The sequence below is a fragment of the Brevundimonas sp. genome (genome assembly GCF_041648055.1).
GTDB lineage: Bacteria > Pseudomonadota > Alphaproteobacteria > Caulobacterales > Caulobacteraceae > Brevundimonas.
Map to the genome: position 1 here is coordinate 1 of NZ_JBAZPS010000002.1, position 55972 is coordinate 55972.

Below are 55972 nucleotides of genomic sequence, written 5' to 3' on the forward strand. Positions count from 1 at the left end.
TGAAAGATGCTCTTGGCGAGATCCAGACCAACAGTGCTAACCTGTCCCATGGACGCCTCCTCGAGTGTTGTTCAACACCCTCACTCTGGCACATCGATGCCGTCGGGGGGCGTCCACCCCATCACCCTTAGCGGACCCTGAGAGAGTCCGCTTTCGGGAGTTGTGCGTTTGCTGCCTTGGGGGCCTCCAAGGAGGGCGCAATGGCCCAGACCGATCTCTTCAGCTTTCCTCAAAAACCCTGGAACGCTGGCCGGGTAGTTGGTGCAAAGGCACCGCTGAAGCCGAAGCACATTTGGGGGATACGCCAGCAGCTGAAATCTACAGGGCGAGTTCGCGATCTAGCGATGTTCAACTGCGCCTTGGACGCGAAACTGCGAGGCTGCGACCTTGTCGCGCTGCGCATCGGTGATGTGGTGCAAGGCGGCATTCTTCGCGCGAGATCGGTTGTCGTCCAACAGAAGACAGGACGCCCTGTCCCATTCGAAATAACGTCACCTGCACGCGACGCCCTTGCCCGTTGGCTAGAGATACGTGGCGATCATGCATGCGATTGGCTGTTTCCAAGCCGCATGCGGGAGGGCCAGCACATCAGCACCCGCCAGTATGCACGGCTCGTGGACAGTTGGGTTCGGACGATTGACTTGGACGTCGGCGCGTACGGCACCCACAGCCTGAGAAGGACGAAGGTCGCGCTGATTTATAAGCAGACCGGCAATCTCCGCGTTTGCCAGCTACTTCTTGGACACGGAAAGCTTGAGAGCACTGTGCGATATTTGGGTATCGAAGTTGACGACGCCCTCTCCCTTTCGGAGCAGATTGAGCTCTAGGCACTCATCCCGAAAGCGGACTCTCTCAGGGTCCGCTAAGGGTGGAAAGCGGACATTGTCTAGCCGCCCGAGGGCAGACATTCAGGTCGTCACCTGATCCGGGCCGACACCTAGTCCTCGTTCAGACAGATGCCCAGCTCCCCATGAGGCGTTCAGGCCCGTCATACTCTGCGGCGGCGCGCGTTGCTGTTTGTGCGCTGAGAAGCGGCAGCGACGCGGAACATCTCCCGAAGGTTCACGTTCGTGAATCTCACTTTGGGAGGATCAACATGACCAGGATTTTTTTTGCCGGTGTCGCTTCAATCGCGCTGCTGACAGCCTGCAACGAACAAGGGGCATCTCCAGCAGTCGACGCAGCTCAGGATGCAGCGTCGGCTCCCGTCGGCCAGACTTCGGCAGCGACGATGGGCGGCAACCTCGTGAGCGCCTACGTGCCTAACGCCGCTATGGGCGACATGTATGAGATACAAGCCTCAGACATAGCTCTGGAGCGCTCGACAAACGACCAAGTCAAAGAACTGGCTACGATGATCAAGGCTGATCACACCGCAGCCTCCACCAAGTTCAAAGCGACGGCCCCAGCAGCTGCGCCTGACGTCACCATGCCAACTTCGCTGGATGAACGTCGGCAAGGCCTGATTGATAACCTGCGATCAGCGAGCGCTTCCGACTTCAACAGGGTCTACCTGGACCAGCAAATTGCCGCCCACCAGGAAGCCATCACACTGCATCGTGGCTTCGCAGACAACACCGACGCCCCGGCGCTGGCTGCACACGCCAGAGAAGTTCTGCCCAAGATCGAAGCGCACCTTCGACAAGCCGAAGAGCTCAAGGCAGCAATGTAATCCTATCGATAGCCAAAGCCCGTCGTCCCAGTGGGGCGGCGGGTTTATGGTTGAGGCGCAGCCTTATGTCCCGATCCTTAAAGCTAAAGTGCCACGTCAGATTTGGTTGGCGTGGCCTTTGCTTCGCTGAGTTGTTTAGCCGCCGTCCTGCACTCTTTTAAGAGGTCGCTCCTGACGCTGGGCAGTGACAGGGACGCTACTTCTACGTTGTTGTACCCTTCGCTCTTCAGCGCCCGGTCAATGTCCCTTGAGACTTTGAACCGTCCCGAGTTTGCGAGCTCGAAGGCTCGCTCCATCGCCGGTTTGTGCATTGCTATTCCTCAGTGTCGGGCGATCAAGTGCTGGACGACGGGATCCATAAGCGAGGCGATGACTTCCAGGTCGAACGCATCTTGTGCTTCGGTCAGGTCCGCCAACACCATCGGCTGGTTCCGACGCATGGTCGATATGCGGTAGTGACAGCCATTGGCCTTGCCAAAGGACTTCGGCTCACCAACCTCGAAAAGCTTTACCCCTGCCTCTTCGCGCAACAGTTTCCTAGTCGATGCCATGACGTCACCTCCTTGAGCGGAAGATCATCACAGGGATGCGCCTATGTCGAATCTGCCGGAACCTCAGGCCGGTTTCGCGCACTGTCTATGCGGAGCCGGCCCGGACCTTTCCCCCCGTTAGCCTGGGTCGCTCCGCTTCTGATAACCGATCCTTAGACCCCCGGTGCCTCCAGCGCCGGGGGTCTTTGATTGGTCGCTGTCGCGATAGCTGCAAACCGGACTCTTGGGATGTCCGCTTTGGGTGGTGAGCGGACGTTCGTTAGCGGCTTCCGCCCTGCATCGCTGTGGTGAATTCGGCGTCCAGTGTTTGGAATTCTTGAAAAAGCGCGTCGCAGGCGGAGCGTTCTGCATCGCAGCGCATAGATCGCTTCATTCGAAGTGCACCCCCGTCTTCATATAGTTCCCGACAAGAAACTGCCGGATACGCTGGCTCCGTGGGCAAGGTGGCGACCAGTTGATATCTGACAGGATCGCCCCCTTCGAATATTTCGAAGCGGTCAGAAGCGATCGGCACTGCCGTAAGGTCTGCGGATTGACGAGCGGTCGCGAGGAGGTCAGTGGCGTCTGCCCCCACAATCCCACACATCGCGGCCGATCCATCTGCAAATCGATGGACTCCCTCGGGAACACTCTGCGCGGAAGTTGGGGAGGGGGCACCCATAAGTAGGGCAACTGCCAAGACCAGCCTGTTCAATATAGCCTCCCGCGTCGAGCCCATCTTACCGTCCGGGTTGGGGAGCACAATGTCCGCTTTGGGTCGAAATCAGCCCTTCACGCCGAGCCGCATAGCCGACGCTCTAGCCACGCGGGCAGCTATCAACCTAGCGGCAGTCGAAGCGTGCCACTTAGCGCCGCGAACAGTGGCGATGCCCTGTCGGTTGAGCTCGGCTGCCACAGCCGAGGGCTTCGTGTGTCCGGCAGCCATGATCGCAGCCACAACGGGAGCGAGCTCGCGATATCGAGTGGCCGTTCGGCGCGCACGCGCCCGCCGAGCTAGCGTCAAATCTCCTGCGTATCTCCCGAGCGCTCCTTCAGCACGAGGATTGCCCAGTCCCTTCACAGGTCGTCCGCTTCGGCTGGATAGGTGTGTCTCACCACGAGCGATCTTGTGTTTGATTGCGGCCAGGGCCTCGGTTGTTCTCCGCGAAATCATCTCGCGCTCAGCCTGGGCGATCACGGCGAGCACGCCGATGGTTAGGTCATTCGCATCCGGGACATCTGCAGCCAAGAACCGCGCACCGCTGTCTCTCAGGGTCAGCAAGAATGCCGCGTTACGAGACAGCCGATCAAGTTTCGCAATCACGAGGGTCGCCTCAGTCAGCTTCGCTCTGGCCAGAGCCTTCTTCAACACGGGACGGTCGTCGCGTCGGCCTGTTTCCACCTCGGTGAACTCGGCCAAAATTGACATTCCACGCCGCATTGCAAGTTGCTGAACGGCGTGTCGTTGAGCGTCTAATCCCAGACCGCTGCGCCCTTGGGAGGCCGTGCTCACTCGGTAATAAGCGATAGCTTTCATCGACGTTTCCCGACCTACCTCACGGCAAATGAACGTTTGCCGAAATGGCCGGGGTCACCCGAAAAGAGCGTTCGGGCAACGAGGCTGGGCGGAGGCCTGCGCTTCGTCAGCCCTGCGCCAAATGCAGACCTCGGCGGTCCCTCTCGATCTCGGACGATTAGCCTCCAGCAATGCCATGTGGGTGCGGGTTTCTGGTGTCAGTTACAAATCAAGCGACCCTAAAGCGGAAAACCCTTCGAATTCATCATATTTTTCAATGGGGTTTTCTTGGCTTGAAAAATGGGGAAGGCACGAGGTAGAAGACTATATAAATTAAGCAGTGTGACATGGTGAGTGACGACGTCGTTCAGTTTCTGAAGAAGCATGGTCCTTCCCGCGCCGGCAGGATCGCAGAGGCGTTTGTCAAAAAGGGCGCGAGTGCCGAAGCGGCTCGCCAGAGAGTCTTCCGAACGCGAAGTGGCATTCACCGATTCCCGGTGCAAGTGTTGCCCAAGCGCGAGGCGTTCCTCTATCTGCATTCGCAGCGCAGCCAAGAAATTTTCTGGGCCAATCTCATGCGAGATTTGCGCGAGACGAATTCCGTTTTTGGCGCAGCGCTCGATGGAATGGCCGCAAGAGGTGGCTTCGTCACCGAGAGCGAGTTTGCTGTCATCAGCGCCGCCTACGCCTATCCGCAACGCGGCCAAGTGACGTCACATGCGCTCGCGAAGTCGATGCTCGCGGCCGACTTCATCCGACAATATCGCAACGAAGAGCTGGGGAAAGGATACCTTCTTTGCCCAGGGCTTGCCCTCGGCTTGGGGGAAAAGGATGTCCGCGCCCGTCGTACCGCAGAGCGCGTTTTGATTGATGCGGTCAGAGAGTGGGCGCGGAAAATTGGCTTCGCCGGTTACAACTCGATTTCCGTGCGCGGCGAGGAGCGGCTGACACCAATCGGGCCGTTCTCATACGACCTGGCCGGGCCAAGCTATCTTCTCCCGTTAAAGCGCGAGAAGCAGGAATTCGGCTTCCTTGTCGCTGACGTTTTTGTCGACCGGGTGATGACCGTGCACGACATCCAGTATTTCATTCGTAAGGCGCGCATGACGCGATCAGCGTTGCCGAGCGCGGGGGTCGTCTCGATCCTTGTCGCTGAGCGTTTCACGGGGGAAGCGCTGACTGCCGGTCACCGGGCGGGCATCATGCTGGCGACGCCTTACGATTTGTTCGGGCGTCGCACCGGGGCGGCCCTGGCCTCTCTCGTGGAGACGTTGAAGAACGCTGCTGCTTATGCCGCATCGAGTCCGAAGCGCCTTCTCGACCTTGTCGACAATCTCAGCGACATCGAAGGCCGCGCGGGTAATCTGCGCGGCATACTGTTCGAGCTGCTGGTCGCCTATCTCGTCCGCCGCAATGCCGCGTCCATCGACATGGGCATCATCGCGCGCGACCCCGACACCCAAAAGCCCGTCGATATGGATGTCATCGCATTCAACAATGCGGGCAGCGACATCAGGACCATCGAATGCAAGGCGAAGGAGCCGGGCGGTGTGCTGACCTTGGCCGAGGTCGACGAGTGGCTGACGAAGATCGCCGTGATGCGGGCGCACTACAAGAACGATCCTTATCGACGCGAGGCGAAACTCCAGTTCGAGCTTTGGACAACCGGCACGATCGAGGCCGATGCGCTCGTGAAACTCGCGGCCGAGAAAGCCGCGCGCACGCGCACGCCGATTGACTGGAAGGATGGTCAGGCAGTCCTTGCCGTTGCCAAGGCGGACAAGGAGAAGGGCATCACGGACGCGTTGTACCAGCATTTCATCAGGCACCCCCTTGTGACGGTTGCCGTCGAAGGAAGAGCGAGCGGTTTGGTCGTGCCGTCTGTGTTTCCTGACCTCGACACCGAGCTCGGCGGGGGCGCTGCGAGCCGTCCCAAGTTGACTGCCTTGTCGCGCGACAATCTTCCGATGGTGGCGATGCCGCTGTGGCGAGATCGTATCGACGATTTCGGAGATCTGGACGAGGACTAGCGCGGCTTCGGGCGATGAAAGTCTCGCACGTGCCCACCTCGGTCAAATAATGAAAAGCGGGCTTGGCCGCGCCCTAGAGACGACCAGCATGAGGCTGCGCTTTGCGCGGCTCATGGCGACGTAGAGTTTCGCCCTCGCTGCCGGAGTGCTGGAAAATGATGATCGGTCGCAAGGCATAAGCATGACGTTGTCAAATTCTAGCCCCTTGGCCTTGTGGATGGTACTGATTGCTTTTTCAGGCAGTATCGGGCGTGTGTGAGTGCGCCACCTAGCGATCTCCGCGAACCCTTCGTCCGGATCGTCGAAGCCGGCGAGCTGGATCGCCTCGGCCAACTCCCGGGCGTGATGAATATGGACATCGGCAAACGACCTCTGGGAGGCTCTTAGCTCGCGCAGCCGGTTTAATGCGGCCGCTACGCCTCGATGATCAGGTCGTTCGACAATGGCGCGGGCCATCGACTGGACGAGTTCAGGCTTGCCTCGGCGCTTGCCGGTACATCCGGTCTCCGCCTCTTCGATAAGTATCTTGCCCTGATCGCTGAGGGTGAAACCTGACCCGACTTTCTGCAAAAACGAAACGGTGCCGCGCGCCAGCGCGCCGGGATTGCCAGCGTTGTCTCTGGTATGGACCACCAACGCGGCCATGTGGTCGCGGACATGTCCCTCCCAGAGCGGGATCGAGCGCCCAAAGAACGCTCGAAGTGCGGTGCAGGTGTCGTTCGCTCCGGTCAGAACTAACATCTGCGGAAGTCTGCTCCGGGCGTATATCGGAGGCGACAAACGCCGGTCCACACTGAACCCCAGAGCTGTCTGGGCGGTATTGTCTGCGTAATGAACGGTGAGCCCGCGCGGCAGCACGCCCGTAAGATCAATCTGCCCGCCAGCTTTGAGGGCATCCCTCGCATCCAAGATCCAGCGTCCAAGTTCAGGCTCTCCGCTGTCCCACCTGTGCGGATAATCAAGTTCTTCAAACTTGCAGGCCGACCCCTTCAGGTTGACCCATCGCGCTTCTGCCTGAGCGATCTCTGCAGTTCTCGCGTGCGACCCATAGATTTGCTGCATCGGGTCGCCAAAAATCCGTAAGCGCGAGCCAGCGCGATGAAGGCTCATGATGATGGCGTGTTGGTCCGCGCTGGCGTCCTGATGCTCGTCGCAAATGATCATCGGGTATCGGTGCGCGAGGCTGGCCGCGATGAAAGGGCTTCGCGCAAGTAGAACTGCAACTTGGGCTGCGAGTTGGTCGTAGCCGTCGTTTCGCCGTGCCCATGCTCCAACGTCGGCAGGTAGACCAAGAGCCTTGTGATAGGCCCCCGCGATCTCTGTGATGAGACCATGGATGGTGCGGATTTCAGTGGAGCTGCCGATGCCCTTGGTTCGGTGCGCGAACACATCGCACGCTGCGTTCGTGTGCGTGAGGATCAGAAGCCGCCCGCCCCCCAAAACTGGAGCGGCGTCTCGTGCGAACTCAGCCCCCTGATAAGTCTTACCGCAGCCACCCGGCGCTTCCACGACAACTAAGCGCGCGGAAGATCGAAGAGCCTCTGCGACCGACGCATCGCTCATCAAGCTACCAATTCAATGTCTTCTAGATCGACGGTTCGCCGGACAGCATTCACGAATGGCAGGAGTTCATCAGAGAGTTTTGGCCAGATGCCCAAGGCGAAGACTTTTTCGGCCAGTTCCTTCCCGCCGTCGCGGGTTTTAAACCACCGCTGACCATGCTTTTTCCAAGCCTTCTTGGTCTCCTTGCTCGCTTCAGGATCGGGATGCGAGGCGCCGGTGGCCGCCTCAATGATGAGCTGTCTGAAGGCGGGACCATTTTCCCGAAGAGCCACTGTCGATGTGTTCGGCAGACCCAGCCGGTCAGCCATTGTGCGCAGACGTTCGCCCGCGTCTCCGTCGGGATCACGGATGAACTCTTCCAACTTTTCGTCTGGAATATGCGCAATGACGTTGGCTTCGAGGCAGCCCGATTTCCATCGGAGCAATCGGTCGCCTAGCTGATTCTTCACACCTGCCCAGCCAGTGCCATCAGTACCTTCGTCGTCCGCAAACCCGCCAAACGTCAACCGGCTTTTTGTAAGTGCCTGAAGGACGGCCAGCGTCTCTGTGTTGCTACCGCCGTCGCTCACCCAAAGGCCATGTCGGCGAATGTCACCACCAAGAGCGCGGGTCAGCAGTTCGGTTACGAAGCCGACTTCCGTCTTGCCTTCAGCGATGATCGCCAACCTAGCGAGGAAGGTTTCTGGGTCGCGGGCTCGCTGAGCGGCTAATGAAGATGGAAGGTGACCGATGGCGCTTGTGGAATCGACGTACCAGAGATCGGCACCCTCCGCCGCGCTCACAGCCGCGGCGCTGTGGGTTGTCACGAACGCTTGTGAGGGGCTGCTGATCAGCTCTTCGACCAAGACGCGCTGGCGGTAGGATTCTAATCCCCGTTCGATCTCGTCGACCACCATAATCGGATGTGCAACTTGATGGGCGTTGGCAACCTCCAGGGCGGCAAGTCGTCGTGTGCCGGCACCCCAGCTGGAGAGTGGTAGATCTACTCCGTCCTTTTCGGAAGTCAGGCCGACCAAAGCGCTTAGGGAAAAGCCCGGGCCGCCTACAAGGCCCAGCCCTAGAACGCTTGGTAAGTTGCGTTCTTGGAACCGCTCGCCGAGCGCGTCCAACGCGTCCTCTGCCTCCGGCTTTAGCGCGCCTTCGATGTCGCTTTCTGCAACCTTCTGACCCAGCTTTGCCCGAAGCGTTTTGTCGTTGAGAAGACGCTCCAGCGCCGAACCCTGAACAAGCCTCAGGTCTCGATCATTCCGATCATCCCCGGTTAGCTTTACGACCCCGATTTTACGACGGACTGCCACCGAGAAGTGGTCAAATGTATCATCGGGTTGACCGATCTCGTAGACCAGCTCGAAGTCAGGCGAGCCGGTTACGCGAACGCAGTAAACGGGCTCTTTTGGCGACGGATCGCCTGCTTCCGTGGCCGGAAGCTTCGGGTTCTCTCCATCCCATTCCCAAGGCCAGACCGCATTACGTTGTTCGGCAATTCCAGTCGCTAGTGGGAGCGACATTGTCGCGGCTATCTGAAACCCTTGATCGTTGTCCCGCTGCCAATAATCGGAGTCAGACAGCGCCGTCGCATTGGTCGGGTTGAGAAGCAACGCGATTGCCTCAAGGATAGTAGTCTTACCGACATCTCCTCCACCGAGGAGGATGTTGACTCCCCTGGCGGGCCGCCAAGTCAAACCCTCAATCCCGCGAAACCGTTTGATGGTCAGCAATCGAATAAACGGCACATCGGCCGCGATCTGAGTCTCTTGTGTCGACATAACGCTAGATCACCCGATGCCTGCGCCGCATGAAAATCCAGTCGAGTAGGCTGTCCTGAGTATTGCACGCCCTCTCGCCTATAACAGACGTTTTCACTGCCGCTTTGAGTCACATGCGGCGATCAATCAGACGATCTCTGTGCCGCGTTCGTCGAGCCGCACGATGGTCGTGCCGCCTCCGTCCATTGCACCATCCGTGAGATCGTCTCGCAACTTCGCTTCGATCTGCTTCGTCAGGAGTGTCGAAACATCACCGTCGAGCGCCGCTTTGATTGCGCTCCGCTCAATGCCGATGAAGCGCGGTGACAGCTTCAGACGTTGCAGCGTTTCTTGGTCACTGACCGAGATGTCCTGTTCGGCAATCACACCGCCCCGAGTGACGAACCCGCCGATCAGGTCGTCAGACAGCTCACCGGCCGCCCCGTCGCCGCGGCGGACCGTTTTACTCTCGCCACTGTCGAGCAGGGCTTCGACGCGAGTACGAGCGAGCGCCTCACGGTTTCGGAACGATGTTTCTGCCAATTCATCCAGAGCGGAAGCGAGCTCCACATGACCGAGAGGGCGAAGGAGCGACGCCATGTGCCGTCGTGCGATGCCTACGCCCGCTTGGGCAAGTTGTTCCTCACTGACATCCTCACCCTCTTCGATAGGGTCCTTCACTGCCAGGATAGGCTGAGATGGGCTGCCCAAAGCTAGGAAACCCCATCTTGTCGCGATGGCGTACCGTTTGAAGCGTGCTCTACGGCCGCCGATCTGGATTTCGACTCTCTCTGCTTGGCGGTAGGCACTGGCGAGGATACGGCTGGGACCCGCGGGAGCATGCGTGCCTTTGGCTTCAACTATTCCCATGCCCATGCGCGGGCTCCAGACCGCCCAGTCTGGGAGATCACCCCTGTGCCTCGGCCGCCGCACGACAAGAGCCCGGCTCAACCGATGCAGGCGCATCGGGGGACTGTGGATGTGCGCAAAATGGGTGAAGTTCAGATAGCGGCTCGCGTAAGCGCGAGCGACGAAACGGCCGAAGAGACCGGAGATCGCAGTCTTTACCTCCCGTGACTTTCCGAGGGTTTCGCGAAAGACGAAGTCCGGATTGCCCGGATCAAGGAGAGGATCGAATAGCCCCCAGTGGCCCACCGGCGCACCCGGCGTTTGCAGAATCTCGAGAAGACCCGCGTTCTCGATTTCGATTGTCGAGAGCGCGCATGTGGAACCAACCGGGTCTGCAGCGGCCGGATCAAACCGGTGGATGAAGTTTGGCATGTCAGTCCCAGAGCTCCGGTCGCAAGTGCGCTCTCGCGAGGCATAAAAAGTCCTCAGTCTGAGCAGCTGTGAGACGCGTCCTGATTGACATCGGAAAGTCGTCCAGTGGGCGAGTACGTCGTGCACCGAGCCCGGACTTGAGGGAGTTGGCACCCGCGCGCGGCCCCCGGTGCAGATAAACGGCGGTCGGTTGCAAGCTCAGACGATGACTGAGCCTTAGCGCGATGTCGTACACTAGCAGCGGCTTGCCATTTTTAGGGAGACTCAGGGCTCGCTCAACCGCCTCATAAAGCTCGTGAAAGCTGGTCACCTGTGAGAGCTCAGCCTCGTGAGAGGCGAGCTGCTTTGCGAGCGCGTTTAGATCAGCTTTCGAGAAGGTCCATTGATGAGCGTCACGTGTCGTCTCGCTGCCAAGGGTGAACAGTGCTCGCTGGCACGTGTGCTCAAAGGAGAGTGTTGGGTCTCCCCACCAGAGCGCCTCACGTTGACCACGATCACCCCGCTCTTTCAGAAATAGCTCGACCATCTCTTTCAAGGACCGACATCGACCGAACGAGAGCGGTCCGCAACCAGATATCGGCACCTCGGTTCTACAGCTCACCAGACCCTCTTTCGGACCGCCAACGCTTCTATCTCATAGCCGACTTGCCACGCCGCCATGACCTGAACACGTGCAGCGACGACTCTGTGTCAGAGGATCGTTTGATGCACCCGCTCAGCCAGGAAATAGAGGCCCTGGATGGTGCAAAACAGCACACTGGCTGTGATGAAAGTTAAGAGAGCCACGAATGACAGGCTGACCACCAGAGCGGTGTGCTCAAGCAGTTTGACGTCATTAAAATCGGCAGCCCAGGTCGCGACGCTAGGAGCAATCAACGCCGCACCTACGCAGATGAAGAAACCGACGAATGAAATCACTGTTAGGTAGGCGAACAAATAGCAGAGGAAGACTCTCAGGCTGATAGGCAAGTTGTCTTCATCTCCGTTCACCACCATCGCCACTGTTACGCCGGGCAGCTCCTTATCTAGGTCACCGCCGTTAAATGTGGCGACCGCGGCGAGGGCGGCAATGAAGAAGCCGGGCAATGTAGCGAAAAATCCGGCCATGTAGTCGGCGGCCGATTTGTCGCCAACGAGATCAACTCGCTCAGGCAAAAGCACGTAGGCCAGTAATGCAATCACTGTCACAGCCACAGGCCAGACAAGGCGGTATAGACCGAGGCTAGGACCATCAATCGTCATGAAGGCGAGCGGGCGGAGGAATTGATAGCGCTCGCTCACACGGTTCTCTCCTTTAACAGAAGCGTGGACATGAGATCGGCGAAATGGGTCACGATGGCGTCGGCAGAACTATTTTCAAGCATAGGCGTAATCCCGGCGAACCTGCGAGAGCGGATATACGCCTCGCCAATGACCTTGCCCGTGGTGGTATCAACGTCGACGTGGAACGATTTACCACCCTCTTCGGGTTGGACGTAAATTCGCGCCAGCGGGAATTCAGCGTTCTTGGACGCGATGTCTGTGAACAACGTCTTCCAACGCTGCCCTTTCGGTATGTCCTTCGACACGCTTACGTCCATCGAGTAGTTGTTGACGTGTAAGAATGGACTTTGGCCCAAGACCTGTTTGCCTTGGGGAGCGATCAGTTTCAGGCCCGAGACTTTGCCTGTTTCTAAATCACTCAGGAACTGCTTCGAGGGGTGCCCTCCAAGCACGATGTGAGGGACATACGTCTTCGGCTTCTGCTTGATCCCGCCCGCCTTCACAAAGGTGAAGAGGCTATCATCTGCCTTGCATAGAAGCCGAATAGCCGTGTTGAGAGTGGACTGGATCTTCGCGATCGACACGCCAGGAATGGCTTCGATAAGGGCTAGATACGTATTCGGTTGTCCCTTCTGCTGCTTGAGCGACAGGACGATGTGAGCGGAATGACCATTACCCTCGGGCTTGGCCTTGGGCAGATGCCTAGCAGTTTTTGCTTCGTGGTCCAGATAGGTCTGGTTCGGAGCATTTTTGTCTGACACCTCGATCAGCAGAGTTGCGACGTCGTCAGGCACGATCGAAATGTCTTTGATGATGGATGTGATCGAGCCCTTCTCGAACTCTTTGGCCGGAAATTTTGGGTTGGCATGGGCGGTAGCCCAAAGCGCGACTAGTGCCGACAGCGGAGGAAAGGGAGCCTGATTGGTCCGGCGTTCAACGATCACGTCAAAGAACAGAATATCACGGGCGTGTTTTGATGCTGCCATAATAGCCTCCCTTACGAAGCCATCCGCGGCCCGCCAATCCCAGACGGAAGCTAGCTTAACGCATGAAGATTCACCAATGAGTAGAAGATACCTCATTCTCTGACTTCATAATTGGGGCGGATGTACCTATTATGTTCTGAAGCGCGACGATCTCGTGATCTACGTTTCGCTTAGGAGACCAATTGCAGCCGATGCGCGTAAGGCAGGCAATGCGAAGAAGGCGAATGGCGCGCAGGTCGCTGGCGCGGGAGCCGATGCGTTTGCAGGCATAGAACAGTAGCCAAGGTTTTGCCGAGTGGGATCACGCAGGATCAATGTGCCGAGGCGATCAACGACCACTTGCCCTTGAAGTCGTCCTGAGAGATGGGCTATTCGCCCACCGCGCTGTTCGGCGTCGTCTCCTCAAACGTAATCAGTAGGCCGAAAAGCTTTGCCAGCCGGCCTCTAGAAACGAGAGCTGCCAGAGCGGGCTCATTCGAACCTTTCTTGATTTGATCGCAGAGGCCAAACGTCACCAACGATCCTCGCCCGGCTGTGCTGCCTGCTGCTCTTCAGCGTACGCGATGCAGCCTTCTTCAAACGACAAGCTGTTGCCGCCGCAGTCAGCGGGATCGGCAACGCCATTTTCCTCGGCCCAGGTCCAACCAGCGTCGTGGCCTGAGCAGTCATCGGTGCAGCCGTATGGTGCGCCCGCGTCCTGATAGCCGGAACTGACATATGGCTCAGGCGAACCATAATCCGTGGCCGGATAATCGACGGTCGGATATGCTGGATATTCCGTCTCTGGCACTTCGATGGTGCTGAAACTGGAGTAGTCGGTTTCGACCTCTTCTGGCGTCCGATCGCGGGTGCATTGCCAAACGACGACCGCGACAACCGCAATCGCTATCCAAGCGCCGCAACCGTTGCCGTTAGCGCTCATAGCCAACTAGCCACGCCACCATGCCCTGAACACGTGCCGCGACGGCTCTGGGAGAAGCTGTATGTCCCGTCACGACAACGAGCTGTTGCACCCGATGGAATGTTGGAAGTGCCTAATAACCCTTGCGCTTGACCGGCTCTTGGACGGCGCGGCGACGGAATGCAGTTGCCAGCCGAATTGCGATAATAGCCCGAGCCACACGACAGCGCTTCGGCCGGGACAACGCCAACAAACACCGTCGGCATCGCCAGCGCAAAACACACTAATAGGATTTGAAGCCGCACAAGCCCTCCCCAGGACGCCTCCAACCTATCCGGCAATCATCAGCACCTGTCTAGCCTCTAGTTGTGCAAGGCATCTAAAGGCTATTGAAGTGGCCTCTTCGCTTCGCTCATCGGCGCTCCTTCGGAGCAGTCAATGAGGTAGGTTGAAGCTCTAAAGGTCTGAGCTCAGTAAGAAGACTAGCCCTTCTCCCCAACGGGACTTTTACTGAAGCAACCAAAGCAAGGGGATCAGCCCTCCCAGCCTGCGCTGGGAGGGCCAGCCTTATGCGGCTCGGGGGTATTTCCACAGTCGCAATCCTAAGCGACGCCCATCCGCCGTTAGCGACCCCAGGTTCGCCAAAAGGTCCAGCTTGGTCACCGTGAGCAGTTCTGATGGACGGAGGCCCGGCAACTCTTTTGCCAAGGCGGTTAAGGCTGTGGAGACAGGCCCAGACGCCGTCACGCTATGGGGTGTGAAGACCTTCTTCTTCCCGTTTTCAACATCAGTCCGCTTGCAGGGTATCCCGGCAGCGGTGAGTTTCATTGCAAACTGCGCAGCGGTCAGACCATCGCTGTCTTTGTCTAACCCAGCCTCACCGTGGTGCCGGGCGGTACAAAGAACCTTCCGTAGAAGTTTGATGTCGGGGTTTTCGGCGTGGACATAGCCTACGTCGCCACCACTCGCCTTCAAAGCGATCCGCATGGCAAAACCGGTGTAGTCATCCTGGGTCATTATGCAGCCGCGCTGTGGAGCCGATGCCCCACCCTCGGCGCTGCCAGCTTTGTTGACGGCGCGATAAGCGTCGAGTTCATCACGCACAGTGTTAAACTGTTCGACCGTATCCCACGGCATGCTGCTCCACGAGACGTGGCGGTATTCGCCGACTACACCGCTCCCGATGGCCTCAGGTCGGCGCTTGAAATCGTATTCCATGCCGAGCCGGCGCGTGTAGTGCCTATCGACCAAGTCGTTCTTATCGAGAACAATGTCCCGTACGCCCGTCAGCGACTTGATAAGAACCGTCGTCGTCGGAGTTCGGGTCAGGAAAAGCTCCACGATGTGTTCGTTCTGCTCGGCAACCGTTTGACATTGAGCAGGCGTGCGAATCCCAGCTTTTGCCAAGACGTAGTTGAACGCTGGCTCATCGGCCTTTGGCTCTCCAGGCTTTAACGTCGCCTGCCCTCTGGCGCGCCACCCCAGGAGCTGGCCCGTCTGATGTTTGGCCTCAACGATCTGGCTTGATCCAGCGATTAGCATCCGCGCTTCGCGATAGGAGGTTGCCAACGTTCCAGTGCTCGCGGCGTCGATCTGGTCTTGCGTTGCCGTCGATAGGAAGCCGTCCGTCGTGCAGCTAAAAACCTGCACCTGCACGGGCAGGGCGTTCATGATCTCGGCCAAGATCGCACGCACGTAGCCCGTTACGAATGCCGCGAAATACGGATTGGTGATCAGGCTAGGTTCCAGGGGCTTCATCGATGAATCTGACACGTTGAAGACGCGTTTCACCCGGAGACCTTGAGCGAGCTTGCCGTAAAGGCTGTTGACCAACTCTTTCCAGAATCGGTTCTCCAGTGACCCCTTGGCGTGCTTGTTGCGCTCCTTGATTGCGTCTTCGACGAAGGTACCGAACGGCCGGATAGAGGTTGTCAGCCAGGGCACAACGGCACCCTCTTTGACCGTCACCGTTGCACCGAGTTCAACCGCAAGAGCGATCTCAGGGGCTGTGCAATAGCTGCGACCGCGACGTGGAAAGATGATCCCCCGATCAGTGCGGATGGGCAGGCAAGGAAATCGCACCGACACAGGAAACTCGAAGTCGACAAGCGCCACACCCAAGACCGAGTGGCTGAAATCCGATAGCTCCGGCCGCAAGTTCATATTGTCCCAGTCCGGATAGCCGATCAGGGACATGGCGGTCGGATAGGCGTTCGATAGGTCGAAATCGTTCCAGACCATGGGAGGCGATGACGCGGTCGGCACCAAAGGCCTTGGTGCGTGCTGTAGCCAGGTCGCTGCTTGGGGCTGATCCGGTCCTGGACCAAACCAGAATTGCTCACCTCGCCCGCCATGGTATGCCTCAATGGCTAGGGCTCGCCTCAGGTGCACGAGCTCCCGATCCACGACCGACTTCTTCTTAAAGACTCGCCCAGTCCGATCATCGAACGTCCGCCCCTGAACCTCCTCAAGGCCCAACACTTGCAACGGTTCGATGGCCTTATGGCGAACCCACATTTGTTCAAGGCGTTTCACCCCGATGCCGCTAAGGGTGAGCGGAACTTTCGCCGTGCCGATGGTCTTTCGGCAAAGCTCACGCAAATGTTCGTAATAGCGCACGCATATCTCCGCATCGGACAGGGCGTAGCGCTCAAAAAGATCGGGATCTGTAGCTAGCACCAAGTCCATACGAGACTTGATCGCGGCCTCGTCCTCAGGGTCCTCGGCAAGCTTGATCTTGGGCACACCGACAACCTCGCCGAGGTCTTCAAGACGCTTTGCGCCTTCGGCAGTCAGAAGATACGTGTCACGGATCGAGACCTTCAGGTCGATCGGCCCGGTATCCAACGCGTAACGCAGCTTGAGCGGTTGCAGAGTGACGAACACGCCTCGAACCGCGTCCAGAAATGGAGTGAGTTGATCGAGGTCTTCCAGCATCGGCATGTCAGCACGGCTGAAGTGGCTGATGAGTTCAATGCGGCGCGGCACCTTTGTGACGTGGCCCATCTCAACGCCCCGGCAAACCGCAAAGCTGATTACTTCATCGAGATGAAAGCGGTCGTCGGCGGTGACGGGATAAAAAACGCCTGACCACTCTTTGCCATTCTCGGGGCTCTCCCCGTCCACCAACCGGCAATGCACTTGGTATGACACCGGCGTGGCTTTGCCTTTGCCAGCTTTAAGGTCGTCTCGAGAGGTCAAAGGCGGAGGGACGTATTCGGTGTCAAAGCCAATCACGAGGCAAGCGTCCTCACCTCGACCGCCACTGACATCAGACGCCTTCCGTGCAGAGCCTTTGGGGGGTTTCGGAGGGGTTCCGTAAAAGTAATCTTCCCTCACCCCAATTGGGATTTTACTGAACTCTCCAGCGATACGAATGCGGACTTCAGACTGAGGGCGGGCGGCAGTGTAGAATTGGGTCTGGCGGCTCATGTGGAGCTCCTGAGGTGTCTCGAATGGTGTGGGGGGCCGCCGCTGTCATCACAGATGACGAGACGGGCGGCCTCAGTGAGCGAGGGCAGCGGTTTGGCGGGCCGCTACGTCTGCTCTGCCTGCTGCTGAAATTTCCTGGACAGGATCAGCACTGAGCCTGCTCCCCACTCTTCGCCCGAGCGTCGATGCAGTCTGACCCTCTCAGCGGGATCAGAACCAAACGTTCTGTGGCGGGCATTGTCCCCGTCCCAGCGTTCTGCAGCCTTGCCGAAGCGGTGGTTAAGTTGGCTGGCGATCGAAGCCTGGGTGGAGATGAAGGTCTCGGGATCAGTGCAGCGCAGGTAGACGGCCCAGTGGGTGAGCCTCTCGCCATCTACCTTCATCGCTACGTAGAGCCGGTCACCTGCTAGGCCTTGGCGCACTCGAGCGCCCCAATAGTCACCACACAATTTGAGATCAGCGAACGTCTGCTGCACCTCGACCAGGGGGGTCGTAGGCGTGACGATGAAAGCATTCCGGATAAAGGCGTTGGCAGAAGCCATAGGGACGTCGAAGTCGGACGTGTGAAGGCCTTCGAATTCTTGGACGACGTCGACCGGGGCCTCATCCGCACTGGTGAGAATGTCGGGCGATGAGCGGCTGGATCGCGGCTGCTCAGCTGGATGGGTCTGTGAGGGTGAACCAGCGTTTTCGCGGTACTGGGCAACCGCACTTTTTGCCGGCCCGTCGGGTGACAACGGCTTAGCGCTCATGTCTGAGCTGCCGTCGACTACGGTGGCAGAGCTCTGGATCCTGGGGTAGGAAGATTGATCGCCGATCGGCTTGGTTGACCTAATCAGGCCGACGTGATTGTTTGCCGTCGCTGCGGTCGGGTCGCACAGCTGAATGGCTGATATGTCGTTCGTTGTTCTGGTCATATTTGCCTCTGGGGTGAATAAGAGGCAGACCAAGTAGACGGTATTTTCCGACAAAATTACCGAAAAGAAACATTGCCCATCAAACAATTAAAGCAACCAACGCTCGCTGACGTTGGGCCGTATGAGACCATCATCGAATTTTTGCTGGTGCGCCGAGGTTCCGGTTTTTTTGCGGTTCTACCCGGCTATTGGAATTTCAGGCAGTTTGCCCCGGCGACGACAGAAGGCCGGTTCAAACTGCCTGAGAATCGATTTTTCGCCGGGTTTGATCGGATGATCAGAACCGATTGAATGAGCTGTCACGCTGCTGTTGGGTCAAGCCGGTCATGTATGCCGTGAATGAATCCCAGGTGGCGTTGGAAATGGCAATCCGGCCGATCCAACTGCGCTGCTGTGGTGTGGGATTCTCGCACGCTCCTTGCCCTCCCTCGTTCTTGGTGAGCCAGATGTTCGTCCCTGTTCCGGCCCAGTGATACTGACGAATGGACGTGCCCCGGGTGTCGACCGCCGTTGGTTCGCCAAGCGTTGTGCGGACGTATTGATCAAACTGCGAGCCGACTGTCGCTTGATCAGGGCCACACACGGAATCCACCAGGCGATAAGGCAGGTAGTAGTCCCGATTGAACGCCACGCTGAGTTCGTAATGCCCGCCGCCTTCTCTCCGGCTCGGGCATCTCAGGTCGAACTGATAGCCGTTGGTCGGGTCGTCGGTTGGGGCCGTTCCGATCCCAGGGTCGTCCCGGCGTCGGATGTGGCACTTCGCTAGCTGCTCGACATCGGTGTCCAGCGTGTTGCCAGCGAAAACCTGACTGATCATGTCCGGCTTTGGGTCAAGGGTATCGGCGAAGTTCTGCGTTGGGATACAGATGTCTTGCGTCCGAGGGGCTGCGATCGGGATGAAGGCATAGCAAAGGCGATCACCGACACGCCGAGCCGTCGGATCGAGGTCGGGATATCTAAACCTGTCTGGGTTTGGCGTGCTGATTGGGGGTGCTGGACGGCTCTGGGGAACGCCGGCTTCGCTCCCGCCGATGAATGTTTCCGCATAGGCGGGCGTGCAAAGGGTTCCGGCAACGAGGATGGCGGTCAGGGACGTTTTCATTGGGGCGGCCTCGGCTTGGCTTTGTTGGCGATGGCGTTGAGCGACGCAATGTCTTCGGCGGAGTAGCCGTCGGGACGTTCATCGCTTTGGAAATGGACCGTGGCGAACAGCGCCGGGATCTCGGTCTCAGGCGGGGTTTTCAGTTTGCTCTTTGGCTTGGAGCGCTTCACGTCCTGCGCCCTTGCACATTAGCCTTGGCAATCCCGTATGCGAGCCACAGGATGACCACGACAAACGGCTGGACCAGTGTCATGGCGATGCCCGTGAGCAGGTTGGTCTTGCTGACATTGACGACCAGCATGACGAGGCACGTAGCGCCGAAGAACACGCGGCCCGATGCGGGGACGCCCATAGTCGAAACGAATAGCCCGCCGACGATGCCAACGAGGTAGGTGACGTTCCACCAGTTCAAGATCAGCGGCCACTGGAACTGGCGACTGGTGTGTTCGGCGAGCGACTTGGTCGCCAACAGCCCTGCGATGATGCCGAGAAGCGGGATCAGCAGCAGGCCACCGAACGCCGCCTTTTTCCATTCAGGCACTTTGCGCTTCGCCGGTGCGGGTTCGCTCCCCTCAACTGGTATTGGCGAGGCTGGTTCGAACGAGTTCTCATAGCTTTCGGAAGCGGGAAGCCTTTCGACAGGTGCGAGGTCGAACGTCGGTTCAGTGGGTGGCTCCTCGATGCTTTGAATCGGTGCCGGGCTGGGTGGTAACGCCAGTTCTGGCTCTGGATCGGGTACCGATAGCCGTTCCCCCACCGGCCTTGGTCGGCTGGCGTATTCCAGCGCCTCAAGCTCTTCATCCAGCAGCTCTGCGAGACATTGGCGATCAGCCCCGCAGATGGTGAGGCTGTTTGCCCATGCGGTGTGGTTGTCTCGCACACGGTTCGGCTCGTCGGCTGAATCGAGTGCCCTGGAATAGGCGGCGTCAACCTCACGGTCTTTTTGGGCAAGATGCGGAGTTGCGCAGATCGTGGCCACAGCTTCTGATCGAGGCCGACGGCAGTCAAAACTTGATTGGGCAACGCTGACCTCGGTCGCAAGCAACATGAAGCCCATTGCAGCAAGAGCGGTGTGCGTGATCTTCATGCCGTGTCCCCTCGTGAGAGGCCGGCATCCACCAGCTCCCCGCCACGGACAACCGCACCTATTATTCTTTATATGGAATAAACTTGAGCCCTGGTCACCGTCAACGGTGGTCGGATGGACCTGCGCAAGACAATTGGCGGCAACGTGAAGCGGCTTCGCCTAGCGGCCGGTCTCACTCAGGAGGAGCTTGCCGTGAAGGCGGCGTCCGATCAGCGTTTCGTCAGTGAGATGGAGCGAGGCGAACGAAATCTGACAATCGACAATCTCGAAAACATAGCTCTGTCGCTTGGCACCACCGTCGTTGTCTTGGTGTCGGAGCCGTCGGAAACCGGCCGGAGAGGCTGATCCGCAGCCTTCGGAGGCCGACAATGTCCAATGAACCCAGCGGGCCAATTCTCTTCTTGGAAGCCTTCGCGGAGCACATTCGGAGATGGCGGACGGCCCTAGAGATCAGTCAGGCGGCGGTTGCGAGGCACTCGTGCCTGTCAGTCTCCACAATCCGTAGGATCGAAGCGGGCAAGGTGGACATGAAGGTCACAACATTCTTGGCCCTGACCAAGGCCATGGACGCTGAGCTTTACGAACTCGTGGATGTTGGATGGGACGAATTTGCGGTCAAATCGGACGCCTATTTCAAGGCCACGAAGCACTAGATCCATCCTCGAGACGGGCCCAAGGACGGCGAAATAGGGGCCCGCCAAACATCGTACTGTTTAAGAAATAAGCTGAGCAGATTGTGACCGCCGGCGGCGGCGATCTCCAGCGCGCGCTTGGCGCTTTCCTGACCCTTGACCTCGCGCAGATCAGGCACGCGGGCTCCATCGCGCATGGCCCCCGGCTCGGGCCGCCGCAGCACCTGCACGCCCTTGAAATGGTTGACCAGGCCGATCAGCGAGCGCGGGGCCAGCACGGCGACATCACCCGCCCAGGCCGCCTCTGGCCCGTTGAACTCCGGACAGATAAGACCCAGCCCCATGGCATCGGCGGCCACGGCGGCGGGCAGGGCTCCGCCCACCGGCGCGATCTGGCCGTCCAGCCCCAGCTCCCCGATCGCGGCCCAGCCTTGCAGGGCGTCCGGCGGAATGACGCCCATGGAGGCCAGCAGGGCCAGGGCGATGGGCAGGTCGAAATGGCTGCCTTCCTTGGGCAGGTCGGCGGGGGCCAGGTTGGCGATGATGCGCTTGGACGGCAAAGCCAGTCCTATGCCCGCGAACGCCCCCCGCACCCGTTCCCGGCTCTCGGCCACCGCCTTGTCGGCCAGGCCGACGATGGTGAAGGACGGCTGGTCGCTGGACAGCTGCTGGACCTGCACGTCCACACGCCGCGCATCCACCCCCTCGAAGGCAACCGTGACGACACTGGCGACCATGACCCGCTCCCGCTATCCGAGAAAGAACGAACCATGAACTAAAGTGGATTGCAATACCAGAAACCCTGTTCAGCGAGCGAGGGCGGCTTCGGGGGCGAGGGTGTGGATCACCTCGCCGGCGGCATTCAGAAACTCGATCGCCCCATAGCCTTCCGGCGTCACGGTCATGCGAACGCGAGTACGGTCGTCGCTGTCTGCAAGACCAACGGCAGGGGTTCCATCTGCGGCGACGCTCAACTGAACGCGCGTGGAGGTCTGGACGCCGGGGACAAGCCGGTCGCCCAAGGCGGGGTCGCGGATCAGCGGAGGAGCCTGATTTATGCTGAAGCTGACGGAACCGTCCGGGGATACTCGCCAGCCGATAGCGTCCATGGCTGGATGATCGAGAGCCAGCACGGCCATGCCGCCGTCTACGTCTGCGACACCGAAGCCGCCTCGCTCACTGCCATCCTCGTCATAGAGGATCAGTCCCGAAACGCCGAAGGCCCGGCGATACTGGATGCCATCGATGATCGGGGCCGGAGTGTCCGCCGCCAGTGTCATGCGTATGGTGCCGTCCTCATCGACGACATCGATCCGTCGAACCGCGATCCGGTCGTGATCCACGGTCTCCACGCGCGTTTGCGGACTGCGTGTCTCGATGATGGATTTCAGCTGTTCGATTGTCGGGCGGCGAGGTGACGCGGCGTCCTGCGGCGGAGCCGGTTGGGCTGAGAGGACTGAAGCAAGAAGCAAAAGGGCCTGCATTGAAAACTCCGATACAAAACTACGCTGATGGGATGCGCCGCGTCTCGATCGCGTCCCACATCAGGGCGGCGGCATCCACGCCGCTGAACTGCTTCAGCTGCTGGGCCCCCGTCGGCGAAGTGACGTTGATCTCGGTCATCCAGTCGCCGATCACGTCGATGCCGACGAAGATGAGGCCGCGCTCCCTCAGGGTCGGGCCGATGGCGGCACAGATTTCCAGGTCGCGCGGCGTCAGTTCGACCGGAGCCGCCGTGCCACCGACGCGCAGGTTGGAGCGGACCTGATCCTTCAGCGGCACGCGGTTGATGGCCCCGACGGGTTCGCCGTCGACCAGCAGGATGCGCTTGTCGCCCGCTGACACCGCCGGCAGGAATTTCTGGATCACCAGGGGGTCGCGCGAGCCGGTCGCGTGGATTTCGATCAGGGCCTCCAGATTGGGGTCGTCCGCCTTCAGCCGCACTACGCCCGAACCGGCCGCGCCGTGCAGGGGTTTCAGCACCACATCGCCGTGGCGCTTGTGGAAATCGACCAGGGCGACCGGGTCGGAACTGATCAGGGTCGGCGGGGTCAGGTCGGGGAAGTGGGTGACCAGCAGCTTTTCGGGCGCGCTGCGGACCTGGGCCGGGTCGTTGACGACCAGAGTCTGGGGGTGGACCGTCTCCAGCAGATAGGTGGCGGTGACATAGGCCATGTCGAAGGGTGGATCCTGACGCATCAGGATGACGTCGACGTCCTTGCCGAGGTCCAGCTTGACCTCCTCGCCGAAGGTGACGTGGTCGCCCTCGACCTGGCGCAGGGTCACCGGGCGGGCGCGGCAGTACAGGCTCCCTTCGTCGAGGGCCAGGGTGCGGAAATCATAGACCCAGAGCGGATAGCCCCGATCTTGCGCCTCCATCGCCATCAGCCAGGTGGTGTCCGAGGCGATGTTGACCCCTTCGATGGGGTCCATCTGGATGGCGACTTTCATGGGCTCGGTCCTCGGCTGCTCTGCCCCAGACTAATGGGCAGGCGGGCAAGGCGGCGCAAGGCCGGGCGGTCTCAGTTCAGCTGAAGCCGGACCCGGTCCAGGCTGATCTGGCGGCGCGCGGCCAGCGGGTCGTCCAGGGTGCGGGCGCAGGCCAGGGCCTGGAGCGCGCCGGTCAGGGCCCCCTGCTTCTCGCGCGCGGTGGCGACGTCCAGCCAGGGACGGTGATCCTCGGGGTCCAGCAGGGCGCATCGCAGCGCCGACCGCTCGGCCCCCTCATAGTCATGGGCGTGGATGGCGCGGACGAAGACCATGTTCTGCAGCCGGATCAGGGCCTCGCGGTCGCTGACCGGGGCCATGAGCAGATCCAGCCGGTCGGCGACGTGGGGCGTGAGGCCCGCCCGCAGCGCGCGACGGCTGAGCTCGGACGGCAGGACCAGCCGCCCCTGGCTGAACGGGTCCAGGGCGACTGGCCCTTCGGCCGTTTCCACCCGCAACAGGAAGTGGCCGGGAAAATCCACGCCGTCGGCCCGCAGGTCGTTGCGCCGCGCGGCGTCCAGATAGAAGACGCTGAGCGCTGCCGACAGGCCACGCCTGCGCTCGGCGATGTCGATGATGTCCGTATTGGCCGGATCGTCGTGATGCAGCAGGTCGCCGTTGAGGCGGAAGTCGCTGCACATCGTTTCGGACAGGGCCTCGTCAGGACTGTCCTCGATCAGTCGCTCGGCCAGGCGTTCGGCGGCGCGGTCGGCCAGGTCGCGGACGGGCGCGGGGTCACGCAGGGGGGCGTCGTGGATAGCGCAGGCGATGGCGGCGTCCAGAAGCGGAAAGGCATCGTCCTCGGCCTGACCGGCCTGGGTCAGAACTTCGATGGCCTCGTCGCGCGTCATGTCGTCAGCCCCTCTTAGCCCCTCCCCATGGGCTCTATGCCGCGACGATGAACCGGAAACCGTCCGGGGGCCAGCGCCACAATATCGATACGCAGCAGATGCCCGGCCAAGCTGGGTCTTTGGCGCAACACCGCGCGTCCGGCGGAGAGCAGGCGCTCGTACTGGTCCGGGCCGATGGCCAGCAGCGCCTGTTCGACGCTGGCGCGGCGCTTGACCTCGACCACGGCCAGCGTCTTGCCCCGGCGGGCCAGGATGTCGATTTCGCCGGCGCGGGTCTTCAGGCGAAAACCCAACAGCTGATAGCCCTTCAGCATCAGCCAGGCCGCCGCCAGCCATTCGGAGCGATGGCCTTGGCGGTGGGCGTCGCGGCCCAGGGTCATGCGCCAGCCCTGCTTGGCCCGCGCGACGGCGGCGGGTTTCAGCCGGGGGGCTTTGCGGCTCACCGGCCCTGCATCTCCAGCGCCCGCTTGTAGAGGGGCTTGCGCGGCAGGTTCAGGGCGCGGGAGACCTCGGCGGCGGCCTCGCCCGGCGGCAGGCGGGTCATGGCCTCGGCCAGGGCGGCGTCGGTGTCAGCCTCACTGGCGACCTCGACCTCGCCGGGGCCGATGACGACGACGATTTCGCCCTTGGGCGACTGGCAGCGGGGGTCGGTGGCCAGTTCGTCCAGCGTCCCGCGCACGCACTCTTCATAGAGTTTGGTCAGCTCGCGGGCGACGGCGGCGGGGCGGGGGCCGAGGACGGCGGCCATGTCGGCCAGGCTGTCGGCCAGGCGCGGTCCGCTCTCGAAGACGACCAGGGTCTGGCGGGTGGTGCGCAGCTCTTCCAGGGCAGAGCGGCGGGCACCTGACTTGGGCGGCAGGAAGCCGGCGAAGGTGACGCGGTCGGCGGGCAGCCCTGCGATGCACAGGGCGGCCAGCAGGCTGGAAGCACCGGGGATGGGATGGACCGGCAGGCCCTCGGCAATCACGGCCCGGGCCACGACGAAGCCGGGGTCGCTGACCAGGGGCGTGCCCGCATCCGAGACCAAGGCCACCACCGCCCCGTCACGCAGCCGTTCGATGGCCAGTTCCGCCGCCCGGGCGGAGGCGTGGTCGTCGCAGCGTTCCAGTTTGGCCTTGAGCCCATAGGCTGACAGCAGCTTGCCCGTGACGCGCGTGTCCTCGGCCAGGACCAGATCGGCGGCGGCCAGAACGTCCAGCGCCCGCAGCGTCATGTCGCGCAGGTTCCCGATCGGTGTCGCCACCAGATACAGGCCCGGCGAAACCAGGCGCGGCGGCGGGGCGGTCGGCGGAAAGGGCGAGGGCTCGGTCATCTGCCGCGACCCTGCCAGCGCGGGCGGTCAGGGTCGAGAGTCTTCATCGCGCCCGAAAAAGGCGCGGACGCGTGTTTCGGGTGAAACGGAGCATCAGCGCGCGGAGGGTTCGCCTGTGCGTCCAGGCGCAACAGAGGAGATCGACGTGTCAAAGGCCGACTGAATCCCGCGCGGACAGGGTCCGGCAGGTTCAGACGAGGATTATACCCCGGCTGGAGAGTGTGGTGAGGAGAAAGCGGCCCTTGCGCCGGACCTGAGGGTCCAGTGTCTCCATTCACAGGCGCGAAGGGACGGGAGGATCAGGGTCCGGATTACACCGCTGCCACCGCAAAAGGCTTCGGCTTTTCGGCCGAAACCATGGTCATAAAAACCGGGTGTCGCTCAGGCTTGCTTGATCGCCATGACCGTTGGAAGCGGCTCATCACGTTCGCCACGGCGATTGCGCATCCTGAACTGGCTTTGATAGCGGCGGCGTTGCTTTGCGACCTCGTAGATAACGATACCCGAGCTCGTCCCAAGGTTGAGACTTTCGATCATGCCGAACATGGGGACACTGACGCACATGGCGCTGCGTTCCACCGCGCGCTCGCTGATGCCAATGGACTCACTTCCGAACCATACTGCCAGTTTGGCGTGGACCGTGTAGTCACCGTCGTCCAGATACAGGCTCGTCTTGCCCTTCACATGGGGTGAGGTGACGATGGACACGAAGCCCTTCTTTTCGAGATAGTCGAAGCACTCGTCTGTGCTGTCGAAGCGCTTCACGAAAGTCCACTTCACTGCCGAAACCGAAATCTTGGAGATGGCCCTGTCGCTGCGCAACTCCTGCCAATCGTCGGGCAAGGCACGGCGCGGATCGACCACGTAGACTTTCTCAACGCCGAGCGCGTTCACGTTTCGAATGACCGTTCCGATATTCTTTATGTCGGCTGGGTCTTCGATCACTGCGATGAGATTCTTGCAGCGAAACGGCTTGATGGCATCCGCCTTCGCGCGAACCGATCGTTTTGAGGTGGCGGTATCTTCCATCGCTTATGACTAGCGCTGCTTTGGGTGATCTTGCCACGCGAAACTGACTCGGCGCCCGTCTACGTTTATGTGAGCAAGACTTTTAGCACCCCGTCCAATACAGGCCGCCCCGTCGCCGTCGCGCGGACCTGTCCGGTCTCGACCTCCAGAAACCCGTCTGCGATCAGGTCTGCCAGCGGCCCCGCCTCAACTTTTCGGCCCAGCGTCGCCAGCTCCGCCAGCGCCAGACCTTCGACTGTGCGCAAACCCAGCAGGACCTTTTCCTCGGCGGCGTCGGTGGGGGAGAGGGGCTGTTGCTCGCTCCAGGGGGTACCGGCCGCGACGCCGGTGACATAGTCGGCGATGCCCCGGTGGGCGACGGTGGCGGTGCGGACGCCGTCCAGGGTCAGGCGGCCGTGGGCGCCGGGACCGAGGCCCAGATAGTCGCCGCCGCGCCAGACATGCAGGTTGTGGCTGGAGCGGGCCGCGACGCCGCGCGCGTGGTTGGACACCTCATAGGCTTCGAAGCCGGCGGCCTGAAGCACGATCTGCGTCGTCTCATAGAGGTCTGCGGCCAGATCCTCATCCGGCGGCGACCAGGCGCCGCGCGCGACGGCGCGGCCGAAGGCGGTCGTGGGTTCGATGGTCAGTTGATAGGGGGAGATGTGCTCGAACCCCAGATCGAGCGCCTGGGTCAGGTCCTCGGTCCAGCCGGCCACCGTCTGGCCGGGGCGGGCATAGATCAGGTCGATCGACAGTCGGTCGAAGGCGCGGGCGGCGACGGCGACGGCGCGCCGGGCCTCGTCCGCCGAATGGTTGCGGCCCAGAAACCTGAGCGCCTCATTGTCCAGCGCCTGGACCCCCATCGACAGGCGGTTGATGCCGGCGTCTCTCAGGGCCGCGAACCGGTCGGCCTCGGCATCCGTGGGATTGGCCTCCAGCGTGATCTCGATGGGGCCGAGGGGAGCGAACCGGCCCGTGGCGGCGGCGATGATGCGGGCCACGGCGTCCGGGTCCAGCAGAGAGGGCGTACCGCCGCCGAAGAAGATGGAGGCCAGACGGCGCGGACCAATCAGGGCGGCCTGCGCCTCCAGATCGGCCAGGATCGCCTCCACCAGACCGGCCTGTTCCTGATCCCGCCCCCGGTCGCGCACGACGTTGAAATCGCAATAGGGGCAGATGCGCGCGCAGTAGGGCCAGTGGACGTAGAGGGCCAGATGGTCTTTGGGGTCGCTAACGCTCGCGACGCGGTCACTCGCTGCTTGAGCGACAGGATTGACCGCGTTGGTGACGGCGTCAGTCAATCAACGCATCCCGCAGCTTTTCGAAGGCCCGGGCGCGGTGGCTGATGGAATCCTTGAAGGCGGGGTCCAGCTCGCCGAAGGTCTGGTCGTGGCCCTCGGGGATGAAGATGGGGTCATAGCCGAAGCCCCGCGTGCCCCGGGGCGGGAATGTCAGGATGCCGTCGACGCGGCCCTCGACCACCACGGCCGGACCGTTCGGCCAGGCCACGGCCAGGGCCGAGGTGAACCAGGCGCTGCGGTCATGCGCGCCGATTTCCTCCAGCCGCTGCTCGACCTTCTTCATGGCAAAGGCGAAATCCTTGTCCGGCCCTGCCCAGCGGGCGGAGAAGATGCCGGGGGCGCCGTCCAGCGCCGCGATCGACAGGCCGGAATCGTCGGCAATGGCGACCTCTCCCGCCAGGTCCGCCGCATGGCGCGCCTTCAGCAGGGCATTACCCACGAAGGTGCTCTCGGTCTCGTCCGGTTCGGGCAGGTTCAGGCTGCCGGCGGTGACGACGCTGTAATGTCCGCCCAGCAGGGCCTCGATCTCGGGCACCTTGCCGGGATTGTGTGTCGCCAGGACCAGACGCATCCCCTTGATTAGCTTCAGATTCATCGTCTTCACCCGCTCGGTTACAATCCATTGCCAAAGTTTAATATCGTTAAACGATATGTAACATGACTTCGTTCAGCGCACGGCCTATCTATTGTTTCAAGGACGGACGCCGCGACGTTCTCCGATCTAGCCGATAACGGCAAGATCGATGCAGCGGAAACAAAACGAGGGGTGAAAACATCCCTCACTCAGGATCAACGGAGAACGACAATGAACACCATGAACGCTTCCTACTTCATCGAAAAGATCGGCCACGGCGTGATCAACACAATGCTGCTCGCCGCCCTGCCGGTCGCCCTGATCGCGACGCTCGTCCAAGGCCTGTAAGAACAAAACGGAGCTTTGACGATCGGCATGACAAGCGCGAGAGTTAAGACCGCGTGTGGGTTCGCCGGACCCCGCGCGGCATCCTCGCCCTCTGCCCCGGCCTGACGACGAATAGGCCTTACTGCATGCGCCTGCCGAGACTGAAATTTCCGGTGAATCGCCGAACTCGTGTTCCCGGCCTGTCCCTCGGTTCGATGACCAGCCTGTTGAGCGTAGCCCTTGGGGCCGCCTTCTGGATCCTGGCCCTGGTGACCATCGCCGTCACCGCTGTCTTCATTTTTCTCGTGTTTTTGCCTCTTGAGCAACTGAACCTGACGTTCAGGGACACGCAGGTTCCCGTAGGCCGGGCCTACATATTGTTCGGTGTCGGCGCGGCCTGTGCCTACCTGGGCGGATTTACCCTCATTCTCAGGCATCTGCGCCAGATCGTGCAGACACTGCGCATCGGCGACCCCTTTCATCCTGCCAATACCGGGCGCCTCAAGCAGATCGGCTTCATCCTGGCCGTCGTGACCGGCGGCGCGTGGATTGGCCAGAGCCTTGTGTCGCGCCTGGTGCGAGGCGCTATGGAAGCGCCCAGTCTGTTCGACCTGGTGACGCCCGCCTTTTCCGTTCTGGTGGTGACCGTGCTGGCGCAGATTTTCCGCGAAGGGGCGCGCCTGCGCCGCGAATCCGAACTGACCATTTAACTGGCAGCGCGGTCAGAAGGCTCCGCCCTTCTGACGCTTCGCGCCGCCCCTCGGGTCGACCCGATGATTGCCGTTAGATAGAGAGACATCATGGCCATCCGCATCCAGCTTGACCGCATCCTGCTCGAACGGCGCATGTCGCTGACCGAGTTGGCCGATCGCGTGGGCGTGACCCTGGCCAATCTGTCGATCCTGAAGACGGGCAAGGCGCGCGCCGTGCGGTTCACCACCCTGGACGCCCTGTGCCGCGAACTGGACTGCCAGCCCGGCGACCTGCTGGCCTATGCGCCGGGGCCGCAGGATCAGGGTTCGGACGAGGATGCCGACGGGACCGCCTCCGGCACGACATGAGCCCCGCCTCGTGACCAGACGCGATGATCTGAGCCCCGACGACCGGCATATCTGGTCCCGCGTGGCCGGGTCGGTGACGCCGTCACGGCCGAAGAAGGCTCCGCGCATCGTCGTCGGGGCGGTCCAGCCCGATCCTCCAGCGGCTCCCCATCCCACCGGCAAGGGCAAGGCTGCGCCCCGGCCGGTGCCGTCCTTTTCTCCAGCCGTATCTCCCCCCGCCTCCCGTAGCGTGCCGGAGGTTCTGGAGCCGCGCCGCCAGCGGCGTCTGTCGCGCGAGCGCGATCCGATCGAGGCGCGGATCGACCTGCACGGCTATGGCCGGTTCCAGGCGCAGGACGCCCTGACCGCCTTCCTGATGGGGGCGCAGGCGCGCGGCTATCGCTCGGTGCTGGTGATCACCGGTCAGGGGCGACGCGGCGGCACCGGCGTGATCCGGGGCTCGGTCCATGAGTGGCTGACCGGCCCGGCCCTGCGCGGGGTCGTCTCCGGCTTCGCCCCGGCGGCACGCCACCACGGGGGCGACGGGGCGCTTTATGTGACGATCAGGCGGGGGTGAGGGTCAGTCCCGCGTCCTTCGCCAGCGCTTCCAACGACGTCATGGGTCGCGGTCCCCAGTGGGCGATGACTTCCGCCGCCGCCAGCGACCCCAGCGTACCCGCCTCCTTCAGCGACAGGCCGCGCGCGAGGCCCAGCAGGACCCCGGCGGCGTACTGATCGCCTGCGCCGGTGGTATCGATGACCTTATCGACCGGGAAGGCGGCGACCTCGACCCGTTCGTCGCCGGACAGCAGAACCGAGCCCTCGGGCCCGCGCGTGATGGCGGCGACTTCCGTCATGGAGGCCAGGCGGGCGGCGGCGGCGTCGAAATCATCTGTTTCGAACAGGGCGGCCAGCTCGGCCTCATTGGCCAGGACGATGTCGGCCGACGCCTCGATGAAGGCCAGCAGTTCGGCACGCCAGCGGGCGACGACGAAGGTGTCGGACAGGGTGATGGCGACCCTGCGGCCTGCCGCGTGGGCGGCAGCGGCGGCGGCCTCGAAGGCGGCACGGGCCGGGGCCGGGTCGAACAGATAGCCCTCCAGATAGACGATGGCCGAGGCCGCGATCTGTTCGGCGTCGATGTCGTCGGCCGACAGCTGGTTGGCGGCCCCCAGAAAGGTGCACATTGTGCGTTGCCCGTCCGGCGTGACATTGATCAGGCAGCGACCGGTGCCCAGACCCTGTTCGGCCCCGCCGGTCAGGACCGGGCTGTTAAACGCCACGCCGGCGGCGCGGATGTCGTGGGTGAAGACGCCGCCCAGGGTGTCGTCTGCCACCTTGCCCACATAGGCCGCGCGTCCGCCGAAGGAGCCGACGCCCGCCACGGTATTGCCCGCCGATCCGCCCGAGGCCTCGACGCCCGCCGCCATGGCATCATAGAGGGCCGCGCTTTGCTTCGCATCAACCAGCTGCATCGAGCCAGGCGTCAGGCCCTGGGCGTTCAGGAAGGCGTCGTCGCAGGGGGCCAGCACATCGACGATGGCATTGCCGACGGCGCAGACGTCGAAACGGATAGGCAGAGAGGTTTGGGTCATCGCGAGGCCTTACCCGGCGCGGGGCTTTCGCGCTAGATCGCCGCCATGACCCAGATCGCCGTCCTGACCCCCGACCCGTCCGATCCGTCCTATGCGGGCCAGTGGCCGGGCGTACTGGAAAGGTTGCAGGCTGCGCTGGCGCTGGAGGGGATCACGGTCGAGCCGATGCCCTGGACGGACCACATCGAGGATGGATCGCGGCTGGCGGCGTTTCCGCTGGTCCTGCCGCTGATCGTCTGGGGCTATCACCGCGATCATGCGCGGTGGGTGCAGGCCTGCGCCACCTGGGAGGCCGCGGGGGTACGGATGCTGAACCCGCCGTCGGTCCTGAGGTGGAATTCGGACAAATCCTATCTGCGGCGGCTGGCCGAGCGCGGCGTGGCCATGCCCCAGACGCAGTGGGTCGAGGGCGTGACCCAGGCGAATGTCGATGCCGCCTTCGACCGGTTCGGCACCGAGACGGTGGTGGTCAAGCCGCGTGTCTCCGGCGGGGCCTGGCAGACCCTGCGTCTGTCGCGCGGCGAACAGATGCTGGGCGCGCCCGACGGGGCGGCGATGATCCAGCCTTATCTGCCGTCCATCGAAACGGAGGGGGAGATCTCCCTGCTGATCTTCGGCGGTCAGCTCAGCCATGTGGTCAACAAGCGGCCCGTCAACGGCGACTTCCGCATTCAGGTCCAGTACGGCGGTCAGTATGTCGCCCTGCCCGAGCCGCCCGAGTGGGCCTGGGACCTGGCGCAGCAGACGCTGGCCGCGATCGACGAGGACCTGCTGTATGCCCGCATCGACATGGCGCGCGGTCCCAATGGCGGCTGGCTGCTGATGGAGGCGGAGCTGATCGAGCCGGACTTCTACCTGGGCTCCGCGCCCGAGGGCGGACGGCGGTTCGCGCAGGCGGTCAAGGCCAGGCTGGCCCAGGCTGCGGCGTGAGGTCGCCTGTCGCGGACGGGTCGGCGTCCCCATGTCGATGGGCATGAAACGCCGACATCTCCTCGCCGCCGGCCTGAGCCTGCCCGCCCTGTCCGTACCTCTGGTCGCCTGTGGCCAGTCGACGGTGCCTGCCCCGGCGTCTGCCCCTCGCACAGAAGGTCTGGATGCCGCCCTGACGGCGGCGGCGGTCGAGGCGGCGCGTGATCTGCCCAAGATGCGCGCCCTGATCGTGGCGCGGGACGGCCGGCCCCTGGTCGAGGAGGTGTTGCGCGGGCCGGGGCTGGATACGGCGGTCAACGTCAAGTCCGCCTCAAAGTCCGTCCTGGCCGCCGTCGCCGGGGCAGCGATCGGAAAGGGCCTGCTGACCGGGGTGGACCAGACCGTCGCGCCTTTCCTGTCCGACCGGTTTCCGGCCGATCCCGATCCACGCCTGAATGCCCTGACGGTGGGCCATCTTCTGTCGATGCGGGCGGGGCTGGCCTCGACCTCGGGGGCCAACTACGGGGCCTGGGTGTCCAGCCGGGACTGGGTCCGCTACGCCCTGGCCCAGCCGTTCGAGAGCGATCCTGGCGGGACGCTGATCTATTCCACCGGCACCTCTCACCTGACCTCGGCGGTGCTGACCCGGGCGTCGGGACGATCCACCCTGGCCCTGACGCGCGAACTGCTCGGTGAGCCGTTGGGTCTGACCATTCCCGAATGGCCCGCCGATCCGCAGGGGATCTATTTCGGCGGCAATGAGATGCGCCTGTCGCCGCGCGCCCTGCTGGCGTTCGGTGAACTGTATCGCAACGACGGCCTGCATGAGGGCGTCCGGGTCCTGCCCGAGGGCTGGGTCGAGGCGTCGTGGGAGCCGCGCGGAAATTCGCGCTGGACGGGCGACGGCCACGGCTATGGCTGGTGGATGCGCAAGGCGCGCGGCCACGATGTCTTCTATGCCTGGGGCTATGGCGGCCAGATGGTCTTTGTCGTGCCGGACCTGCGGCTGACGGTGGTGATGACGTCAGACTCCGCCCCGGTCGAGGCGCGCGACGGCCACGTCCAGGCCCTGCATGCGCTGCTGGCCAATGGCTTTATCCCGGCCGCCGAGCGCGGGGCCTAGGCCGCCTCTCCTGACGCCATCAGGTCGCCGCGCGACGGGCACAGGTCGGAGATCACGCAGGCTGCGCACTTCGGTTTGCGCGCCGTGCAGGTGTAGCGGCCGTGCAGGATCAGCCAGTGATGCGCCTTGGGCAGCCAGGCGGCAGGCACGACCTTGTGCAACTGAGCCTCGACCTTGTCCGGCGTGGCGGCATTGGCCAGACCCAGGCGGTGCGAGACGCGGAACACATGGGTGTCCACCGCGATGGCGGGCTCGATGCCCAGCTCGTTCAGCACTACGCTGGCCGTCTTGCGCCCCACGCCGGGCAGGGCCTGAAGATCGGCGCGGTTCAGCGGCACGACCCCGCCATGCTGCTCCAGCACGATCCGGCTGAGGGCGATGACGTTCCTCGCCTTGCCGCGATACAGGCCGATGGAGGCGATGTAGGGCACCAGCCCCTCCTCCCCCAGGGCCAGCATCTTTGCGGGCGTGTCGGCGACCTTGAACAATTTGTCCGTGGCCTTGTTGACCGAGACGTCCGTCGCCTGGGCCGACAGGGCGACGGCGACGACCAGGGTGAAGGGGTCGACGAAATCCAGCTCGGTCTTCGGCTCCGGCATGATGGCCGCCAGCCGCTGGAAGATCGTCTCGACCCGATCTTCGTCCGGCGGCCAGCCCAGGGCGCGGGGCGCGCGCTTGGGCGTCTTCGAGCGGGGCGTTGAGGGCTTAGGCACGGGGGGCATGATCATGGCTTCGCCGTGCACGGCTTCCGGGTCAAGCCGAAGGCGGGCCGTTCGCGGTTGGCCACGTCCGGCAATCGGCCTAAACCGCACCCATTGTTGTTTAAGGAGCGTCGCCCATGCTGATCCATCTGTCGTCCTGGCCCGAGATCGATGCGCGGCTGAAACAGACGAAGACGGTCGTGGTGCCGATCGGCTCCAACGAGCAGCACGGGCCGACCGGTCTTCTGGGCACGGACTGGATGTGTCCCGAGATCATCGCCCATGCGGCGGAGCAGGCCGATGAGAATCTGGTGGTCGCCCCGACCTTCAACATCGGCATGGCCCAGCATCATCTGGCCTTTGCGGGGACCATCTCGCTCCGCCCCTCGACCTTCATGGCCGCAATCACCGACTGGGTGTCGTCGCTGAGCCGGCACGGGTTCGAACGGATCTATTTCCTGAATGGGCACGGCGGCAATGTCGCCACGATCGAGGCGACCTTCGCCGAGATCTATGCGGAGTGGAGCTTTGTCGAGGAGCGGCCTCCGTTCGTGCTGAAGCTGAAGAACTGGTGGGACCTGCCGGGCGTCAACAGCCTGTGCAATCGCATCTTCCCGACCGGCCACGGCATGCATGCGACCCCGTCCGAGATCGCGGTGACCCAGGCCGCCTATCCGGACCACATCAAGTCTGCTCCGTACAGCCCGCAGATCGCGCCCATTGGCCCAATCCGGGACGCGCTGGACTATCGCGCCCGCTTCCCCGACGGCCGCATCGGCTCCGATCCGGCCCAGGCCAGTCCGGAAAAGGGCCAGACCATCATCGATGCCGCCGTGCCCGCCCTGCTCAAGGATGTGGCCGACTTCTCCAACGAGGTCTTGCCGGAGGCCTGAATGAGGCGCAGGGCTGAGCCATGACACAGATCGATCGCGCCGTGAAAACCGGCCGCAAGCTGACCCGTAACGCCAGTTCGGCCAGCCACACGGCCCTGTCCGGCGGCGAAATGCTGAGCGCGGCCGGCGACGTGATCGCCGCCCGGATGAAGATCATGGCCGATGGCATGACCGATCCGGCCAAGGTCGACCTGAAGGAAATGTCGCTGATGAGCAGCGAAAAGGTCGAGGCCCTGTCGGAATCCGCGGCGGCTATGGGCAAGACTTTCGGCGACATCGGCCAGCGGCTGAACGCCAATGCCGTCACCGAGGCGGGCCTGGCCAGCCGCGCCGCTTCGGCTATCGCCGGGGCCTCGACCCCGGCGGCGGCCATGCAGGCGCAAGTCAGCTATGCCCTGGGCTGGTGGAGCCGGGCGGCGGGCCAGATGCTGACGCTCAACACCGAACTGCTGAAGGGCCAGGCCGAGGCGCTGAAGCCCATCCACCGCACGGCGGTGGCCAATGCCCGGCGGCTGAAGAAATAGTCTACCTGAACGGCGGCTCGTCGAAGGCGCGCAGCTTGCGTGAGTGCAGGCGGTTACCCTCGGCCCGCAGCAGGTCGATGGCGTGGATGCCGATCTGAAGGTGTTCCGAGATGGAGCCCTCGTAGAAACGGTTGGCCTGGCCCGGCAGCTTGATCTCGCCATGCAGGGGCTTGTCCGACACGCAGAGAAGCGTGCCGTAGGGGACGCGGAAGCGATAACCTTGGGCCGCGATGGTCGCGCTTTCCATGTCGATGGCGACGGCGCGGCTCTGATTGAAGCGAAGCGCCGATTTGGAATAGCGCAGCTCCCAGTTCCGGTCGTCGGTGGTCACGACCGTGCCGGTGCGCAGGCGACGCTTGACCTCTTCGCCCGGCGCGCCGGACACCTGTTTGGCCGCGTCGTACAGGGCGCGCTGGACCTCGGCGATCGAAGGGATCGGAATGTCCGGCGGCAGGACCGCGTCCAGCACATGGTCGTCACGCAAGTAAGCGTGGGCCAGGACATAGTCGCCGATCGTCTGGCTGGGACGCAGGCCGCCGCAGTGGCCGATCATCATCCAGGCGTGCGGGCGGGTCACGGCCAGGTGGTCGCAGATCGTCTTGGCGTTGGAAGGCCCGACCCCGATGTTGACCAGGGTGATACCCGCATGGCCCGGTGCCGTCAGGTGATAGGCCGGCATCTGGTGCTTCTTCCAGGCCGCGTCCATCGCCGCCGCCTCCAGATCCGGCGTGTCTCGCGTCAGTACCACGCCGCCTGCACAGGACAGGGTCTCATAGGCGCTGTCCGGGTCGGTCAGCTGGGCGCAGGCCCAGCGCACGAACTCGTCGACATAGCGGTTGTAGTTGGTGAACAGCACATAGGACTGGACGTCCTCGACCGGTGTGCCGGTGTAGTGGCGCAGGCGTGCCAGGGAGAAGTCGGTGCGCAGGCCGTCGAACTGGGCCAGCGGAAAGTCCTTGCCCAGGTCGAACAGGCCGTCGGAAATCTCGTCGCCGATATGAGCCAGGTCCGTGGTCGGGAAATAGCGGGCGACGGCGGCGGTCTGGGTCCGGTCCAGCACGACGTCCGAGCCGTCCATCACATAGGGAAACGGGATTTCCTGTTCGGACGGGCGCACCTCGAATGTCGCGCCATAGTCCTGTTCCAGCAGGGTCAGCTGTTCCAGCAGATAGGATCGGTACAGGTCCGGCCGGGTTACGGTGGTCGCATAGACGCCGGGCCTGGACAGGCGGGCATAGGCGCGGCTGGCCAGGTTTTCAGGCCGGTCGCCGAACCAGCTGACCCGCAGTTCGGGATAGGCGAACAGGCCCTTGGCCCGGGCCTCGGCATCGGCGCGTTCGCCGGTTTTCAGGAAGCTGCCCACGGCGGCGCGCAAGTTCGCGACGGATTGGGCGTAGAGGGTTTCGAGGCGGTCCAGTGCCGCCAGGGCCTGCGTCGAGGCTGTCATTGTGTTTGTCATGATCTCCCCTAGCGGAAGAAGATGACCTTGGCGAGACGGCCACGCTTTGTTGTGGCGCTAGCGCTCGCAAGGCGGTTGCTCGCTGCTTGAGCGCGCGTTCAGCCCAGCTCGCGGCGCATAAAGCCGGTGACGTCGTCCAGAACGGGGGCCTTCTTGCGGAACAGGGGAGAGAAGGTCGCGATCAGGTCGGCGTGGTTCAGGCCGGGATAGAGTTTGGCCTCGCAGCGTCCGCCGACGGCGGTCATCCGTTCGCACAGGATGGTGGTGTCCTCGTCATGCACCACGACATCGTCGGTGCCGTGGCCCAGCCACAGGGGAGGCGCATCGGCGCGGGCGAAGGTAACCGGCTGGGTCAGGGTCGGGTCGGGCGCGCGGCCAAAGGCATTGCGCGAGGCGGCCACGTCGAAGGGCAGGAACTCATAGGGTCCGGCCAGACCCGCAGCCGCCTTGATCAGGGTCGGCTGGTCCACGGCCGCCATGTAGCGCCGGTCCAGCGCGATCATCATGGCCAGATGGGCCCCGGCGGAATGGCCGATGACGCCCAGGCGGGCCGGGTCGCCGCCATAGGTCGCAGCCAGCGCGCCCGCGCGGGCTGTGGCCTCCGCCGCGTCCTGGATGAAGGCCGGGAAGTGGACCTGGGGCACCAGACGGTAGTCAGGCACAAAGACGACGAAGCCGCGCGCGGCCAGAGCCTGCGCCGCCCAGCCATAGACGGTGCGATCCCCGGAATCCCAGCCGCCGCCGTAGAAGAAGACCAGAACGGGCAGGTTCGCGGCCTGGGCCGGAGCATAGACGTCCATCCTTTGGCGCGGGTCGTCACCGTAGGGCAGGTCCCGGGCGATCCGCCCGGCCCCGCGATCGCGCGGCCCGACCGCATTCAGCAGCGATAGCGGCGAACAGGCGGCGGCGGCAAGGCCCAGCAGGGGGGCGAACAGGCCTCTTCGGGTCATGGGTGTCCTGTTGAATGCGGCTTCGCGTCAGATACGCACGAAGCCGCGCTTCGGCTCAATCTCGAACGAAATTAATGCCCTGCCGGTCGACACTCGCCGCGTGCGTCATTTTTCATTCCCGAAACTGTCGTCAAAACTTTACAAATGCAGAAAAGAGCGCATTCTTATGTCCGAACCCGGAGCGAATTCGGGATGATTTGGAGGATTTCCTGATGCGCTTGTTCGCAGTTTCCGCCGCCACCCTGCTGGTTCTGGCCAGCGCCGCCCCTGCCCTGGCCCAGAACTTCTCGACGCAGAACCAGACGCAGCTTCCGCCCGCCCCGCGCGCGTCGCAACAGGTCGCCCAGCCGCGGGCCGTTATGGTCTGCGACGCCGACGCCGCCACCCGCGTCGCCTTCACCCGCGAATATGGTGCCGCGCCAGTGTTTATCACCGCGCGCCAGGCCGTCGAAGTGCGCCGCACGGGCGAGACCTGGTCCATGCCGCGCTGCATGACCGCCCGCGAACACGATCGCTACGTCAATCTGACCCGGTCGATCGCCGCGCGCTAATTTGCGCGCGCTCAAGCAACGAGGTCCCGCGGGCCGAGAGATAGCGTCCTAAAAAGAAAAGCCCCGCAGTCCGGTCGACTGCGGGGCTTCTGGCTGTTGTCAGCCCCGGATCACTCCGCCGGCTTCAGATACTTGTCCAGCCAGCCGAACACTTCGTTGTGCCACTGCTGGCTGTTGGCCGGGCGCAGCACCCAGTGGTTCTCGTCCGGGAAGACCACCAGCCGGCTGTCGATCCCCTTCCGTTGCAAGGCGGTGAAGGTCGACAGGCTCTGGGCAGTGGGGATGCGGAAATCCAGATCGCCCTGGATGACCAGCATCGGGTCGCGCCAGTTGCGGACGTGGTTGGCCGGGTTGAATTCCTGATACCCACGCGGGTTTTCCCAGGGCGTGCCGCCATATTCCCACTCGGTGAACCACAGCTCCTCGGTCGAATAGCCCATGCCGAAGGTGTCGAAGACGCCGTCGTGATTGACCAGGCATTTGAACTCACCGGCCCAGTTGCCCGCGATCCAGTTGATCATATAGCCGCCGTATGACGCGCCGAGCGCACAGGCGTTCTCGCCGTCGATGAAGTCGTACTTCTCCTGCGCGGCGGCCCAGCCCTTCTGCAGGTCTTCCAAAGGGCGGTCGCCCCAGTGCTGGCTGATGGAATCGGTGAAGGCCTGGCCGTAGCCGGTCGATCCGTGGAAATCGATCATCACCACCGCATAGCCGGCACCCGCATAGGTCATAGGGTTCCAGCGGTAGGACCAGCTGTTGCCGAACGACCCTTGCGGTCCACCGTGGATCAGGAAGGCGACCGGATACTTCTGACCTTCCACCGCATTGGCGGGCTTGATGACATAGCCGTGGACCTCCTCGCCGTTCCAGCCCGCGAAGGTGAACTGCTCGGCCGCGCCGAAGGCGCGTTCGTCCAGCTGCGAGTTCACATCGGTGATGCGGCGCGGCATCTCGCGACCCCGGAACGTCTTGACGAACAGCTCGCTGGGCCGGGTCAGGCTGTCCTGGGCGAAGACGAAGCCGGACGGCGTCTGCTGGAAGGCCGAGACATGACCCTCGCCTGTGATCGGCACGACGGAGCCTGATGTCACATCGATGGCGAACAGCCGGGTCTGACCCACGTCGCCCGCCGTCGTGTACAGGGTCTGGCCGTCCTTCGACCATTGCAGGCTATCCGCCGAACGGTCCCAGTTGGCCGCGATCTGGCGCACCTGCCCCGAGGCCACATCGCGCAGGAAGACGGCATATTTGTCGGCCTCGAAGCCGGGGCGGGCCATGGCGCGATAGGCGAGGGTACGACCGTCGGGCGAAAAGACCGGGCCGGTGTCCCAGGCCTCGTTGTCGTCCGTCAGGTTGTTCAGCTGTCCCGGAGCCGAGACAGAAACCTGATAGAGGTCGAAATTGGTGCTCCAGGGCTCGGACTGACCGGCCTGGCGCGAGGCGAAGACGACGGACTGGCCGTCGGGCGCAAAGGTGAACTCGCTCTCGTCGCCGAAGGGCTTGGAGGGGGTGTCGCCGTCGAAGCCGCGCGTGACCCAGACGGGCTCGCCGATCGCGGCACCGGTGGCACCGATGTCCTGAACGAACAGATGGTTCTGGGTGTGGTCGTTCCAGGTGTCCCAGTGGCGCACGAACATGCGGCCATAGACCTGGCCGGTGTTCTTCTGGGCCGCCACGGCCTGGGCGCGCTCGACCGAGGCGGCCAGGGTTTCGGCCTCGGGATAGACGGCCAGGGAAACCACCACACGCCCCGCGTCGGGGCTCAGGCGATAGGCGTTGACGTCGGTCGGCAGGTCGGTGACCTGCACCGGTCCGGTGCCGTCCGCCTCGGCCCGCCAGACCTGGCTGGAGCCGGACCGGCCCGACAGGAAGTACAGCTTTCCGTCCGAGCCCCAACGCGCCGTATTGGCCCCGCCCTCATTGATCGCCAGACGCACGGGCTCGCCCGGATTGGTCAGGTCCAGGGCATGCAGGGCTCCGGCGCGGCTGTTGGCCGCCACATCGGTGGTTGTCACCGAATAGACGACCCAGCGCCCGTCCGGCGACACCTGCGGATCGCCCAGGCGATTGGCCGGGATCATGTCTTGGTAGGTGAAGGGCGTCTGGCTCTGGGCGGATGTCGTTGCGGCAGGCGGCGCAGCGGCGGGGGCCTCGGCCAGGGCCGGGACGGCAACGACGAGCGCCAGGGCGCAGCAGGCGCTGGCAAGCAGGGAGCGGTGGCGCATCGGACGGTTCTCCTTGATCAGGCGACTGGCCTAGCACCGTCATCCACACAGTCAAAGCCGGGCCGCTTGCGGAGGCCCATGCAAACGGCGACAACCGGACCTGCATGACCCCGACCGCTTCGGCCCCCTTAAAGACAAAGCCTGCACCGCACATCTGCGAGGTGCTGATCGCCGAGCGGGCCCCGCAGCTGACCCGATCGGTCATCTGGCCGGCGGTGCGGCCGCTGTTGTACCGGGTGCTGGGGTTTCGGCATGCCGTGCGGATGGCCGATGCGATCCTGCCCTTGTCGGGGCAGGAGGCGCTGCACCACGTCAGCAATCTGCTGGATCTGCGGGTCTCGACGCTGAATCTGGAGCGGATACCCGCGACCGGCCGCTGTTTGATCGTGGCCAATCATCCAACGGGCATCGCCGATGGCATTGCCGTCTTCGATGCGGTGCGCAAACGGCGAGACGACGCCATCTTCTTCGCCAATGCCGATGCCGTGCGGGTCGCTCCCCGTCTGGGCGAGGCCATCGTGCCGGTCGAATGGGTGACCGAAAAGCGCACGCGCGAGAAGACCCGCGCCACGCTCCAGGCCGCAAAGGAGGCGTTCGAGGCGGAACGCTGCGTGGTCATGTTCCCCGCCGGCCGGCTGGCCCGCGTCGGCCCGGATGGCAGCCTGACCGACCCGGAATGGGCCCAGACGGCGGCGTCCCTGGCCCGCAAATACGATGCGCCCGTGGTGCCCATCCATGTGGCGGGACCGACGTCGAAACTGTTCCATCTGTTCGACCGGTTCTCGCAGGAACTGCGGGACATCACCCTGTTTCACGAACTGCTCAACAAGAAGCGCGGGGCCTTCCAGCTCAAGGTCGGCAAGCCGATCCCGGCCCGACGGCTGGACATCGACGCGGGCAAGGCGACCTATGCGCTGAAGGCCTTCACTGAACGGGTCCTGCCTGGCCAGCCCGACGCGGATTTCGCATGAGCCTTCTGACCCTTCCTCTCGCTGATGCCGACGCCACCACACGGTTGGGCGCTACGCTTGCCCCACTCATGGGACACGGTGAAGCCCTGCTTCTGTACGGCCCACTGGGTATGGGCAAATCGACCCTGGCGCGAGGCCTGATCCGCGCCCTGACGCAGCCCGACGAGGATGTGCCGTCGCCGACCTTCACCCTGGTTCAGTTCTATGACAGCGAGCCGCCGGTCGCCCATTTCGATCTCTACCGCCTGACCCGGCCGGAAGAGGCCGTCGAGATCGGGCTGGACGAGGCGCTGGACACCGGCTTTGCCGTCATCGAATGGCCTGAGCGTCTGGGCGACGATCCCGCCGCCTGGCTGGGGCCGGACCAGCTGATCGTCGCCTTATCCGAAGACGGAGACGGACGTGTTGCGACCGTTTCTGGCGTAGGGGCGTGGGAAGCCAAGTTGAAGGATCTGCATGTCTGACCGCGAGCATCAACGCATCGAGTTTCTGAAGGCCTCCGGTCTGGGCGAGGCCGTGCGCGCGCCCCTGCCTGGCGATGCGTCCACGCGCCGCTACGAGCGGCTGACCCTGCCGTCGGGCACCACCCTGATGCTGATGGACCAGGCTGCCTCGGCCGAGAGCCCGCCCGCCGACCCCGCCTGGACGCCCGAGCAACGCCGCGCCTCCGGCTGGAACGCCACCGCCCGCCTGTCCGCCGGGCGGATCGAAGCCTTCGCGGCCGTTGCCGCGCATCTGCGAAGCCTGGGCCTGTCCGCGCCAGAGATCATCGCGGTCGATGCCCCTGCCGGGCTGGCTGTGCTGGAAGACTTCGGCGACGACCTGTTCGCCCGCGTCATCGAAGCCGGCGAACCGGAAGAGCCGCTTTATCTGGCCGCGGTCGAGGCCCTTGCGACCCTGCACGACGCCCCGACGCCGGACGTCCTGACCGGGGCGGCGGGCGAGTGGTCGCTACAGACCTACGACGCGACGGCGCTTCAGGGCGGGGCCGATCTGTTCGCGGAGTGGATGCCTCAACTGGAGCCGGGTCTCGCTTTCGACGCCGCCGCCATCGACGACTGGCGCTCGGCCTGGGCTCCGGTGGTGGCGCGGGGCGAGGACGAGGCGACCGTCATGGCGCACCGGGATTACCATGCAGAGAATCTGATCCGGCTGCACGGTCGGGCGGGACCGGCCATGGTCGGACTGATCGACTTTCAGGACGCGGTGAAGGCTCATCCGTCCTGGGACCTGCACTCCCTGCTCCAGGATGCGCGGCGGGATGTGTCGCCTGCGCTAGAGGCCCGGGCACTGGACCATTATTTCGCCCTGCGGCCCCAGGTCGAGCGCGAGGCCTTCATGCGCGACTATGCCGGCCTGGCGGCCCTGAACGAGGCCCGCATCCTGGGCATCTTTGCCCGCCTGATCGTGCGCGACGGCAAGCCGCGCTATCGCGCCTTCATGCCGCGCATGTGGCGGCACCTGAATGCCAACCTCGACAAGCCGGGGCTGGAGTCGGTCCGCGACTGGTTCGCCCGCCACCTCCCTGAGGACAGCCGCCGATGAGCACAGCCCCAAAGACTGCCATGGTTCTCGCCGCTGGTCTGGGCACCCGCATGCGTCCGCTGACCGACGACCGGCCCAAGGCGCTGGTCGAGCTCGGGGGGCGAGCGCTGATCGACCATGTGCTGGACCGGTTGGCGGACGCCGGCGTCGAAAAGGCCGTCGTCAATGTCCACTGGTTCGCCGACCGTCTGGAGGCGCATCTGGCCGCACGCGGGAGCGGGCCTGAGATCGTCATTTCCGATGAGCGGGCCGAGCTTCTGGAGACGGGCGGCGGGCTGAAGAAGGCCGCACCCCTGCTGGGCGACGCCTCGGTGTTCGTAGCCAATATCGACAGCGTCTGGCTGGGCCGGGGCGAAGCCCTGTCTGAACTGTCTCGCTTGTGGGACCCTGAGCATATGGACGCGGCCCTGCTGCTGGCCCGCCGTGAGGGCTCCATCGGCTTCGAGGGCGACGGGGACTTCTTTCTGGCGGACGACGGGCAGCTGACATTCAGGGGCGAGGCGGCGTCTGCGCCGTTTGCCTATATGGGCGTCCATATCTGCCGGCCCGACTATGTCGCCGAGGGGCCGGAGGGGCCGTTTTCGCTCAGCGGTTTCTGGCGAAAATCGGCAGAGGCGGAACGGCTGTTCGGCTGTGTGCTTGACGGCGACTGGATGCATGTCGGAGATCCCCAGGCCCGTGACGAGGCCGAGGCCCGGCTGGCGCAGGGCGGATGAGCACGGCTTTCGATCCTTTCTCGGGTACCTCGCCGCGCTGGTACGCCATCGAGGCGCGGCGGCCGTTTCTGGACGATCTGGCGGCGGGGGTACTGGCCTGGCTGGGCGAACATCCGCCCGAGGCCTTGTCTGACGCGGTCATCCTTCTGCCCAACCGCCGCGCGGCGCGGGCCTTCACCTTGGCGCTGACCCGTCAGGCGCAGGGGCGGTCGCTGCTGCTGCCTCAGGTCACACCGCTGGGCGATCTGGAGGAGGACGAGCCGCCGTTCGCGCCTGGCGAACTGGGTCTGGACCTGCCGCCCGCCATCGCCCCCCTGACGCGCCGGTTCGAGATGGCGCGGATGATCGTCGAGGATTTCCGGCCCGGCCTGACGCCTCTGCGGGCGCTGGAGATGGCCGATGCCCTAGGCAGCTTTCTCGATTCCTGCCAGCTGGAGGAGGTCGAGGACATGGCGCGGGTCGCCACCCTGGTCGAGGGCGATCTGGCCGAACACTGGCAGGCGTCGGCCGAGTTCCTGGGGCTGGCCGTCGAAGCCTGGCCCCGGCGGCTCGAGGCCATGGGTCTGGTCGATCCGGCCTGGCGTCGGGCGAAGCTGCTGCGTCTGCTGGCCACGGCCTGGACCGAGCGCCCGCCGCAGCAGCCGGTGATCGCCGCCGGTTCGACCGGCTCAGCGCCGGCCGCCGCCGACGTGCTGGCCGCCGTGGCTGCCGCGCCCCAGGGGTGCGTGGTGCTGCCCGGACTGGACTTTGAGCTGGATGCCCGCGTCTGGGACGGGCTGGGGGACAGCGAACAGCATCCTCAGAACGCGCTCTGGCGACTGCTGGATCGTGCCGGGGTCGCGCGCGATCAGGTCCGCCCGTGGTTTCAGCCGCCCGAACCGACCGAGACCGCATCGCGTGGTCGAGCGCGTCAGCGCCTGCTCAACGAGGCCCTGCGTCCGGCCCAGGCCACCGCCGACTGGCGCGAGACCATCCGCGATCTTCGGGCCAATGCCGCGAGCGTCCGCTCCGTCGACCCCATTGCCGAGGGGCTGGAGGGCCTGTCGGTCGTCACCGTCCGCGCCGAAGAGGACGCCGCCGCCGCCATCGCCCTGATGATGCGCGAGACGCTGGAAGAACCCGGCAAGACCTGTGCCCTGGTCACCCCCGACCTGGACCTGGGGCGACGGGTGGAGGCGCGGCTGGAGCGATGGGGGATCACGGCGGACAGCTCGTCCGGCCAGCCTCTATCGCGGATGGCGGCAGGGCGGCTGGTCGATCTGGCGGCGGGGTTCATGGCCGAGCCGCTGGACCCGCATGTGCTGCTAGGCCTGCTGAAACATCCGTTGGTCCGGATCGACATGAACGACGCCGATTACGGGCAGGCGGTTGCAGCTCTGGAACGTCATGCCCTGCGCGGCCCCCGCCGCCGGGACTGGGCCGGGGCACGGCGCGCCTTGCTTAAGGCTACACAGCCTCGCGACGACGGCCAACTGCCTTCGGACCGTACAAGGGCCGATGTCGCAATGGCGGGACACTTGCTGGATCGACTGGAGTCGCTGTCGGGCAGGGCACGCCAGGCCCTGTTGCCGACCGACTCGCTGGACGAGGCGGCGCGCGCTCTGACCCGCCTGATCGAAAGTCTGGCAGGCTCCGAGGTCTGGGCCGGTCCGGATGGAGAGGCGGCTGCGGCCGTGCTGTCCAGCCTTATCGAGGGTGGTGCAGCCCTGCCGCCGGTGACGCCGGCCGAGATGGCCGATCTGGTCTCGACGCTTCTGACGGAACAGACGGTGCGGACGGGTGGGGCCAGCCAGCCGCGCCTGCGCATTCTGGGGGCCATCGAGGCACGGCTGGTGCGGGCCGACCGGATGATCCTGGCCGGGCTGGAGGAGGGCGTCTGGCCCAATGCCGCCCCGACCGATCCCTTCCTGTCGCGGCCGATGCGCAAGAGCCTGGGCCTGCCGCCGCCCGAGCGTCGCCTGGGCCAGACCGCCCAGGATTTTGTCCAGGCGGCCTGCGCCGATGATGCCATCCTAATCCATTCCGAACGCCGCGGCGGCCAGCCAGCAGTCAAGTCGCGCTGGCTGTGGCGGCTGGAAATGCTGACTCGCGGTGCCGATTCCGAGGCCACGCCCGTGCAGATGCATCGTCCGTGCGTAGGACTGGACCAGGCACGGGCTCTGGATGCTCCGACCCGCGCTACGCCGGACTATGCCCGCCGCCCCGCGCCCCGTCCCCCGGTCGAGCGCCGCCCGCGCCAGCTGCCGGTGACCGGCGTCGAACGCTGGGTGCGCGATCCCTATGCGGTGTATGCCCGCTATGTGCTGAATCTGCGTCAACTCGACCGGCCCGGTCAGTCGGCCGAGGCCATCGCGCGTGGTCAGGCGGTACACAAGGCGGTGGAGCGACTGACCCTCAGCTGGCCCGACGTCCTGCCCGACGATTGCGAGGGCGAGATTTCCAAACTGCTGCATGAGGAACTGACCCATCACGGCTTCGAGGACGCGGCCATGGCGCGCGAGGCCCCGCTGGCCCGCAATGCCGCCCGCTGGCTGGCCGGGTTCGAGATGCGGCGTCGCGCGCGCGGCATCGACATCCGCGTGGAGGAAACGCTGTCCCTGACGTTCGAGGCCCCCGCCGGGCCCTTTACCCTGACGGCCAAGGCCGACAGGATCGAACTGTCGGGCTCGGGCGCGGCGGTTCTGGATTTCAAGACAGGCCAGATTCCGTCGGCCAAACAGCTGAAGACGGGTTTCTCGCCCCAGCTGACCCTCACCGGTGCCATCCTGACCGAAGCCGGGTCGAAGACCTCCGGACCCGTCGAGCCGGAGGAGCTGACCTATGTCCGCGTCGTGGGCCGCAAGGTGCCGGGCGAGGCGAAAACCCTGGCCGAGGGTGCGGAGGCGGCGCATCTGTCGCAGGCGGCGCTCGCCGGTCTGAAGGCGCGGGTGGCGCGCTTCGACAGTGAACGGACGCCCTATCTGAGCTGGGTCGCGCCTCAGTTCATGGGCAATTTCGGCGGCAACTACGATCATCTGGCCCGCGTCTGGGAATGGCATGTCGTCGGCGGCGATGAGGGGGAGACATGAGCCTAGAAGCCTCCACTCGCATCCTGCCCGACCCCTATCAGATCGCGGCGGCGGACCCGCGCCAGTCGGTCTTCGTCACGGCCAATGCGGGGTCGGGCAAGACCTCGACCCTGGTCGATCGGGTAGCGCGATTGCTGCTGGAGGAGGTCCAGCCCGGTGAAATCCTGTGCGTCACCTACACCAAGGCCGCCGCAGCAGAGATGCAGGCACGGCTGTTCGACCGTCTGGGGGCTTGGGCGGTCATGGATGACCGGGCGCTGGCCCGTTCGCTGGCCGATCTGGACGGGCGGGATGAGGCGGCGCTGTCGGACCTGGACCTGTCCAAGGCGCGCCAGTTGTTCGCCAAGGCGCTGGATACGCCGGGCGGGCTGAAGATCCAGACCCTGCATGCCTTCTGCGAAAAGCTGTTGCGGCGGTTTCCGATCGAGGCGGGTGTCACGCCGGGTTTCACCGTGCTGGAGGATCAGGCCGCGACGGCTCTGTCGCACGGCGCGCGCGAGGATCTGGCGCGTGAGGCCCTGAAGGACGAAGACGGCGCGATCGGCCGGGCCTATGCCCATTTCGCGGTCGAGCTGAGCTGGCCCGATTTCGAGGCCCTGCTGGCGCGGGTGGAGCAGGATCGCGTCCGTCTGATCGACTATACCCGCCGCGTGGTCGAGGGACTGGCCCCCGGTCCGCACGCCCTGGTCGGGGCCGATCCAGACCGCGACGTAGCGTCTATCCACGACGACTTCATGCGCTGGCTGGACCACGCCGAATGGCTGGCCGTCGCCGAACAGATGGCGACCGGCTCGGTCACGGATCAGGCCTGTGCCGACCGCATGTGGAAGGCCGACTGGACCTTCCCCGATGTCTCGTCCGTCTTCCTGACCGGTGGTTCGCCGCGCAAGTCGATGGCGACCAAGAGCGCCCGGCCTCACGCCCGCGACTGGCTGACGGCGATGCAGGACAAGGTGGTCTCGGCACTGGGACAGGTGCGCAAGGCTCGCGTCGCCGAGGACACCGTCCACGTCCTGACCTTGGCCCAGGCGCATGGTGCCCTCTATGACCAGGCCAAGGAAAAGAAGGGTGCGCTCGACTTCGGCGACCTGGTCGCACGCACCGTCGAACTGCTGACTGTCCGGTCCAGCGCCGCCTGGGTTCTGTACAAGCTGGACGGCGGCATCGAACACGTCCTGATCGACGAGGCGCAGGACACCGCCCCCGAGCAATGGGACATCCTGAGGGCCCTGACCGAAGGCTTCTTTGCGGGCGAAGGCTCGCAGCGTTTCGGGGCCGGTCATGTGGACCGGACCGTCTTCGCCGTCGGCGACGAGAAGCAGTCGATCTATTCCTTCCAGGGCGCACGGCCCGAGCGGCTGCGGCAGGAGGCGCAGCGGTATGACGGTCTGGTGCGCGGGGCAGGACAGGCCTTCGAAGGCGTCGAACTGGCCACCTCTTTCCGCTCCACGCCCGAGGTTCTGGCCTTCGTGGACGCGGTCTTCGAAGGCCCGGCGCGCACCACTGCGTTGGTCGGGCAGGAGATCGCGGCCATCCCGCCTCATAGAGCCATGCGCGCGGGCGATCACGGCTGTATCGACCTGTGGCCGCTCTACATCGACGAAAAACCGCCCGAGCGCGACGCCTGGGACGACCCGCTGGATCAGGAGCCGGTCCAGAGCGCGCGCAAGCGGATGGCCGGGGACCTGGCCCGCGAGATCAAGCGCCAGGTCGAGACCGGTGTGGCGGTGCAGGACAAGGCTAAACGGGAACTTCGCCCCTGCGGCTACGGCGATTTCCTGATCCTTGTCCGCCGCCGCGACGCGACGTTCGAGGAGATCATCCGCGCCCTGAAATCCGCCGGCGTGCCGGTGGCAGGGGCGGACCGGCTGAAGCTGTCGTCGCATATCGTATTTGACGACCTGATCGCGATGGCGAGGTTCGTTCTGTTCCCCGACGACGACCTCAGCCTGGCGGGCATCCTGCGCAGCCCGTTCTGCGACGTGGACGAGGACGGGCTTTACGAACTGGCGGGATCGAATCCGAAGCGACGCAGGTTGTGGCAGGAGTTACAGCGTCGGGCGATCGAGCGCACGGAATGGCGGCGGGCGCGCGACCTGCTGGCATTTGCAATCGGGGCCCGCGATCGGGATCCCTTCGCCTTCTTTTCGGCCCTGCTGAACCGGGTGGACGAGACAGGTGTCTCGGGCCGGGCGCGCGTCCTGACCCGGTTGGGGCGCGAGGCGGAGGAGGCGATCGACGAGACGTTGAACCAGGTCCTGGCCGCCGAACAGCGCGGCGCGACCGATCTGGAAACCTGCCTGGCCCTGCTGGAGGCTGCCGACGTCGAGGTGAAGCGCGAGCTGGAGGGGGCGCGGGGCGAAGTACGTGTCATGACCGTGCACGGGGCCAAGGGGCTTGAGGCACCGATCGTGATCCTGCCTGACACCACGGCGCGGGCCAAGGCGCAGGGGCCGACATTGATGCCGGTGGAACAACCGGACGGAACCGAGGCCTGGCTGATGTGCCCTGGCTCAGAGAAAGAAGACTGCGAGGCCTCGGGCGAAGCGCGTCAGGCGCGTCAGGACCGGGTCGATGCCGAGACGCTGCGACTGCTTTACGTCGCCCTGACGCGGGCGCGGGACCGGATCGTGATCCTGGGGCGTGGCAGCGGCAGGTCGAAGCTGGGCTATGACGATGGCAGCTGGTGGGCGGTCCTGACCGAGACCTTCGAGCGTCTCGGCGCGCAGGTGCGCAACATCGGCGACGGCCGTCAGAGGTTCGGTGTCGATCCGGCCGTCCTTGCGGTGGGCGTCGGTGCCGTCGCCGAGACAATCGAGGTCCCGGCCTGGGCAAGCACAGAACCCGCGCTCGATACCGCCGCCCGTTTCGCCTCGCCTTCGACGATGGAGGGTGCCGTGCGCATCGCTGCGCCATCGCCGCTCGCGAAATCGGGTGTGTCGCTGGGCCGGTTCCGCCGGGGCGACCTGATCCACCGCCTGCTGGAACGGCTCCCTGACATCGCGCCTGACGACCGCGCAAAAGCGGCCTTGCGCATGCTGTCGCGCGAGCGAGACATCGACGAGGTGCAGCGCCATGAGATGATCGGGGCAGCTTTCGGCGTTCTCGACGATCCCCGGTTCGCGCCCGTGTTCGGGCCGGGTTCGCGTGCCGAAGTGGCCCTGACCGGCGTCGTGGATAGCGTACCTATCTCGGGACGGATGGATCGGCTGGTGATCGAGCCGAACCGCATTCTGGTCGTCGATTTCAAGAGCAATCGACCCGCACCGGACCGGATCGAAGACGCCGATCCGGCCTATGTGCTTCAGGCGGCGCTTTATGTCTCCATCCTGCGACAGCTTTATCCGGTCCGCCCGGTCGAAGCCGCCCTGGTCTGGACGGATGGGCCCAGACTGATGCCGGTGCCCGATACCCTGCTTGAAGCCGCACTGTCGCGTTAAGCCGGAAAGGCGCGTTGACCCGCGCGACTGTCGTCCCCACATTCGCGCCAACGGCCCGATTCAGGGCTATGAAACCAGCCCGCCGCGCGGGTCAGAAGGATCGTTTCTCATGGCCACTGTCAAAGTCACCGACGACAGCTTCGACGCTGACGTTCTGAAGTCCAGCACACCCGTGCTGGTCGATTTCTGGGCCGAATGGTGCGGGCCGTGCAAGCAGATCGGCCCGGCCCTGGAGCAGATCGCCGACGAACTGTCCGGCCAGGTGACGATCGCCAAGGTCAACATCGACGATTCGCCCATGATCCCGTCCAAACTGGGCGTGAAGGGCATCCCGACCCTTATGCTCTTCAAGGACGGTCAGATGACCTCGATGAAGGTCGGCGCCATGCCCAAGGGCAAGATCGTCGAATGGCTGGCCGAGGCCGGCATCGGCCAGACCGCAGCCTAGGCGCTTTCGGCCATCCGGCTGAGCTGATCCAGCACCGCCGACCCGTAGCGTTCGATCTTGGACTGTCCCACTCCGGCGATTCCGGCCAGCACGGTCAGATCGCCGGGCTGGCGGATGGCGATTTCCAGCAGGGTCTTGTCCTGGAAGATGACATAGGGCGGCACGCGCTGTTCGGCCGCGCGGTCACGGCGCCAGGCGCGCAGGGCCTCGAACCGGGCGCGGACGTCGGCGTCCATCGTCTCCAGCGCGGCGTTGCGGCCCGTGCGGGTGCGCTCGCGCGGGGACGATGAGGCGCGGGCCGGGGCATTGCGGACCTCCACGACCCGCTCGCCACGATAGACGGCGCGGACGGCCTCCGGCTCACCCAGCCGGATCAGGGGCTTGCCGTCGTTGGGGTCCTCGACCAGCAGGCCGTCGAACATCAGGTGATCGACCACGTCGCGCCAGGTGTGACTGGCGGTGTCCGCCCCGATGCCCCAGGTCGACAGCGCCGTCTCCCAGCCCTGCACATCCCGCGTCTTGCCCAGCAGATGGTCGATGACGCGCGTCTTGCCGAACCGTTCGCCCAGACGCTGGACCGCCGCCAAGACCTTCTGCGCCTGGACCGTCGCATCGAACACGGCGGGCGGATCGAGACACAGGTCGCAGACGCCGCAGACCTGGGCATCGGTTTCACCAAAATAGCGCCGCACCGCCTGGGGGCGGCAGGTGGCTCCGTCCAGCATGGCATAGAGGCGGCGGGCCTTTGACACCTGGACCGCCTTAACCTCCTCGGCCATCGGGCGACCCTCCAGCCGCTTCAGCGTCCAGGCGATGTCGGAGGGACCATACAGCGTGATGCCCTCGGCTGGTTCGCCATCGCGGCCCGCGCGCCCGATCTCCTGCCAATAGGCCTCCAGCGAACCGGGCGGATCGGCGTGGATGACGAAGCGGACGTCCGCCTTGTCCACCCCCATGCCGAAGGCGATGGTGGCGACCATGACCGCCCCGTCCTCGGCCAGGAAGCGCGCCAGCAACCGGTCGCGCTGACGCGCATCCATGCCCGCATGATAGGCGATGGCATTGACGCCGGCGTCGCGCAGGGCCCCGGCCACGCGCTCGCAGCCGTCTCGGCTGCCGCAATAGACCACGCCGAACTTGCCGCGCCGCTGACGGACCAGTTCGATCACATGGGCATCGGCCTTGGCGCGCGAGCCGTTTTCCTTGCGCTCGGCGGACAGTTGCAGGTTCGGCCGGGCGAAGCTGTCGACGAGCACCCGCGCCCCGTCCAGGCGCAAGGAAGCGACGATGTCCTCGCGCGTGCGGGCATCGGCGGTGGCGGTCACGGCGATGCGCGGCACATCCGGGAAAATCTCGGCCAACCGCCCCAGACCGCGATAGTCGGGCCGGAAGTCATGTCCCCATTGCGAGACACAGTGAGCCTCATCGATGGCAATGAGGGACAGCGGCAGATCCCGCAGCCGATCGATCAGATGCGGCTGGGCCAGTCCCTCGGGCGAGACATAGAGCAGATCGAGCTCGCCCGCCCGCGCCTGCCGCCAAATTTCGGACCGGTCGTCCATGGAAACGCCCGAGTCCAGCCGCGCCGCCGCCACCCCCTGCTGTTTCAGCGCCTCGACCTGATCGGTCATCAGGGCGATCAGGGGCGAGACGACCAGCCCAAGGCCGGGGCGCAGAATGGCCGGTATCTGATAGCAGACCGACTTGCCCCCACCCGTGGGCAGGACGGCCAGCACGTTTCGGCCCCCCAGAATCTCCGTGACCACCTGGGACTGCAGGCCACGAAAATCGCCATGGCCCCAGACCCGCTCCAGGGTCGCACGGGCGTCGTCCAGGGTCGGCGGGGGGGCATTCAGGACTGAGTCGGCCAGCATCGGGGCCTTGTGCCGGATTTGTTCCGGGCTCGCCAGCTTCGCCTATGGCTTGAAAGCGGATAAGGAGCCGCAGATGACCAGTACCCTCCTCTATGGCCGCCCGCCCGCCGTCTTCGATCCGCCCGGTAGCGCGATCCAGGTCTCGCCCCTGATCCCCGGTTCGACCTCGCTGGAAGACGTCGCGCCCGGTTCGGTCGATGACATCATGATTTATGCCCCGCCCGGCGTACTGGAGCGGCGCTATACCCTGGCCCTGGCGCTGCGGGCGCTGAAGCCCGGTGGACGGCTGGACGTCATGGCCGCCAAGGACAAGGGCGGCTCGCGCCTGAAGAAGGAGCTGGAGGCTCTTGGCGTCACCGTGGGTGAGACGGCCAAGGCCCACCATCGCCGCTGTGTCGTCACCGCGCCCGAGACGGCGACAGGCCTGGATGAGGCGATTTTCGCAGGCGCTCCGCGTCTGGTCGAGGGACTGGATGCCTGGTCCCAGCCCGGGGTCTTTGCCTGGGACCGGATCGATGCCGGATCGCTGTCGCTGGCCCAGCGCCTGCCGCCGATGAAGGGGCGCGGGGCGGACCTGGGCTGCGGCTACGGGGCGTTGAGCACCGTCGTGCTGAAATCGCCCGCCGTGACAGCTTTGCATATGGTCGATCTGGACCGGCGCGCGGTCGAGGCGGCGCGGCGCAATGTCGAGGACGCCCGCGTCACCATCGACTGGGCCGACGTTCGCACGCTGGACGCCGCGGGCGATCTGGATTTCGTGGTCATGAACCCGCCCTTCCACGACGGTGGAGCCGAGGATCGCCGTCTGGGTCAGGCCTTCATCCGAAAGGCGGCCGAACTGCTGGGCAAGGGCAGTGTCCTGTGGTGCGTCGCCAACCGGCACCTGCCCTATGAGGCCGAGCTGAACGCCGCCTTCAAGCGCGTGCGGCTGGTCGCCGATGCGGGCGGCTACAAGCTGTTCGAGGCGGTGAAGTGACCCTGCCCTCGAGTAGCCCGACGGGCGATAGGGCAAACAAGAAAGTCCCCACAAGCCGAGTGGACAAGCTGCTGGGCTCGATGGGCTATGGCTCGCGCACCGAGATGGCGCGGCTGGGTCGGGCGGGCGGCATCGTGCTGGACGGGGTCGAACTGACCGATGTGTCCAAGCGCATCCCGGTCACCCCCGACCTGCCGATGCGGATGCAGGTGGATGGCCGTCCGCTGGACCCGCCCGCCGGCCTGGTCATGATGCTGCACAAGCCGCTGGGCATGACCTGTTCGCGCAAGGAGGACGGGGCGCTGGTCTATGACGTCCTGCCGGACCGTTGGCGCAGGCGAGACCCGGCCATTTCGACCATCGGGCGGCTGGACAAGCAGACGACAGGTTTGCTGCTGCTGACCGACGACGGCGACCTGCTGCACCGGGTGATTTCGCCCAAACGCCATGTGGCCAAGGTTTACCGCGCCACCCTGGCCCGACCGCTGGTGGGTACAGAACAGGCGGTTTTCGAGGCGGGCGGTCTGGTGCTGGAGGGCGAGGACAAGCCCCTGTCACCCGCCGTTCTGGAGGTGCTGTCTCCCACCGAAGCGCGACTGACGGTGACGGAAGGCCGCTATCACATGGTGCGTCGGATGTTCGCGGCGGTCGGCAATCACGTCGAGGCCCTGCACCGCGAGCGGATCGGGGGCCTCAGCCTGCCGGACGACCTGGAGCCCGGTCAGTGGCGGCTGATGACGCCGGACGAGATCGCGCTGATCTTCGCCTGACGGAACCGCAAGGCTTGTCGCCGCTTTAGCCTGCGCCCTGGAGACGACGGACATGAGCGGCGCGACACACAAGCGGGATTTGCGAACCAGCCAACCGCTCTGGGCGGACAGCCCGGGCCTGGGCGTCCCCGCGCATCCCTTGAAGGCGGCCATCTCCGTCGATGTCGCCATCGTCGGCGCAGGCATCAGTGGGGCCTTCATGGCGCATGAGCTGAGCCGCGATCATTCCGTCGCCGTGCTGGATCGTCGTCCGCCGCTGACCGGATCGACCATGGCCTCGACCGCCATGCTGCAGTGGGAGATCGACCTTCCGCTCACGGCCCTGACCGACAAGATCGGGGCCGAAAAGGCGCGCCGGGCCTATCTGCGGTCATTCAGCGCGGTCGCCGCCCTGAAGCGGACCGTGGCCGAGGAGCGGATCGTCTGCGGCCTGAAGGACAAGTCGTCGCTGTATCTGGCGGGCGATGAATACGGGCACCGGGCGCTGGAGGCCGAGGCGCAGGCCCGCGCCGAGATCGGGCTGGACAGCGCCTATCTGAAGCCTGCCGACCTGCGCGAACGCTTCGGCATCGATCGCACCGGAGCCCTGTTCAGCAGCGGCTCGGCCGGGGCCGACCCTGCCCGTCTGGCGGCAGGCCTGCTGCGCCGCGCCCAGGCGAAGGGGGCCAAGGTCTATTCTCCGGTGGAGGTCATGCAGGCCGCGAGCGATCCGGAGGGCGTGACGCTGCTGACCGACGCCGGTCATGCCGTGCGGGCAAAATCGGTGGTGTTCTGCTGTGGCTATGAGTTTCCTGAAGGCGTTCCAACCCCGGGGGCGGAGATCATCTCGACCTGGGCTCTGGCGACGAAACCGCGCACGGCGTGCCCGACCTGGCTGCGCGATGCCCTGGTCTGGGAGGCGTCAGATCCGTATCTGTATTTCCGCATGGGCGGCGACGGGCGACTGATCATCGGCGGCGAAGACGAAGCCTCGCCCGATGCGCATGAGGATCAGGCCAAGCTGAAGCGGAAGTGCGAGACCATCTCCGCCAAGCTGAGGCGGCTTCTTCCCGAACTCGAATTCGAGATCGACTACAGCTGGGCCGGGGCGTTCGGCGAGAGCGCGACCGGCCTGCCGTCGATCGGCCCGGTGCCCGACATGGACCACACCTGGGCCGTCATGGGCTTCGGCGGCAACGGTATCACCTATTCGGTGATCGCGTCGCAGGTCGTCGGTGCGGCGGTGAGGGGGACGAGGGATCCGGACGCGGACCTGTACCGTTCCTAGGTGGACGATGGCCATCCAGATGGCTATATTCTATGCATGACCCATTATTCCGTCGCCGAGGCCAAGAACAACCTGCCCAAGCTTCTGGACCGTATGCTGGCAGGGGAGGATGTGGTGATCACCCGTCGCGGAAAGCCGATCGCTCGGCTTGAGCCGGAGTCCAAGCCACAGACGGATTTCAAACTCGATCTGGAATGGCTCGACGCCAATCGCATCAAGCCCGCGTCCGGTCCTGTCGATACCGCCGCATGTGTCGCCGAAATGCGACGGGGATATCGGTATTGAGGACCTATCTTGATACCAGCGTCATCGTCTCCTTCTTCATCGACGACATACACGCGACAACCAGCCGAAACTGGGCGGCCACCCAGCCGTCTGTCGCCCTGAGCGAATGGACGCTGACAGAA

Annotated in this window: 54 protein-coding genes and 1 pseudogene (1 of these 55 cut by a window edge); 26 read left to right on the top strand and 29 right to left on the bottom strand. The window is 64.3% G+C overall.

Features of this window, described 5'->3' with window-relative positions:
- The first annotated feature begins 200 nt into the window (after positions 1–200).
- Positions 201–827, top strand: coding sequence for a tyrosine-type recombinase/integrase (locus tag WC585_RS06250; protein ID WP_373256816.1), 627 nt, complete (start codon positions 201–203; stop codon positions 825–827).
- A 269-nt stretch (positions 828–1096) separates the two neighbouring features.
- Complete coding sequence (locus WC585_RS06255; RefSeq protein WP_373256817.1) at positions 1097–1672, top strand: DUF4142 domain-containing protein; 576 nt, start codon at positions 1097–1099, stop codon at positions 1670–1672.
- Positions 1673–1992: 320 nt separating this feature from the next.
- On the opposite strand, the gene WC585_RS06260 is transcribed toward WC585_RS06255, so the two are convergent.
- A complete protein-coding gene (locus tag WC585_RS06260) occupies positions 1993–2223 on the bottom strand; it encodes a hypothetical protein (protein WP_373256818.1) in 231 nt (76 codons plus the stop codon).
- 763 nt (positions 2224–2986) lie between these two features.
- Entirely contained in the window at positions 2987–3739 is a 753-nt protein-coding gene (locus tag WC585_RS06265; protein ID WP_373256819.1) for a recombinase family protein, read from the bottom strand.
- Positions 3740–4065: 326 nt separating this feature from the next.
- Here WC585_RS06265 and WC585_RS06270 point away from each other — a divergent pair, with 326 nt between their 5' ends.
- Positions 4066–5748, top strand: coding sequence for a hypothetical protein (locus WC585_RS06270; RefSeq protein ID WP_373256820.1), 1683 nt, complete (start codon positions 4066–4068; stop codon positions 5746–5748).
- Between the two features lie 42 nt (positions 5749–5790).
- On the opposite strand, the gene WC585_RS06275 is transcribed toward WC585_RS06270, so the two are convergent.
- The 9 genes from WC585_RS06275 to WC585_RS06315 form a co-directional block, all read right to left on the bottom strand.
- On the bottom strand, positions 5791–7311 hold the full coding sequence (locus WC585_RS06275) for a UvrD-helicase domain-containing protein (protein WP_373256821.1): 1521 nt from the start codon (positions 7309–7311) through the stop codon (positions 5791–5793).
- Positions 7311–9077 carry an ATP-dependent endonuclease gene (locus WC585_RS06280; RefSeq protein ID WP_373256822.1) on the bottom strand — a complete coding sequence of 589 codons (1767 nt, stop codon included), beginning with the start codon at positions 9075–9077 and terminating at the stop codon, positions 7311–7313. Before WC585_RS06280 ends, WC585_RS06275 begins: the two co-directional genes overlap by 1 nt.
- 126 nt (positions 9078–9203) lie before the next feature.
- Positions 9204–10337: a hypothetical protein gene (locus tag WC585_RS06285; protein ID WP_373256823.1), complete on the bottom strand. Its 1134-nt coding sequence runs from the start codon at positions 10335–10337 to the stop codon at positions 9204–9206.
- A gap of 690 nt (positions 10338–11027) precedes the next feature.
- A complete protein-coding gene (locus WC585_RS06290) occupies positions 11028–11618 on the bottom strand; it encodes a hypothetical protein (RefSeq protein WP_373256824.1) in 591 nt (196 codons plus the stop codon).
- Positions 11615–12586: a hypothetical protein gene (locus tag WC585_RS06295; RefSeq protein WP_373256825.1), complete on the bottom strand. Its 972-nt coding sequence runs from the start codon at positions 12584–12586 to the stop codon at positions 11615–11617. The genes WC585_RS06290 and WC585_RS06295 overlap by 4 nt, the downstream gene beginning before the upstream one ends.
- A gap of 511 nt (positions 12587–13097) precedes the next feature.
- Entirely contained in the window at positions 13098–13508 is a 411-nt protein-coding gene (locus WC585_RS06300; RefSeq protein WP_373256826.1) for a hypothetical protein, read from the bottom strand.
- A complete protein-coding gene (locus WC585_RS06305) occupies positions 13505–13792 on the bottom strand; it encodes a DUF3761 domain-containing protein (protein ID WP_373256827.1) in 288 nt (95 codons plus the stop codon). The genes WC585_RS06300 and WC585_RS06305 overlap by 4 nt, the downstream gene beginning before the upstream one ends.
- 262 nt (positions 13793–14054) lie before the next feature.
- Positions 14055–16919 carry a hypothetical protein gene (locus tag WC585_RS06310; protein ID WP_373256828.1) on the bottom strand — a complete coding sequence of 955 codons (2865 nt, stop codon included), beginning with the start codon at positions 16917–16919 and terminating at the stop codon, positions 14055–14057.
- Between the two features lie 104 nt (positions 16920–17023).
- A complete protein-coding gene (locus WC585_RS06315; protein WP_373256829.1) occupies positions 17024–17836 on the bottom strand; it encodes a hypothetical protein in 813 nt (270 codons plus the stop codon).
- Positions 17837–17908: 72 nt separating this feature from the next.
- On the opposite strand from WC585_RS06315, the gene WC585_RS06320 reads away from it, so the two are divergent.
- Positions 17909–18127, top strand: a complete 219-nt coding sequence (locus tag WC585_RS06320) for a hypothetical protein (protein ID WP_373256830.1) — start codon at positions 17909–17911, stop codon at positions 18125–18127.
- On the opposite strand, the gene WC585_RS06325 is transcribed toward WC585_RS06320, so the two are convergent.
- The 3 genes from WC585_RS06325 to WC585_RS06335 are packed head-to-tail and all read right to left on the bottom strand — an operon-like array spanning position 18114 to position 20025.
- On the bottom strand, positions 18114–18938 hold the full coding sequence (locus WC585_RS06325) for a hypothetical protein (RefSeq protein WP_373256831.1): 825 nt from the start codon (positions 18936–18938) through the stop codon (positions 18114–18116). The two genes, WC585_RS06320 and WC585_RS06325, sit on opposite strands and share 14 nt — an antisense overlap.
- The gene (locus WC585_RS06330) at positions 18935–19108 is read right to left on the bottom strand and encodes a hypothetical protein (RefSeq protein ID WP_373256832.1); all 174 of its coding nucleotides are present in this window, start codon (positions 19106–19108) and stop codon (positions 18935–18937) included. The genes WC585_RS06325 and WC585_RS06330 overlap by 4 nt, the downstream gene beginning before the upstream one ends.
- On the bottom strand, positions 19105–20025 hold the full coding sequence (locus tag WC585_RS06335) for a lysozyme inhibitor LprI family protein (protein ID WP_373256833.1): 921 nt from the start codon (positions 20023–20025) through the stop codon (positions 19105–19107). The genes WC585_RS06330 and WC585_RS06335 overlap by 4 nt, the downstream gene beginning before the upstream one ends.
- 114 nt (positions 20026–20139) lie before the next feature.
- On the opposite strand from WC585_RS06335, the gene WC585_RS06340 reads away from it, so the two are divergent.
- Together WC585_RS06340 and WC585_RS06345 are read left to right on the top strand one after the other, a co-directional pair.
- Positions 20140–20370 (top strand): helix-turn-helix domain-containing protein, encoded by a 231-nt coding sequence (locus tag WC585_RS06340; RefSeq protein WP_373256834.1) that lies wholly within the window; start codon positions 20140–20142, stop codon positions 20368–20370.
- Positions 20371–20393: 23 nt separating this feature from the next.
- Positions 20394–20678 carry a helix-turn-helix domain-containing protein gene (locus WC585_RS06345; RefSeq protein WP_373256835.1) on the top strand — a complete coding sequence of 95 codons (285 nt, stop codon included), beginning with the start codon at positions 20394–20396 and terminating at the stop codon, positions 20676–20678.
- 74 nt (positions 20679–20752) lie between these two features.
- On the opposite strand, the pseudogene WC585_RS06350 reads toward WC585_RS06345, so the two are convergent.
- The 9 genes and pseudogenes from WC585_RS06350 to rdgB all read right to left on the bottom strand — a co-directional run.
- Positions 20753–21394: pseudogene (locus WC585_RS06350) on the bottom strand (magnesium chelatase domain-containing protein); the annotation flags it as partial.
- 69 nt (positions 21395–21463) lie between these two features.
- Positions 21464–22141, bottom strand: coding sequence for a hypothetical protein (locus WC585_RS06355; RefSeq protein WP_373256836.1), 678 nt, complete (start codon positions 22139–22141; stop codon positions 21464–21466).
- 19 nt (positions 22142–22160) lie between these two features.
- Positions 22161–23108, bottom strand: a complete 948-nt coding sequence (gene gshB, locus WC585_RS06360; protein WP_373256837.1) for a glutathione synthase — start codon at positions 23106–23108, stop codon at positions 22161–22163.
- A 71-nt stretch (positions 23109–23179) separates the two neighbouring features.
- A complete protein-coding gene (locus tag WC585_RS06365; protein WP_373256838.1) occupies positions 23180–23995 on the bottom strand; it encodes a transglutaminase family protein in 816 nt (271 codons plus the stop codon).
- Between the two features lie 14 nt (positions 23996–24009).
- Positions 24010–24438, bottom strand: coding sequence for a YraN family protein (locus WC585_RS06370; RefSeq protein WP_373256839.1), 429 nt, complete (start codon positions 24436–24438; stop codon positions 24010–24012).
- Complete coding sequence (gene rsmI / locus WC585_RS06375; RefSeq protein WP_373256840.1) at positions 24435–25307, bottom strand: 16S rRNA (cytidine(1402)-2'-O)-methyltransferase; 873 nt, start codon at positions 25305–25307, stop codon at positions 24435–24437. Before rsmI ends, WC585_RS06370 begins: the two co-directional genes overlap by 4 nt.
- Positions 25308–25688: 381 nt before the next feature.
- On the bottom strand, positions 25689–26336 hold the full coding sequence (locus WC585_RS06380) for a TrmH family RNA methyltransferase (RefSeq protein ID WP_373256841.1): 648 nt from the start codon (positions 26334–26336) through the stop codon (positions 25689–25691).
- 65 nt (positions 26337–26401) lie between these two features.
- On the bottom strand, positions 26402–27532 hold the full coding sequence (gene hemW / locus WC585_RS06385) for a radical SAM family heme chaperone HemW (RefSeq protein ID WP_373257179.1): 1131 nt from the start codon (positions 27530–27532) through the stop codon (positions 26402–26404).
- 79 nt (positions 27533–27611) lie between these two features.
- Complete coding sequence (gene rdgB, locus WC585_RS06390) at positions 27612–28214, bottom strand: RdgB/HAM1 family non-canonical purine NTP pyrophosphatase (protein ID WP_373256842.1); 603 nt, start codon at positions 28212–28214, stop codon at positions 27612–27614.
- Positions 28215–28666: 452 nt separating this feature from the next.
- On the opposite strand from rdgB, the gene WC585_RS06395 reads away from it, so the two are divergent.
- The 3 genes from WC585_RS06395 (at position 28667) to WC585_RS06405 (ending at position 30137) form a co-directional block, all read left to right on the top strand.
- Positions 28667–29230 (top strand): DUF2975 domain-containing protein, encoded by a 564-nt coding sequence (locus WC585_RS06395; RefSeq protein ID WP_373256843.1) that lies wholly within the window; start codon positions 28667–28669, stop codon positions 29228–29230.
- A 90-nt stretch (positions 29231–29320) separates the two neighbouring features.
- A complete protein-coding gene (locus WC585_RS06400; protein ID WP_373256844.1) occupies positions 29321–29581 on the top strand; it encodes a helix-turn-helix domain-containing protein in 261 nt (86 codons plus the stop codon).
- Between the two features lie 10 nt (positions 29582–29591).
- The gene (locus tag WC585_RS06405; protein ID WP_373256845.1) at positions 29592–30137 is read left to right on the top strand and encodes a Smr/MutS family protein; all 546 of its coding nucleotides are present in this window, start codon (positions 29592–29594) and stop codon (positions 30135–30137) included.
- Here WC585_RS06405 and WC585_RS06410 read toward each other — a convergent pair.
- The gene (locus WC585_RS06410) at positions 30124–31155 is read right to left on the bottom strand and encodes an adenosine kinase (RefSeq protein ID WP_373256846.1); all 1032 of its coding nucleotides are present in this window, start codon (positions 31153–31155) and stop codon (positions 30124–30126) included. The genes WC585_RS06405 and WC585_RS06410 overlap by 14 nt on opposite strands.
- Positions 31156–31200: 45 nt before the next feature.
- Between WC585_RS06410 and WC585_RS06415 the strand changes: the two genes are divergently transcribed.
- Both WC585_RS06415 and WC585_RS06420 read left to right on the top strand, forming a co-directional pair.
- Positions 31201–32085, top strand: a complete 885-nt coding sequence (locus WC585_RS06415; RefSeq protein ID WP_373256847.1) for a RimK family alpha-L-glutamate ligase — start codon at positions 31201–31203, stop codon at positions 32083–32085.
- Between the two features lie 43 nt (positions 32086–32128).
- Positions 32129–33187 (top strand): serine hydrolase domain-containing protein, encoded by a 1059-nt coding sequence (locus tag WC585_RS06420; RefSeq protein ID WP_373256848.1) that lies wholly within the window; start codon positions 32129–32131, stop codon positions 33185–33187.
- Here the strand turns inward: WC585_RS06420 and nth are convergent.
- Positions 33184–33909 (bottom strand): endonuclease III, encoded by a 726-nt coding sequence (nth, locus tag WC585_RS06425; protein ID WP_373257180.1) that lies wholly within the window; start codon positions 33907–33909, stop codon positions 33184–33186. The genes WC585_RS06420 and nth overlap by 4 nt on opposite strands.
- A 116-nt stretch (positions 33910–34025) precedes the next feature.
- Here nth and WC585_RS06430 point away from each other — a divergent pair, with 116 nt between their 5' ends.
- A complete protein-coding gene (locus WC585_RS06430) occupies positions 34026–34781 on the top strand; it encodes a creatininase family protein (protein WP_373256849.1) in 756 nt (251 codons plus the stop codon).
- 20 nt (positions 34782–34801) lie between these two features.
- Positions 34802–35305, top strand: a complete 504-nt coding sequence (locus tag WC585_RS06435; protein ID WP_373256850.1) for a phasin family protein — start codon at positions 34802–34804, stop codon at positions 35303–35305.
- A gap of 1 nt (position 35306) precedes the next feature.
- On the opposite strand, the gene WC585_RS06440 is transcribed toward WC585_RS06435, so the two are convergent.
- Positions 35307–36752 (bottom strand): AMP nucleosidase, encoded by a 1446-nt coding sequence (locus WC585_RS06440; RefSeq protein WP_373257181.1) that lies wholly within the window; start codon positions 36750–36752, stop codon positions 35307–35309.
- 110 nt (positions 36753–36862) lie between these two features.
- Positions 36863–37714 carry an alpha/beta hydrolase gene (locus WC585_RS06445; RefSeq protein WP_373256851.1) on the bottom strand — a complete coding sequence of 284 codons (852 nt, stop codon included), beginning with the start codon at positions 37712–37714 and terminating at the stop codon, positions 36863–36865.
- A 212-nt stretch (positions 37715–37926) separates the two neighbouring features.
- Between WC585_RS06445 and WC585_RS06450 the strand changes: the two genes are divergently transcribed.
- Positions 37927–38265 (top strand): hypothetical protein, encoded by a 339-nt coding sequence (locus WC585_RS06450; protein ID WP_373256852.1) that lies wholly within the window; start codon positions 37927–37929, stop codon positions 38263–38265.
- Positions 38266–38375: 110 nt separating this feature from the next.
- Here WC585_RS06450 and WC585_RS06455 read toward each other — a convergent pair whose 3' ends face one another.
- Positions 38376–40490 (bottom strand): prolyl oligopeptidase family serine peptidase, encoded by a 2115-nt coding sequence (locus WC585_RS06455; RefSeq protein WP_373256853.1) that lies wholly within the window; start codon positions 40488–40490, stop codon positions 38376–38378.
- A 104-nt stretch (positions 40491–40594) separates the two neighbouring features.
- Here WC585_RS06455 and WC585_RS06460 point away from each other — a divergent pair, with 104 nt between their 5' ends.
- The 7 genes from WC585_RS06460 (at position 40595) to trxA (ending at position 50678) form a co-directional block, all read left to right on the top strand.
- The gene (locus tag WC585_RS06460) at positions 40595–41461 is read left to right on the top strand and encodes a GNAT family N-acetyltransferase (protein WP_373256854.1); all 867 of its coding nucleotides are present in this window, start codon (positions 40595–40597) and stop codon (positions 41459–41461) included.
- Entirely contained in the window at positions 41458–41925 is a 468-nt protein-coding gene (tsaE, locus tag WC585_RS06465) for a tRNA (adenosine(37)-N6)-threonylcarbamoyltransferase complex ATPase subunit type 1 TsaE (RefSeq protein ID WP_373256855.1), read from the top strand. Before WC585_RS06460 ends, tsaE begins: the two co-directional genes overlap by 4 nt.
- A complete protein-coding gene (amgK, locus tag WC585_RS06470) occupies positions 41918–43006 on the top strand; it encodes an N-acetylmuramate/N-acetylglucosamine kinase AmgK (RefSeq protein ID WP_373256856.1) in 1089 nt (362 codons plus the stop codon). The genes tsaE and amgK overlap by 8 nt, the downstream gene beginning before the upstream one ends.
- 20 nt (positions 43007–43026) lie before the next feature.
- Positions 43027–43722 carry an N-acetylmuramate alpha-1-phosphate uridylyltransferase MurU gene (murU, locus tag WC585_RS06475; RefSeq protein WP_373257182.1) on the top strand — a complete coding sequence of 232 codons (696 nt, stop codon included), beginning with the start codon at positions 43027–43029 and terminating at the stop codon, positions 43720–43722.
- Complete coding sequence (gene addB / locus WC585_RS06480) at positions 43719–46790, top strand: double-strand break repair protein AddB (RefSeq protein ID WP_373256857.1); 3072 nt, start codon at positions 43719–43721, stop codon at positions 46788–46790. Before murU ends, addB begins: the two co-directional genes overlap by 4 nt.
- Positions 46787–50230 carry a double-strand break repair helicase AddA gene (addA, locus tag WC585_RS06485; RefSeq protein ID WP_373256858.1) on the top strand — a complete coding sequence of 1148 codons (3444 nt, stop codon included), beginning with the start codon at positions 46787–46789 and terminating at the stop codon, positions 50228–50230. Before addB ends, addA begins: the two co-directional genes overlap by 4 nt.
- A gap of 109 nt (positions 50231–50339) precedes the next feature.
- Complete coding sequence (gene trxA, locus WC585_RS06490) at positions 50340–50678, top strand: thioredoxin (RefSeq protein ID WP_373256859.1); 339 nt, start codon at positions 50340–50342, stop codon at positions 50676–50678.
- On the opposite strand, the gene recQ is transcribed toward trxA, so the two are convergent.
- The gene (gene recQ, locus WC585_RS06495) at positions 50675–52552 is read right to left on the bottom strand and encodes a DNA helicase RecQ (protein ID WP_373256860.1); all 1878 of its coding nucleotides are present in this window, start codon (positions 52550–52552) and stop codon (positions 50675–50677) included. The two genes, trxA and recQ, sit on opposite strands and share 4 nt — an antisense overlap.
- A gap of 73 nt (positions 52553–52625) precedes the next feature.
- Between recQ and WC585_RS06500 the strand changes: the two genes are divergently transcribed.
- From WC585_RS06500 to WC585_RS06520, 5 genes are all read left to right on the top strand, one after another.
- Entirely contained in the window at positions 52626–53528 is a 903-nt protein-coding gene (locus tag WC585_RS06500; protein ID WP_373256861.1) for a class I SAM-dependent methyltransferase, read from the top strand.
- 80 nt (positions 53529–53608) lie between these two features.
- Positions 53609–54298: a pseudouridine synthase gene (locus WC585_RS06505; RefSeq protein WP_373257183.1), complete on the top strand. Its 690-nt coding sequence runs from the start codon at positions 53609–53611 to the stop codon at positions 54296–54298.
- A gap of 52 nt (positions 54299–54350) precedes the next feature.
- Positions 54351–55565: an NAD(P)/FAD-dependent oxidoreductase gene (locus tag WC585_RS06510; protein ID WP_373256862.1), complete on the top strand. Its 1215-nt coding sequence runs from the start codon at positions 54351–54353 to the stop codon at positions 55563–55565.
- Between the two features lie 36 nt (positions 55566–55601).
- Entirely contained in the window at positions 55602–55850 is a 249-nt protein-coding gene (locus WC585_RS06515; protein ID WP_373256863.1) for a type II toxin-antitoxin system Phd/YefM family antitoxin, read from the top strand.
- Positions 55847–55972, top strand: partial view of a type II toxin-antitoxin system VapC family toxin gene (locus tag WC585_RS06520; protein WP_373256864.1) — the beginning only. The gene runs 288 nt beyond the window's last position; the window shows 126 of its 414 coding nt (coding positions 1–126); the start codon lies at positions 55847–55849; its stop codon lies off the right edge, out of view. Before WC585_RS06515 ends, WC585_RS06520 begins: the two co-directional genes overlap by 4 nt.

What these genes read in the sequence shown, in the direction of transcription:
- WC585_RS06250 (WP_373256816.1), top strand. Translation starts at nt 201, where the DNA reads ATGGCCCAGACCGATCTCTTCAGCTTTCCTCAAAAACCCTGGAACGCT.
- WC585_RS06255 (WP_373256817.1), top strand. Translation starts at nt 1,097, where the DNA reads ATGACCAGGATTTTTTTTGCCGGTGTCGCTTCAATCGCGCTGCTGACA.
- WC585_RS06260 (WP_373256818.1), bottom strand. Translation starts at nt 2,223, where the DNA reads ATGGCATCGACTAGGAAACTGTTGCGCGAAGAGGCAGGGGTAAAGCTT.
- WC585_RS06265 (WP_373256819.1), bottom strand. Translation starts at nt 3,739, where the DNA reads ATGAAAGCTATCGCTTATTACCGAGTGAGCACGGCCTCCCAAGGGCGC.
- WC585_RS06270 (WP_373256820.1), top strand. Translation starts at nt 4,066, where the DNA reads ATGGTGAGTGACGACGTCGTTCAGTTTCTGAAGAAGCATGGTCCTTCC.
- WC585_RS06275 (WP_373256821.1), bottom strand. Translation starts at nt 7,311, where the DNA reads ATGAGCGATGCGTCGGTCGCAGAGGCTCTTCGATCTTCCGCGCGCTTA.
- WC585_RS06280 (WP_373256822.1), bottom strand. Translation starts at nt 9,077, where the DNA reads ATGTCGACACAAGAGACTCAGATCGCGGCCGATGTGCCGTTTATTCGA.
- WC585_RS06285 (WP_373256823.1), bottom strand. Translation starts at nt 10,337, where the DNA reads ATGCCAAACTTCATCCACCGGTTTGATCCGGCCGCTGCAGACCCGGTT.
- WC585_RS06295 (WP_373256825.1), bottom strand. Translation starts at nt 12,586, where the DNA reads ATGGCAGCATCAAAACACGCCCGTGATATTCTGTTCTTTGACGTGATC.
- WC585_RS06300 (WP_373256826.1), bottom strand. Translation starts at nt 13,508, where the DNA reads ATGAGCGCTAACGGCAACGGTTGCGGCGCTTGGATAGCGATTGCGGTT.
- WC585_RS06310 (WP_373256828.1), bottom strand. Translation starts at nt 16,919, where the DNA reads ATGAGCCGCCAGACCCAATTCTACACTGCCGCCCGCCCTCAGTCTGAA.
- WC585_RS06315 (WP_373256829.1), bottom strand. Translation starts at nt 17,836, where the DNA reads ATGACCAGAACAACGAACGACATATCAGCCATTCAGCTGTGCGACCCG.
- WC585_RS06325 (WP_373256831.1), bottom strand. Translation starts at nt 18,938, where the DNA reads ATGAAAACGTCCCTGACCGCCATCCTCGTTGCCGGAACCCTTTGCACG.
- WC585_RS06335 (WP_373256833.1), bottom strand. Translation starts at nt 20,025, where the DNA reads ATGAAGATCACGCACACCGCTCTTGCTGCAATGGGCTTCATGTTGCTT.
- WC585_RS06340 (WP_373256834.1), top strand. Translation starts at nt 20,140, where the DNA reads ATGGACCTGCGCAAGACAATTGGCGGCAACGTGAAGCGGCTTCGCCTA.
- WC585_RS06345 (WP_373256835.1), top strand. Translation starts at nt 20,394, where the DNA reads ATGTCCAATGAACCCAGCGGGCCAATTCTCTTCTTGGAAGCCTTCGCG.
- WC585_RS06355 (WP_373256836.1), bottom strand. Translation starts at nt 22,141, where the DNA reads ATGCAGGCCCTTTTGCTTCTTGCTTCAGTCCTCTCAGCCCAACCGGCT.
- gshB (WP_373256837.1), bottom strand. Translation starts at nt 23,108, where the DNA reads ATGAAAGTCGCCATCCAGATGGACCCCATCGAAGGGGTCAACATCGCC.
- WC585_RS06365 (WP_373256838.1), bottom strand. Translation starts at nt 23,995, where the DNA reads ATGACGCGCGACGAGGCCATCGAAGTTCTGACCCAGGCCGGTCAGGCC.
- rsmI (WP_373256840.1), bottom strand. Translation starts at nt 25,307, where the DNA reads ATGACCGAGCCCTCGCCCTTTCCGCCGACCGCCCCGCCGCCGCGCCTG.
- WC585_RS06380 (WP_373256841.1), bottom strand. Translation starts at nt 26,336, where the DNA reads ATGGAAGATACCGCCACCTCAAAACGATCGGTTCGCGCGAAGGCGGAT.
- rdgB (WP_373256842.1), bottom strand. Translation starts at nt 28,214, where the DNA reads ATGAATCTGAAGCTAATCAAGGGGATGCGTCTGGTCCTGGCGACACAC.
- WC585_RS06395 (WP_373256843.1), top strand. Translation starts at nt 28,667, where the DNA reads ATGCGCCTGCCGAGACTGAAATTTCCGGTGAATCGCCGAACTCGTGTT.
- WC585_RS06400 (WP_373256844.1), top strand. Translation starts at nt 29,321, where the DNA reads ATGGCCATCCGCATCCAGCTTGACCGCATCCTGCTCGAACGGCGCATG.
- WC585_RS06410 (WP_373256846.1), bottom strand. Translation starts at nt 31,155, where the DNA reads ATGACCCAAACCTCTCTGCCTATCCGTTTCGACGTCTGCGCCGTCGGC.
- WC585_RS06415 (WP_373256847.1), top strand. Translation starts at nt 31,201, where the DNA reads ATGACCCAGATCGCCGTCCTGACCCCCGACCCGTCCGATCCGTCCTAT.
- WC585_RS06420 (WP_373256848.1), top strand. Translation starts at nt 32,129, where the DNA reads ATGAAACGCCGACATCTCCTCGCCGCCGGCCTGAGCCTGCCCGCCCTG.
- nth (WP_373257180.1), bottom strand. Translation starts at nt 33,909, where the DNA reads ATGCCCCCCGTGCCTAAGCCCTCAACGCCCCGCTCGAAGACGCCCAAG.
- WC585_RS06430 (WP_373256849.1), top strand. Translation starts at nt 34,026, where the DNA reads ATGCTGATCCATCTGTCGTCCTGGCCCGAGATCGATGCGCGGCTGAAA.
- WC585_RS06435 (WP_373256850.1), top strand. Translation starts at nt 34,802, where the DNA reads ATGACACAGATCGATCGCGCCGTGAAAACCGGCCGCAAGCTGACCCGT.
- WC585_RS06440 (WP_373257181.1), bottom strand. Translation starts at nt 36,752, where the DNA reads ATGACAGCCTCGACGCAGGCCCTGGCGGCACTGGACCGCCTCGAAACC.
- WC585_RS06445 (WP_373256851.1), bottom strand. Translation starts at nt 37,714, where the DNA reads ATGACCCGAAGAGGCCTGTTCGCCCCCCTGCTGGGCCTTGCCGCCGCC.
- WC585_RS06450 (WP_373256852.1), top strand. Translation starts at nt 37,927, where the DNA reads ATGCGCTTGTTCGCAGTTTCCGCCGCCACCCTGCTGGTTCTGGCCAGC.
- WC585_RS06455 (WP_373256853.1), bottom strand. Translation starts at nt 40,490, where the DNA reads ATGCGCCACCGCTCCCTGCTTGCCAGCGCCTGCTGCGCCCTGGCGCTC.
- WC585_RS06460 (WP_373256854.1), top strand. Translation starts at nt 40,595, where the DNA reads ATGACCCCGACCGCTTCGGCCCCCTTAAAGACAAAGCCTGCACCGCAC.
- tsaE (WP_373256855.1), top strand. Translation starts at nt 41,458, where the DNA reads ATGAGCCTTCTGACCCTTCCTCTCGCTGATGCCGACGCCACCACACGG.
- amgK (WP_373256856.1), top strand. Translation starts at nt 41,918, where the DNA reads ATGTCTGACCGCGAGCATCAACGCATCGAGTTTCTGAAGGCCTCCGGT.
- murU (WP_373257182.1), top strand. Translation starts at nt 43,027, where the DNA reads ATGGTTCTCGCCGCTGGTCTGGGCACCCGCATGCGTCCGCTGACCGAC.
- addB (WP_373256857.1), top strand. Translation starts at nt 43,719, where the DNA reads ATGAGCACGGCTTTCGATCCTTTCTCGGGTACCTCGCCGCGCTGGTAC.
- addA (WP_373256858.1), top strand. Translation starts at nt 46,787, where the DNA reads ATGAGCCTAGAAGCCTCCACTCGCATCCTGCCCGACCCCTATCAGATC.
- trxA (WP_373256859.1), top strand. Translation starts at nt 50,340, where the DNA reads ATGGCCACTGTCAAAGTCACCGACGACAGCTTCGACGCTGACGTTCTG.
- recQ (WP_373256860.1), bottom strand. Translation starts at nt 52,552, where the DNA reads ATGCTGGCCGACTCAGTCCTGAATGCCCCCCCGCCGACCCTGGACGAC.
- WC585_RS06500 (WP_373256861.1), top strand. Translation starts at nt 52,626, where the DNA reads ATGACCAGTACCCTCCTCTATGGCCGCCCGCCCGCCGTCTTCGATCCG.
- WC585_RS06505 (WP_373257183.1), top strand. Translation starts at nt 53,609, where the DNA reads ATGGGCTATGGCTCGCGCACCGAGATGGCGCGGCTGGGTCGGGCGGGC.
- WC585_RS06510 (WP_373256862.1), top strand. Translation starts at nt 54,351, where the DNA reads ATGAGCGGCGCGACACACAAGCGGGATTTGCGAACCAGCCAACCGCTC.
- WC585_RS06515 (WP_373256863.1), top strand. Translation starts at nt 55,602, where the DNA reads ATGACCCATTATTCCGTCGCCGAGGCCAAGAACAACCTGCCCAAGCTT.